The organism is Marinobacter sp. Arc7-DN-1, from assembly GCF_003441595.1.
GTDB lineage: Bacteria > Pseudomonadota > Gammaproteobacteria > Pseudomonadales > Oleiphilaceae > Marinobacter > Marinobacter metalliresistant.
Window position 1 is genome coordinate 862,985 of record NZ_CP031848.1, and the last position, 57,671, is coordinate 920,655.

A 57,671-nucleotide genomic window follows, 5' to 3' on the forward strand; every position below is an offset into this window, starting at 1 on the left:
ATGGACCTGGAAGCCAAGGAGCGCATCGCCGAAGCGCTGGTCGAGATGATTCCGGACAACTCCTCCATATTCATCAACATTGGCACCACCACCGAAACCATCGCCAAGGCACTGCTGGAAAAGAACAATCTGCAGATTGTCACCAATAACCTCCATGTCGCTTCCATTCTCTCGGCAAAAGAGGATTTTCACGTGATCATTGCCGGGGGCGAGGTTCGAAACCGGGATGGCGGCATTGTCGGCGAGGCCACCCGCGACTTCATCAATCAGTTCAAGATGGATTTCGGCGTCATTGGGATCAGCGGCATCCATAACGACGGTTCGCTGCTGGATTTTGATTACCGCGAAGTCCGGGTCGCCCAGGCCATTATCGAAAACTCCAATCAGGTTCTGCTCGCGGCTGACCACTCCAAGTTTGGCCGCAACGCCATGGTTCGCCTCGGTAGCATTACCCAGGCGGACCACGTGTTTACTAATCAGCAGCCTCCGGTCGAAATCCGCCAGCTTCTTAGCGAGCACAACGTCGAACTTCACCTCGTCTGAGACTTTTCGGTTAACCACCCAATCGAAAACGTGAATGCCTCTTTATTTTCGTTTTTTTTCTAATTTTTCCTTTACGAATATCCCGAGCTTTCGCATAATAGTTCTATACCGTATATTGAACATTGAAAAGTGCGCATGACAACAAAGCGTCTTTTCCATTGGCGTCAGGAGATGACCAACAATGACTATGGAGCACGAACAGTTTGATGTTGTTGTCGTTGGCGGCGGAGTCAACGGCACCGGCATTGCCATGGATGCAGCAGGCCGGGGATTGAAAGTCCTGCTTTGTGAAATGAACGATCTGGCATCCGCCACCTCTTCCAGCAGCAGCAAGCTGATACACGGTGGACTCAGATATCTTGAGCACTATGAATTCCGGTTGGTCAGGGAAGCCCTGGCCGAACGAGAGTCGCTGCTCCGCAATTCGCCACACATCATGTGGCCCATGCGCTTCCGCCTGCCCCACCGCCCTCACCTTCGCCCTGCCTGGATGATCCGGACCGGCCTGTTTCTTTATGACCATTTGGCAAAACGGGAAATCCTGCCGGGATCCCGTTCAATCCGCTTTACTGAGAGCGATCCACTGAAGCCCGACATTACCAAAGGCTTTGAGTATTCCGATGGCTGGGTCGACGACGCTCGTCTGGTGGTACTGACTGCGAAAAAAGCCCAGCAATTCGGCGCGCGGATCATGACCAGGACCAAGTGCGTCAGAGCCGAACGTAACGCGAAGGACTGGACGGTGACACTCCGTGACATGACCAACGAAACCGAAACAACGGTTTCGGCCAGAGCAATCGTGAACGCCTCAGGCCCTTGGGTGAGCAGACTGTTTGGCGAGACCCTCTCCATGCCAGCGCCGAAATCAATTCGTATGGTCAAGGGCAGTCATATCGTGGTACCGAGACTGAACAGGGGCACCGAAGCCTACATCCTTCAAAACGAAGACGAGCGCATTGTCTTCGTGATTCCCTACGAAGATGAGTTCTCTCTGGTGGGCACCACCGACGTGGATTACGAAGGGGATCCGAAGAAAGCGAAAATCTCACCAGAAGAAACCGACTACCTGCTGAACATAGTGAACTCCCACTTCAAGCGCCAGCTTGAACCGGCGGATGTAGTCTGGTCCTACTCAGGGGTTCGTCCGCTGATGGACGGCGAGGAGGAAAACGCGCAGAAGGCATCCCGGGACTACTCCTTTGAAGTGAGCAGCGAAAAAAACAAGGCTCCCATTATTTCGGTTTTCGGGGGCAAGATTACCACTTACCGAAAACTGGCCGAAGCGGCAACCGACAAGCTGTGCCAGTTCTTTCCCGAGGCGGGAGGCAAGTGGACCAAGACCGCGGTGCTGCCCGGTGGCGATTTTGACAACCATGCATCGCTTGAGCAGAAGCTCAGTCACGATTGTCCATGGCTCTCGGAGAAGGTCATCAGCCGCTATGTTCGCACTTACGGTATGACCTCCTATGACATCCTCAAGGATTGCGGCTCGATGGAAGACCTGGGGTTTCATTTCGCAGGCACGTTGTATGAAAGGGAAGTGCTTCACTTGATGAAAAATGAGTGGGCATTGACCTCTGAAGACATTCTCTGGCGCCGGACCAAGCAAGGTCTCTATGCAACAGACAGCGACGTTGAGGCCCTGGACCGGTTTCTCATGAACACCGCAATCCCCGAAACTCGCAAGACCTCTCTCCACCACAGCGCCTGAAGTTCTCTCAGGCATCTTTGCCCCGGCCGGATGATCTCCGGCCGGCGCTTTTTTTGGCCACTCGCAAGCCCCCTGCACGGAACCCAAACATCGGACTTGACTCTCCGGAGGAGCCCGCCTGTTTCCATGCCAAAATAAAGACCGGCACCCCTTCCGGAGTACCGGCCTTTTGACCCCCGCTCCGTCGGGGGTCACTTAGTCGCTGGTTCAGAAAGTGAACTGGGAACCCAGAATAAAAGCGCTGTAGTCACTGTTGGGCGTGCTGCTGGCGTAGTCCTGGATTTCAGCCATCACAGTTAAGGCGTCGGTCGCACGGTAGCGGGCAAACAGCATGGTCAGTTCAGTGTCCTCGTCCGACAGGTCATCCGAACCTTCACCGTAGCTCGCGCCCAGTGTTGTGCGGTTAATGTCGTAGGTGGTCTCAACATACCACTGGTCCGCATCCTCTTCCTGGGAGCCTCCGACAACTCCATGGCCGCCCACAACAAAATTACCGGTGCCCTGAGTCATCGCATAGTTTGCCCGCACGCCCAGATCACCCAGGGACAGTGCGCCACCAAAATCGACACCGGTCATGGTGAAATCTTCCACCGCGGGGTCCTTCACACTCACGGACTGACTGAAACCACTGGACCAGAGGGTGACCATGTCGCCAGACCAGACAACGTTGGCTTCAATACGTGGGCTTTCCGTTCCTACCGAGGCATTGGTAGCCTCCGCAGCGGCGGCGGGATCTGCAGCACCCGGAAAATCAATGACTCCCGACTTAGGTTTTTCCGGCTGAAAAAGACCGACCTTGAAGGTAAGGCCGCTCATGGTCGGCGACGTGTACATAACGCGTGGGTTGAAGTTGGCATAGAAATAGCCGTTGCCAATTCTACCCGCCGTCGAATCGCCATTGTTCGGAGCAAATAACCCCATACCTTTCGCACTGCCAGTATCACCGATGGCCGGCACCCCAAAAATGCCGTAGCCCTTGCCAATATTAACTACGCCAAAACCGCCGGAGACCGCAAATTCCGCGACACGACTTTCGACACCTGACACTCTCCCGAAATCCACCCGGCCAAACCCCGAATTCTGCACCCCATCTGCCCCGGACAAGTGGCTGTTCAGTTGGAAGTGACCCGACACATTGAGACCGTACTGAGTGGGGGCATACACGTTGAACTGGGCGGTCGCAGGGTTGAACCCGGTGGTAATCCGGAAGGCATCCTCTTCAAGATTATCGTTATCGCTCATCAGTGCGAAAACCGGAATGTGGCCATTGATACCGAATTTCCAACCACTGTCTGACTCAAAAGAAACCTCAGCAAAGGCCGGCGAGGCGACGCCGGCTGTCAGCAGCGACAGTGCGACAGCCAGAGGGGCTTTCCGGAATGAACGGTTGTTGAACGACATTAAAACGTTGTTGTTTTCGATCATGTTAGCTTCCTGTTTTTGTTAGCGCTGGACTATCGTCAGCCATCCGCATAGACCTGCCCGCGGCAGGACACTCGTTCGGAGCCCGGTGACCAACGGCGTTATCGAACTGACGGTTTTTCGTTTTAAGACCAAAACGTTCGTAACAGAACAAATCTAGCGCCCAAAATCGCAAATGGAAAGTTTATGATCGAAAAAAATTTTCGTTTAGGCGGCCCCAGGAATGATAAAAAACCTTAAACACAACCTATTATATTGTTTTTTATAGCTTAATAATAAACATCATGCCTGTATATTTTTTCGTGTACGAACTTGCTAACGAATTCTATGACCGCAAATTGTACGAAAACCAACAAAACGAGAGACGGTCATGAAAAAACTGCCACTGCTAACCAGTCTGATGCTCCTGATGAGCCAGCCGGCAGATGCCGGCCCACTGTTCGACTCGCTGCCCGATGAGAAACAAATGTTCATTCAAACGCTGATCCGGGACCACTTTCCGGATTCGACGCTTTCCAGGGATGAGCAGGCCGAAGAACTGGCCTGGTTCGCTCACGCGGCGGCATATCTGAGGGGCACGGGAATTTGGGTTCTTTCCGAGCAACTGCCTACCAACGACTACGAGGCGCGGGTTCTGGCGCTCAGCGATTACATGGAGGGCGCGGGGAAAGCGTTCACCCTGCCGACCCTGGCACTGGAAGACTTCATCGGCCTGGAATTCATCACCGGCCCGGATGGCAAGATCTAACAGCTTCCCGACCAGCAGTTTGCCAACCTGTACTGGTTCCGTTACGACTGATTTCAGCGGCCGGAATTGAGGGCACAGTTCCGGCAACGTTACGGCTACGAGCTTGGCGTACCCGTAAACTGGTCTGCCCACGAAGACATTGCAGAGTTCTTCACCGCTCACGTGAAGGAGATCGATGGAGAGCGCGTCTATGGCCACATGGACTACGGCAAACGGGACCCGTCCCTGGGATGGCGCTTCACCAATGCCTGGTTTTCCATGGCAGGCGCAGGTGACAGGGGAATTCCCAACGGATTGCCGGTTGATGAATGGGGTATTCGCATGGAATGGTGCCGCCCCCCAGCAAGCGCCGGACAACCTGCAGCCGCCCAGGACAGAACCCTGTCGGTCATTGAGCGCAATTTCCTTGCCCACGATTTTGGCCCGAAGATGGCCGAAGAGGAGCAGCTCAAGGGAGCTGACTGGTGGCCGGCCCAGGCTCAAGAAGCCGGGCAACCCGCCGTTGCAGCTCGGGCACGACCTCGCTTTCGAACCAGGGATTACGACGCAGCCAGAGGTTGTTTCGTGGGCTGGGGTGAGGCATGGGCAGAACCCCGGGCCAATACTCCCGCCAGTGCTGAACGTTGGCGGTTACGGATTTCCGGCTGTTGGCCAGATGCCAGGCATGGGCGTATTGGCCGATGACCAGAGTCAACCCGATGTCCGGCAGACGGTCCAGAAGAGCCTCACGCCAGGCGGGCGCGCATTCAGGCCGCGGGGGAAGGTCCCCGGACTTGCCGGTACCCGGATAGCAGAACCCCATGGGCAGGATTGCGAGCTTCTGCTCGTCATAGAAGGTATCCCGTGTAACTCCCATCCATTGCCGGAGCCGATCTCCGCTGGGGTCGTTGAACGGCAGCCCGGTTTCATGCACGCGCCGCCCTGGCGCCTGACCGACCACCAGGATGCGCGCCGATTCGGATATCTGGATCACGGGTCTCGGCTTGTGCGGCAGGGCCTCTTGGCAAATCGTACAGGCCCTCACCCGGCGCACCAGATTATCAAAGGAAAGTTGTGAGAGATTGTCACTCATGGGGAGGCCCCTCATCAGGGCAATTGCATAAACCGGTATTTCCCGTAACGATAGGGCCACAAGACCTGCACAACAAGTACCAAAGGACCCACCATGAACACCGTGCAACCACCAGTACCGTTTTGGTCGAAGCGAACTGGTACGCTTTCTCCGATCAGGCCGGACAATGCCGAATCAAACCTCCGGATTGCCCAGCGCCTCGGCAGCTCCCAGCAGCCCGGTGTAGGGCTCCGTTACCACGTAAACCGGCGTGAATTCCAGCAGCGGCCGCATCCTGCCCTTGTCCTCAAAGCCGTTGCGGAACGGACTCTCCAGAAAGAAATCGAGAAATCGCGGCAAGATGCCACCACACAGGTAAACGCCGCCGGTACTTCCGAGGGTGAGGACACCATTGCCGGCAACCCGGCCCAGAATCTCGCAGAAATGACGCAGAGTGTGGCGAGCCAGGTTATCGGCATTATCAACAGCAGCTGCGGTGATTTTCTCGGGTGCATCCAGCGGCGCAGCCACACCCTGTATTTCAGCATGGGCCTGATACAGATTCAGCAGGCCCTGACCACACAGAATCCGCTCTACCGAAACCCGCCCGAAGCGGGCCTTCAGGATACGCAGAACCGCCATCTCGGTATCGTCCGTTGGCGCAAAATCCACGTGCCCGCCTTCGGTCATCAACGGCACCCAACCCTGCCTGATCGGCACCAGCCCGGAAACCCCGAGCCCGGTTCCAGGCCCCATAACGAGCCTGGGGCGACGGCTGTCACCCGGACCGCCACAAACATGAACCAGTTGATCACCCGCAACATGGGGAACACCCAGCGCCATGGCGGTAAAATCGTTGATCACCTTGAACGCCGACCAGCCAAACTGTTGCCGGACTTCTTCGGTATCAAAGCGCCAGTGATTGTTGGTCATCCGCACCTGGGTTCCACGCACCGGCGATGCCACCGCCAGGCAGACCTCCCCGACTTCGGAGACCCCCACGCGGGCCAGGTAATCGCGAACCGCGTCATCAAGGTTGTTGTAATCTCCACAGGACAGGATTTCGACAGCGTACGGCTGAACGCTGCCCGGCCCTACCAGGGCAAAACGCGCATTGGTGCCACCGATATCACCAACCAGTGAATAACGTGCTGTTGTCATGCCTCGTGATTCCAGAAAAAACTGGCCCCTTCCTCGGGATTGCCGGCAGCGCGACGCAGCCAGCCAAACAACTCCCGACCGTAACCGTGATGATACCCGGTCAGGTCCGCTTTTTCAGATTCCCGGCCGGCAAAGTCCTGTTCATCCACCCGGATGGCAAGAACGCCCTTTTCGGCATCCAGGCAGATCGGATCACCGTTTTTGACCTTGGCCAGGGGACCACCATCCAGTGCCTCCGGGTAAACATGGATCGCCGCGGGTACCTTGCCGGACGCGCCGGACATACGGCCATCGGTCACCAGGGCCACCCTGAACCCGCGGTCCTGCAACACGCCGAGATAGGGCGTGAGTTTGTGCAACTCCGGCATGCCATTACTCTTCGGGCCCTGGAAACGCACGATCACAATGCAGTCCCTGTCCAGATCGCCGCCTTCAAACGCCGCCTTGAGTTCGTTCTGGTCATTAAAGACCACGGCCGGCGCTTCCACCTTCCGGTGTTCGGGGGCAACGGCTGATACCTTGATCACGCCCCGGCCCAGATTGCCATCAAGCACCCTGAGCCCGCCATCCGGTGCGAACGGCTCCGCCACCGGGCTGAGGACATCCGGACGCAGGCTTTTTTCCGGCGCCGGCTTCCACACCAGCTTCTCATCCACCAACTCCGGCATCTCGGTGTAGCGCTCCAGACCATAGCCAATCACAGTGTTCACGTCATTGTGCAGGTAGCCGCCGCTCAGCAGCTCCCTGATCAGGAACGGGGTGCCGCCGGCCTCGTGGAAGGCGTTCACATCTTCCTGCCCATTGGGGTAGATCCGGGTCATGGACGGAACCACGGAGGAAAGCTCGGCATAGTCGTTCCAGTCGATGATGATCCCCGCCGCACGGGCAATGGCGATCCAGTGGATGGTGTGGTTGGTGGAGCCACCGGTTACCAGCAGCGCCACCAGGGCGTTGACGATGCTCTTTTCATCCACCATGTCGCCCAGACCCAGTTCGCCGCCATGAGGCTTCGACAGCTTGATCACCTGCTCGGTTGCCGCCCGTGTGAGCTGGTCGCGCAGCGGCGTGTTCGGGTTCACGAACGCCGCCCCGGGCAGGTGCAGCCCCATGACCTCCACGAGCAACTGGTTGCTGTTGGCGGTGCCATAAAACGTACAGGTGCCAGGGCTGTGATAGGACTTGCTCTCCGCCTCAAGCAGTTCCTCCTTACCAACCTTGCCCTCGGCGTAGAGCTGACGGATCCGCTGCTTTTCCTTGTTCGACAGTCCCGAGGGCATCGGGCCTGCCGGAACCAGGATGGTGGGCAGGTAACCGAAGCTGAGAGAGCCTATCAGAAGGCCCGGAACAATTTTGTCGCAGATCCCCAGCAGTAGGGTCGCATCAAACATATTGTGGCTCAGCGCCACAGCCGCGCTCATGGCGATGGTGTCCCGGGAAAACAGGCTCAGTTCCATGCCCGGCTGACCCTGGGTCACGCCATCGCACATGGCCGGTGTGCCACCGGCAACCTGGGCCACCGAGCCCATGCCCCGGGCCGCTTCCCTGATCAGGTCCGGGAACCTTTCATAGGGTTGGTGGGCCGAAAGCATATCGTTGTAGGCCGTCACCACGGCCACGTTGGCCCTGTTCATGAACTTCAGTGCGTCTTTATCGCCCTGGTTACAGGCCGCAAAGCCGTGGGCCAGATTACCGCAGGACAGGGAGCTGCGGTGCGGCGACTGTGCCTTCAATGCATTCATCCGGCTGAGATAGTCCTGCCGGGTGGCACGACTGCGCTCGATAATTCGCTGTGTAACCTTGTCGACGGTCGGGTGCATGCTGGGCTCCATTGCATAAATTATTGGAGTATTCGTTTTTAGACGTAATGTTACTTTCTTTTTTTGGTATTTCCACCTTTTAATCGTTCATTTATTCTTTTTTTGTTGTTATATTTACTACATCTAATGAATTAAACGAACAAAAACGACCCATCAAGGAGTCAGACAATGACGATCCGTATCGCAATCAACGGTTTTGGCCGCATCGGTCGCAATGTTCTGAGAGCATTGTATGAAAATAACTACCGGAGCCAGCTGCAGGTTGTTGCCATCAATGACCTGGGCGACGCCGGGACCAACGCTCATTTGCTCAAGTATGACAGTGTTCATGGCCGTTTTAGTGCCGATGTCAGCCACGACGCAGAATCCCTGACCGTAAACGGAGACCGGATTGCCACCACCGCACTGCGCAACCCGGAAGAACTGCCCTGGCAAGATTACCGTGTGGATGTTGTCTTCGAGTGCACCGGCCTGTTCACCAGACGAGACAAGGCGGCGGCACACATGAAAGCCGGCGCCCACAAAGTCATCATATCGGCCCCAAGCCCGGATGCAGACGCCATGGTGGTCTATGGCGTGAACCATGGTAAGCTGACAGCCGAACACGACATCATTTCCAACGCCTCCTGTACCACAAACTGCCTGGCCCCGGTTGTTGAGGCTCTGCACAAGACCGTTGGCATCGAGAGTGGCCTGATGACAACCATCCACTCCTATACCAACGACCAGAAACTGAGCGACGTTTACCATTCCGACCTTTACCGCGCACGCTCGGCCACCCAGTCCATGATTCCAACCAGGACCGGCGCTGCTGCGGCAATCGGCAAGGTCATTCCGGAACTCGAAGGCAAGCTGGACGGCCTGGCCGTTCGGGTGCCCACCATCAACGTATCGCTGGTGGATTTCGGCTTTATTGCCGGCCGGGAGACAACGGTGGAAGAAGTAAACAACGCCGTGAAGGCCGCCGCCGAGAAGAACCCGGTTCTGGGCTACAACGTCGAGAAACTGGTGAGCGTGGATTTCAACCATAACGCACTCTCAAGCATTTTCGACGCCAACCACACCCGGGTCCTGGGTCGTCATGTAAAAGTCATGGCCTGGTACGATAATGAATGGGGTTTCTCGAATCGCATGCTGGATAATGCCGTCGCCCTGATCAACGCCGGCCAGTAAAACTGGCCAGCCCGAGTTATTCCGCTACTCTGTTCGAGAACATTTTGAAGAACCAAAGGACACCAACCATGCTCAGGCGTACCAAAATCGTCGCCACCCTCGGCCCAGCAACCGACTCGCCGGAATCCCTGGCCGCGATCATTGCGGCGGGCGTAGACGTCACCCGACTGAACTTTTCCCATGGCAGCGCAGAGGAGCACATCGGCCGCGCCCGCCGCGTTCGTGAAACTGCTGCTGCGCAAGGGCGGTTTGTCGCTCTCCTGGCCGATTTGCAGGGTCCGAAACTCCGTATTGCCCGCTTTACAGAAAACAAGGTTACGCTGAAAGCCGGCCAGACCTTCATCCTGGATGCCGCCATGGACAAGGAAGCCGGCACCGGGGAAAGAGTCGGAATCGATTACGAGCAGCTGATCCGGGACGTGGAGCCCGGCGATATTCTGGTCCTTGATGACGGCCGTATCGAAATGGAAGTTCAATCCGTGGCTGAGCACAGCATCACCTCAACGGTACTGATCGGCGGCCCCCTTTCCAACAACAAGGGCCTGAACAAGCGTGGCGGCGGGCTTTCTGCCGAGGCGCTCACCGAGAAAGACAAACAGGACATCGTTACCGCAGCCAGGCTGGGCGCCGATTACGTTGCCGTGTCCTTTGTCCGGACGGCGGAGGACATTCACATTGCCCGCCGCCTGCTCCGGGATGCAGGCTCCGATGCGGGCCTCGTCGCCAAGATCGAACGTGCCGAGCTTGCCGACGATGTGGAAGCACTGGATGCGGTTATCGAGGCTTCCGACGCGGTGATGGTTGCCAGAGGCGATCTTGCCGTTGAGATCGGCGATGCCCAGCTGGTAGGCGTCCAGAAACACATCATCTCCCGGGCCCGGGTCCTCAACCGTGCGGTGATCACCGCAACCCAGATGATGGAATCCATGATCACCAGCCCGATGCCCACACGGGCGGAAGTCTCAGACGTTGCCAATGCGGTGATGGACTACACCGATGCGGTGATGCTCTCTGCCGAGACCGCCGTGGGTGATTACCCGAAAGAAGCGGTGGAAGCCATGGTGCGTATCTGTCTGGGCGCGGAGAAGCACCCCTCCATGCACCAGTCCAAGCACCGGATTCACGAGAGCATGGAAGAGGTAGATGAGGCCATCGCCCTGTCTGCCATGTACGCCGCCAACCACCTGGAGGGCGTCTCGGCCATCATCTGCATGACCGAAACCGGCGCCACGCCCCGACTGATGTCCCGCATCAAGTCCAGCTTGCCGATCTTTGCGTTCTCGCGCCATCACTCAACCCAGCATCGGGTTGCCTTGTTCCGGGGTGTTCAGACGATTCCGTTTGATTCGGCAAAGATTCCGAATGAGCGGACCAATGCGTTGGCGGTGTCTGAACTGGTCAACCGTGAGGCGGTCAGGGAAGGCGACCTGGTGGTGATTACCAAGGGTGATTATGTGAATGCCCAGGGCGGAACCAATACCATGAAGATTGTTCGGGTTGGTTCTGATATTCGCTGATTATCGTTTCTTTTCTTGAGCCCGCTGCTATTGGTGCTTGACCTTGTAGTCTGATGGTTGAGTGCCTGGCAGCGGAGGAAAGCCCCTGCCCAAAACCGCTCCAAGCACGTCCCTGTGGCTTGACTCCGGCCATCCATGGCCACAGACATTTTTGGAAACGGTAACCCCACTACCTCCATCCTTCCTTTCTGAAAAATCCCTGGGTGAACGATTTTCCGCAATGGATATAGGTCGAAATACAACTGAATCCAATCCGACCACCCGGCTTTCATTGATTTGCTACGCGATATCGTTCGGTCAGACAGAGCTCTTTGGGGCGGGGCTTGCGGGAATGTGGCTGGCCAGGGACGGCCAGCCTCAAGCGCACATGGATGTGCTCGTAGCGTTTCCCGGAAGCCCCGCCCCAAAGTGCGCCTACTCCAATACTCACAGGCTAGAAGGAACAGACCACGGATCAAAGATCAGCCAGGCTACCACGCACAATTTCGGTGATCTGCGACCAGTCTTTGGCCGCCACCACATCAGGCGGCGTCAACCAGGTGCCGCCAACAGCCTGGACGTTGCCGAGGGTCAGGTAGTCTGCCGCGGTGTTGCGGCGGATGCCGCCGGTGGGGCAGAAGGTGACGTCCGGGAAGGGGCCGCCGAAGGCTTTCAGGGCGGGGATGCCGCCGGCGACTTCGGCCGGAAAAAATTTGAACTCGCGGTAGCCCAGGTTGTAGCCGACCATCAATTCCGAGACGGTAGCAACACCGGGCAACAGCGGCGCTTCGGAGGTCAGGGCGAATTCCAGGATGGCCTCGGTAACGCCCGGGGTAATCACGAACTGGGCGCCGGCGGCTTCGACCTGGCGATATTGGGCGATGCTGGTGACGGTGCCCGCACCTACCCAGGCGTCCGGGATGGCTTTGCGGACGTTTTCGATGGCCTGGATACCGTGCCTGGTTCGCAGGGTAATTTCCAGAACGTTGATACCACCATCGACCAGCGCCTGGCACAGGGGCACGGCGTCGTCGATGTCGTTAATGGTGATCACCGGTACCAGAGGGGAGGAATTCAGTACCGCCCTGACTCGCTCGCGATGATAATCGGAAAGTTGGCTCATAATCTTCTCCATAATCGATTCAGGGCGTTTCAGGGACTCCAGAACACTTGCAGACCGGGTTTCAGGAAGGCCCTGACGGGCATTTCCATAACCCTGTCCATATCGGAAATTGCTTTTTCCAGGGTGTCCAGTTTGTCCTCACCCTTGAGGTGCAAAGCCGTGAATCGTGCGTCCCTAAGCGGCGGCCAGGTCAGGGTAATGCGCTTCTGGGGCTGGGATGCCGGTGTTGCAGCAGAAACGATATCCTGGCACTCCGGACTCATGGCGTGGGCCAGTTCCGGGGCGTCCGGAAACAGGGAGGCGGTGTGGCCGTCGTTACCCATGCCCAGAACCAGCACGTCCAGTGGCAGGGCCAGGTCCGCCAGCTCCGCTTTCACTGCACCCAACCCCTCTGCGGGCGTGGCGCCGGGTTGTTTGAGGGACAGAAATCGAGCCGATGCTGCGTGGTTCTGCAGCAGGTTGCCCCTCACCAGACGGGCATTGCTCGCAGGGTCGTCTTCGTCTACCCAGCGCTCGTCCGCCAGCAGAACGTCTACCCTGCTCCAGTCGAGGTTCTTATCAGACAACGCCTTAAAAAACGGCAGGGGCGTGGAGCCGCCGGAAACAACAAGGCTGGCCCGCGGCGCTTGTTTCAGGCGAACAGCCAGAAATTCAGCGACAGCGTCGGCAAGGTTCAGGGCCACTTCATCCGGGGTTTCTCCGAACCGGGCCTGCACGCCCTCGGGCAACCGCAGATCAGACATCCTCATACCAGCTCCTTCCATCCCGGGTGATCATGGCGATGGATGCAACGGGGCCCCAGGTTCCGGCGGCGTAACGCTTGGGCGGTTCGCCGCAGTCTTTCCAGTTCTGGATAACCTGGTCCACCCAGCGCCAGGCGTGTTCCACTTCGTCCCGGCGTACAAACAGGTACTGATTACCCTTCATCACCTCCCAAAGCAGACGCTCGTAGGCGTCGGGAATACGGTCCGTATCGAAGGTTTCAGAGAAGGTCAGCTCAAGCGGGCCCTGGCGCAGGCGCATGCCCTTGTCCAGACCCTGGTCCTTGGTCAGGATCTTCAGGGACATGCCCTCATCCGGCTGCAGGCGAATGATCAGCTTGTTGTTGGCCAGGTGCTTCTGGTCCGGGTCAAAGATGTAGTGCGGCGCCGGCTTGAAGTGAATGATGATCTGCGACAGCTTCTCGGGCAGGCGCTTGCCGGTCCGGATATAGAAGGGCACGCCGGACCAGCGCCAGTTGTCGATCTCGGCTTTCAGTGCCACAAAGGTTTCGGTGGCGCTGCCCTTGTTGGCGCCCTCTTCTTCAAGGTAGCCCGGAACAGGTTTGCCATTGCTGGTACCGGCGGTGTACTGACCACGAACCACATAGCTGTCCATCATGTCCGGCGTAATCTGTTTCAATGCCTTCAGAATCTTCACTTTTTCGTCCCGGATGCTGTCCTCGGACAGGTCCGAGGGCGGGTCCATGGCGATCAGGCACAGCAACTGGAGCAGATGGCTCTGGATCATGTCGCGAATCTGGCCGGCCTTGTCAAAATAGCCCCAGCGGCCTTCGATGCCGACACTCTCTGCCACTGTGATTTCTACGTAGGAGATGTGATTCTGATCCCACTGGGACGCAAACAGGTTGTTGGCGAACCGCAGGGCAATCAAATTCTGAACCGTTTCCTTGCCCAGGTAGTGGTCAATACGGAACAGCTGGTTCTCGTTGTAAACCTCACCCAGCTCGTCGTTGATGACCTTCGAGGATTCCAGGTCGTGGCCGATCGGCTTTTCAACCACTACCCGGGTCTTTTCGGTGCAGCAGTCGGCCGAACGAAGGTTTCTGGCGATGACGCCATACATGGATGGCGGCGTTGCCATGTAAACGATGAGCTCGTTGTGGGCATCATCACGCCACTCGTTGAGGACACTGAACCCTTCAGAATCGTTAAAATCCAGAACCTGATAATCGACACGCTGCAGAAAGGTTTCCGCCAGGGCCGGATCGAACTCTTGCGGCTTTACATGCTGCTTGAGCTTCTCAAGCAACTGCTGGCGCACGGTTTCAGTATCAGCGTCAGTGCGCGCAACCGCCAGCACCCGGCTACCATCGGCCAGCAGGTTTGCGCGCTCCAGCTGGTAAAGGGCCGGGAACAGTTTACGCTGGGCGAGGTCGCCCAACGCGCCAAATAGTATCAGGTCACAACGGGTAGTAATCTTGTTGACCATTGGTTCCTTCTCTCTGGTGGACAGTCGACGGCAAGAACTCACCGACAGACCTTAATGTAGTAATTTTAAACAAATAATGGCATCAAAGAAGGATTTTTCCAAGAAAAAACTGCGTTTCATGATATTTTTACTACCCAAAAAGCTGGAAAAAAGCGGTATAATCAGCGCGTTTTTTACGATAACGACCGCCCAAGATTCAGGGAGTACCATTGATGGCCGCGAACCAGGCGCACCGTGACGACAATCTGCTTGAGGACATCCAGTCCAGGCTGGACAGCCTTAACAAATCCGAACGGAAAGTGGCCGAAGCCATTCTCCGCGATCCAAGCGCGGCCACCCGATACAGCATAGCCGCCCTGGCGAGGGCGGCGGACGTCAGCGAGCCTACGGTTAACCGTTTCTGCCGGGGCTTCTCGGCCACCGGGTTCCCGGACTTCAAGATTCGCCTGGCGCAGAGCATTGCCACCGGCACCCCCTACATCGGCCAGAATATCGAACCCGACGACACCGTTGCCGAATTCGCCGACAAGATCATGCTCAGCACCATTGCCAGCCTGGACAAGGCCCGCCAGGCGCTGGACCCGAAAGCACTGGCCACCGCTATTGACTACCTGATCCAGGCCAAACAGATCAATTTCTTCGGCATGGGCGGCTCCGCCTCGGTCGCACTGGACGCCCAGCACAAGTTTTTCCGTTTCAATATCCCGGTCATGTCCTACGACGATGCCCTGATGCAGCGAATGGTTGCCGCAGGCTCCAACGTCGGTGATGTGATCGTGCTGATTTCCTACACCGGCCGGACCCGGGAAACCGTGGACATTGCCCAGCTGGCGCGCGCCAACGGCGCCACTGTGATCGGCATCACAAATCCGGACTCGCCCCTGGCGGAAACCTGCACGGTGGTATTGGGCGTTACCGCGCCAGAGGACACCGAGGTCTACATGCCGATGTCGTCACGCATCATTCACCTGACCGTTATCGATATTCTGGCAACCGGCGTAACCCTCAAGCGCGGCGCGGATTTCCTCGGCCATCTCAAGAAGATCAAGGAAAGCCTCAAGCCCACCCGGTTCCCGCCAAACGAAATCTGACCACCGCCACAGAAAAATAGCAAAGCGACCAATAGAGGGGCTTATCCTCCTGCGCCCCCAATCCGCAGTATACGGCTTTTACTCTGACGCCTCCGGCCAAGTGTCTCAGACCTATATCAAGAAGGCTGAATAAAAAAAGCCCGGGCGAAATATTACGCCGGGCCTTCTTTTACAACCGCGCTGTTACATCCGCAGGGCGCCAGGCGGCGCCCTTTTTCCTGGCGAAAATCAGGGGCGATCTACTTCGGCCTGATTTCTCAGGAACTGCTGATAGGCGGCATACTCCCGCTGCCCCTCAAGCGATGCCAGGAAATCGCGAAGCTGGTTCAGTTCCGTGCCGTCGTCGGCAACCTCGCCGTCTTTGACTGCTTCCAGTGCTACAACGGAGGAAGCATTCGCTGTCACCGTTTTGCCGTAGCGGGCTTCGCCTTCACCCGGACGCGGCAGCGAAAACGCTTGCTGCATCACAGCGGGGGCTGCTTCGGAGGAGTTTCTGGCCAGACTCTCGTAGCTGACCCATTCCCCCACGCTCTCAACAGGCTCTCCCGCCTCAAGATCCGCTATGATTGCATCCGCCCTTTCAACAAGGGCTTCACGGGTCTTGCGTTGTTCCAGCGTCGCCCGGATATTCTCACGAACCTCTGCCAGAGGCAGCTGCTCCGCCTCGTGGTATTCGCGTACCCGCGCCACAACGGACACATTGTCGCCCACATCAATCAGCTCGGTATTGTAACCCGCCTCCAGCACGTCTTCGGAGAACAGCTGCCGAACCAGGCCGCCGTGATCAAACGGTGCCTGACCACCTTCCCGGGCGATTCCCTTGGCTTCACGCACTTCCAGTCCAAGTTCTTCCGCAGGTCCGGCCAGATCGTCTGCCGCGTAGGCGGAATCCGCGAGCTGGGCCCGAACCTCGGCAAAACGCTCTCGTGCCTTGTCACGGGCCAGTTCCCGACGCAACTGACCGCCAATCTCCGACAGCGACGGTACCTCGGACTGTCGGACGTCCTCCAGACGAATCAGATGGACGCCGAATGACGTCCGTACCGGCTCGGAAATTTCGCCTTCTTCAAGGGCAAACAGAGCCTCTTCAAAGGCTTCATCGTAGATACCCCGGCCAGCATAGCCAAGATCGCCACCATCTTGCGCCGAGATGGTATCAATGGAGTATTCCTTCGCCAGGTCAGCAAACGACTCTCCGGCCTCCAGACGCTTCTGGATGGTTGCCATGGTCTGGTCGGCTTCGCTGCCCTCCTCGATCAGGATATGGGACGCACGGCGCTCCTCACTGGCCAGATCAGCGGCACGTTGCTCATAATAAGCCTGGAGTTCCTCATTGCTGATCTCTATTTTCTCAGCCAACGCTCCCAGGGAAAGCGTGATGTACGCCGCATCCACCCGTTCAGGCTTCTGAAACGCGCCTGCGTTCTGCTGGTAGAATTCCTCAACGTCAGCATCGGTCACTGAAACAGTGTCTGCAACCGCACTGGCAGGAATGTCGAGAACCCGAAAACTCCGGGTCTGATTCTGGATGCGTAAAAGCTGGGCTGCATTCTCATCAGCAACAACAGCGCTCTGGATGATGCCTGCCCTGATCTGGTTGAGAACATACTGCTTCCGCATTGCCTCACGGAATTCTGAGACACCCATCCCCATGTTGCGAACCGTGGCAACAAAGCGGTCACGATTGAACTGGCCATCTACCTGGAACTGGGGCATCCGGGTGATCAGCGCGTCAACGTCAGCGTCGTTGAGCGCAAGACCCTGGGCATTGGCATCCTGAATCAGAACCTGCTCCCGGATCAGGGAATCGAGAACGTCTTTACGAATCTGGTCTTCATTGAGCAAGGACGGATCGGGGGTTTCCATTGCGGATAGCCGGCGCTGGCTTTCCATCTGAACCACGCGGAGGAACTCCCGCTCAGTAATATCCTCGCCATTGACGGTTGCCACTTCAGGCTCGCCAGAGAATCCGCCGATAATGGCGTCCATTCCCCAGATGGATAGCGACACAATCAGTACGCCAATAATAATCTTGGCAATCGTGCCCTGGGCATTTTCCCGAATATCTTGAAGCATGTTTCTCCCGAATCCCTGTTCAAGGTCGTGCAGTGTTATTGGTTTCAGCGTGCTGTTACGGTCCGGCTTAACGTAAAAAGGCGCACCCGGTTCGGAATGCGCCTTGAATTCTTCTTGGGTGACTCCCTGTGACAGGAGCCACCGGAGAAAGAACCGTTACTTAACGGCGTCTTTCAGGGCCTTGCCTGCTTTGAACCCAGGCACTTTGGAGGCCGGAATTTTGATCTCGGCACCAGTCTGCGGGTTACGACCGGTACGGGCAGCACGCTCTTTTACGGAGAAGGTACCAAAACCGATCAGGGTTACCTGATCGCCTTTTTTCAGGGCTCCGGTGATGGAGTTGGTCATTGCGTCCAGAGCACGGCCAGCGGCGGCTTTGGAGATATCTGCGGACTCTGCAATTGCATCGATAAGTTCGGACTTGTTCACACTAAACCCCTTCGATTTCAGGTTGAAGATGTTATAGGTTGGTTTGTTTTTTCTCGGGCGTTCTCGACTATCGCATAAGCGGTCAGAGAATTCCATTCTTCAGTTTTCTTATTCCTTGCGGCTTTAAACCGGTGTTCGGAATAGGCACTTACTGCGCGGGAGCCCTTGGTATTGGCTGCTTCACGGCGAAACAGTTATACCAATGGGCTCTCTGGCGTGTCAACAACTCATCAAGGCTTTAATGTGTATTTATGCGTTCTGACGCATCGCCTTCTTCATCACGCGGCTTACCTGAACCGGTTTCCCGTGACGAATCCCCGGCCCGTGGCTCCGGCGGATAAGCCAGTGCAATGTCCAGAACCTCATCAATCCATTTCACCGGTCGAATCTCCAGGGATTCCTTGATATTATCCGGTATCTCCTTGAGATCCCTGACATTCTCATCCGGGATTATAACCGTCTTGATGCCTCCTCGGTGCGCTGCCAGCAGCTTTTCCTTGAGCCCGCCAATGGCCAACACGCGACCTCTCAGGGTGATCTCGCCGGTCATTGCAACGTCGGCCCGAACCGGAATCTTGGTCAGCGCGGAAACCAGTGCTGTGCACATGCCAATACCAGCGCTCGGGCCGTCTTTTGGCGTTGCGCCCTCGGGAACATGGACGTGAAGGTCGTGCTTCTCATGGAAGTCATCGGCAATGCCGAGACCCGGTGCCCGGCTGCGAACCACCGTCAGCGCAGTCTGAATCGACTCCTGCATGACATCGCCGAGGGAGCCGGTTTTGACCACACGGCCCTTGCCCGGGGTGAGCGCACACTCAATGTGAAGAAGCTCGCCACCCACCTGGGTCCAGGCCAGGCCGGTTACCTGGCCGATCTCGTTTTTCTCCTCCGCAAGACCGTATTTGAACTTCTTGACCCCTGAGTAGTCCTCAAGCATCTCTTGCACTATCGTTACGGAGGCTTTGTCGCCACTCTCAACGTGGTTGCGCACCACCTTGCGACAGATTTTCGCGATCTCGCGCTCAAGGCCACGAACGCCTGCTTCCCGAGTGTAGTAACGGATCAGGTCCCGAAGCGTTTCCTCCGGTAGTTTCAACTCGTCCTTACGCAGCCCGTTGGCCTTGATCTGCTTGGGCAGCAGGTAACGCAGGGCAATGTTAACCTTCTCATCCTCGGTATAACCCGGAATGCGGATAATCTCCATGCGGTCCAGCAAGGCCGGCGGAATGTCCATGGAGTTTGAGGTACACACAAACATCACATCGGAAAGGTCGTAGTCCACTTCCAGGTAGTGATCGTTGAACGTGTGGTTCTGCTCCGGATCAAGCACCTCAAGCAGCGCTGACGCCGGATCGCCGCGGTGATCCATACCCATCTTGTCGATTTCATCAAACAGGAACAGCGGGTTCTTCACTCCGACCTTGGACAGCTTCTGCAGGAGCTTGCCCGGCAGCGCACCAATGTAGGTTTTCCGGTGGCCGCGAATCTCGGCTTCATCACGCACACCGCCCAACGCCATACGGGTGTATTTGCGGTTGGTGGCACGGGCGATGGATTGCCCCAGTGAGGTTTTACCAACACCGGGAGGGCCGACCAGACAAAGCACCGGGCCTTTCACCTTCTTCACACGGCTCTGAACGGCCAGGTATTCCAGGATGCGCTTCTTCACTTCATCCAGGCCGTAATGATCCCTGTCCAGGATTTCACGGGCTTTCTCTATGTCATGACGAACACGGCTGCGCTTTTTCCAGGGCACCGCCAGCATCCAGTCGATGTAACCCCGGACCACGGTGGCTTCCGCAGACATGGGTGACATCATCTTCAGCTTGTTCAGTTCTGTTTCTGTTTTCTTTCGGGCTTCCTCAGGCAGGCCGGCTTCTTCCAGCTTCTGCTCAAGCTCTTCGAAGTCGTTATTGCCCTCGCCCAGGTTACCCATTTCCTTCTGGATAGCCTTCATCTGTTCGTTCAGGTAGTACTCGCGCTGGCTGCGTTCCATCTGCTTTTTCACGCGGCCACGAATGCGCTTCTCAACCTCAATCAGGTCGATCTCGCCATCAAGCTTGCCGAGTAACAGATCAACGCGCTTGCGGATATCCAGGGCTTCCAGAAGCTCCTGCTTTTCCGGGATGCGCATTTCCAGATGGGCGGACATGGTATCGGCCAGGCGCTCTAGTTCTTCAATCCCGGTCAGCGCACTGGACACTTCCGAGGGTATCTTTTTGGAGAGCTTCACGTACTTCTCGAACTCGTCCATCAAGGTCTTGATGAGCACCCCTTCCTCACGCTCCGGCAGACTCTCTTCATCCATCAGAACGGCACCGCCCGAGAGGTACTCGCCTTCAGCAATGTCACTGATGGTGGCGCGGGCGTTACCTTCAACCAGCACCTTCACGGTGCCGTCCGGCAGCCTGAGCATCTGCAGAACGGTGGCGAGGGTGCCCATATCAAATACATCCCTGGGGCCCGGCTCATCTGTGGAAGCATCCTTCTGGGCAACCAGAAGAATTTCCTTGCTTCCCTCCATGGCGGCTTCGAGAGCCTGAATGGATTTTTCTCGGCCCACAAACAGCGGGACCACCATGTGCGGAAACACCACTACGTCTCGCAGCGGGAGCAGCGGGTATTCGTGCACGGCATTTTCGGGTATCCGGGTCATAGGGAATCCTCTGACGATATTTCTTTCAGCATATCACCCTTCATTGGGGCGCCGACGTAAATTGCAATATTTTTACCGGAGGGAAAGCAGGGGAATGGCGTAACTAAAATGGGGTCAGATGAACGCGTTCATCTGACCCCCGGTCTGACTTGGCCGCTCATCTGAACGGGCTCAATCCTCAGGAACCGCCTTGGCGTGATCACTGCTCGCGTAGATCTTGAAGGGATCGGAATCGCCACTGATCACACTTTCGTCGATCACAACTTTGCAGACATCATGTTCAGACGGAATCTGATACATGGTATCCAGAAGCGTTGCTTCCATGATCGACCGCAATCCGCGAGCACCGGTTTTCCTCACCATGGCCTTCTTGGCAACCGCCCGCAACGCATCATCCCGGAAATCCAGCTCGACACCTTCCATATCAAACAGCTTCTGATACTGCTTGGTCAGGGAGTTCTTGGGCTCGGTCAGAATCTGGATCAATGCTTCCTCATCAAGCTCGTTGAGCGTTGCGACCACCGGCAGACGGCCAACGAATTCGGGAATCAGGCCGTATTTGACCAGATCCTCGGTTTCCACGTCCTTGATGACATCGCCCATGTTCTTGGCATCGTCCTGACTGGCCACGGAGGCGGAGAAGCCAATGCTGTTCTTCTCGGTGCGCTCACGGATGACCTTGTCCAGCCCGGCAAAGGCACCGCCACAGATAAACAGCATGTTTCCGGTATCCACCTGCAGGAATTCCTGCTGCGGATGCTTCCGGCCTCCCTGGGGCGGAACCGAGGCAACGGTGCCCTCGATCAGCTTCAGCAATGCCTGCTGCACACCTTCACCGGAAACGTCCCGGGTAATGGAAGGGTTGTCTGACTTGCGGGAAATCTTGTCGATCTCGTCGATGTAAACAATACCCCGCTGGGCCTTGTCGACATCGTAGTCACATTTCTGCAGAAGCTTCTGGATGATGTTCTCGACATCTTCACCGACATAACCTGCTTCAGTCAGTGTTGTGGCATCGGCAATGGTGAACGGGACATTCAGCATGCGCGCAAGGGTTTCTGCCAACAGGGTTTTACCGCTACCCGTTGGACCGATCAGCAGAATATTGCTCTTGCCGAGTTCAACATCGCCCTTGCCCTCTCCATAACGAAGACGTTTGTAGTGGTTGTAAACTGCAACTGACAGCACCACCTTGGCGCGGTCCTGGCCGATGACATACTCGTCAAGGGTAATGCGGATTTCGGCCGGCGTAGGAAGGCGATCGCTCGGCTCGTCCTGTGCATTTTCCTGGATTTCTTCCCGGATAATGTCATTGCACAGGTCGACGCACTCGTCGCAGATGAACACCGAGGGCCCTGCAATGAGCTTACGGACTTCATGCTGGCTCTTTCCACAAAACGAGCAGTACAGCAACTTGCCGCTATCGTCGCCCCTGCCGTTTCTTTCATCTGCCATTGAAATACCTCTGATCTCGTTTTGCCGGCGTCACAGCCTGATACGCCGGACAAGTATGATGCGATTACTTCCAGTATTATTTATTCAGTACGCGCTTATCAAGTATTGAATCAATCAGCCCATACTCTTTCGCCTGCGCCGGATCCATGAAGTTATCACGGTCGGTGTCCTTGGCGATGGTCTCCAGATCCTGCCCGGTATGATGGGCCAGGATTGAATTCAGGGTGTGCCGGATCTTGAGAATCTCACGGGTGTGGATCTCAATATCCGTCGCCTGCCCCTGATAACCACCCAGCGGCTGATGGATCATCACGCGGGAGTTAGGCAGGCAGGCGCGCTTGCCAGCCGCGCCACCGGCGAGCAGGAAGGCGCCCATGCTGGCCGCCTGGCCGACACACAGAGTGGCGACATCCGGCTTGATGAACTGCATGGTGTCGTAGATGGACATCCCCGCAGTCACAGAACCACCCGGGCTGTTGATGTAGAGATGGATGTCCTTGTCCGGATTTTCCGATTCCAGGAACAGGAGCTGAGCCACAATCAGGTTCGCCATGTGGTCCTCTACCGGGCCCACCATGAAGATCACCCGTTCTTTGAGCAGACGGGAATAAATGTCGAACGACCGCTCGCCGCGAGCTGTCTGCTCGATAACAATCGGTACCAGTCCGGAACTGGTCACCATTGCGGGGCCATCAATTGGTTTCTGCGTCATGATGCGACTGGACTCCTTAAGAACAATAGGTCGTGGACTCGTGCCACGGCAGTTTCAGTAATGTTGTACCCCATACTTTGCCAGCAGCAGCCCCAGATGAAAACAGCCGGGCATGCCGGCTGTTTTCAGGGATCGGCCAACAGGGCCGGAATTAATCCTGCCCCGGGGCAAATCAGCGCTGGGGCTGACCAGCCTGCACGGCCTCTTCGTACTTGACCTTCTTTTCTTTCACGTCGGCCTGCTCAAGCACGTGATCAACAACCGCATCTTCCAGCACAGAGGACTCGATCTGGGACTTCTGCTCCGGATTGCTGTTGAAATGTGCAACAACCTCTTCCGGCTGTTCATACGTAGACGCGATCTCCTGGATCTTTTCGTCCACCTTGGCAGGGTCCGCCTTCAGGTCGTTCTTCTTGACCACTTCCTGGAACAGGAGGCCGGTTTTCACGCGGCGCTCAGCCTGCTCCTGGAAAATTTCCTTCGGCAGTTGCTGGAAATCAACCTGGCCACCGAAACGCTGAACCGCGTCCTGACGCAGGCGGTCAATCTCCTGGTCCACCAGCGCAGCCGGGATGTCCAGAGCGGTGGTTTCAAGCAGGCCGTCAACAACGTCGTTCTTGACCTTGTTCGCGACTGCCTGCTTAAGCTCCCGCTCCATGTTCTTTCTGACTTCTTCACGGAATGCCGCTTCATCTTCGGCATCAATACCGAACTTCTTGAAGAACTCGGCATTCATTTCCGGCAACTGGGGCTCTTCGACCTTGTGAATCTTGATTTCAAACCTGGCCGGCTTACCCGCCAGATCTTCGTTGTGATAATCCTCAGGGAAGGTCACTTCGATTTCCATGTCTTCACCGGCCTTGCCGCCCACGATGGCTTTTTCGAAGCCCGGAATCATCTGACCGGAACCCAGAGTCAGGCGATGGCCTTCAGCGGCACCACCCTCGAACTCTTCACCGTCGATAAACCCTTTAAAATCAATCGTCAGAACGTCCTTGTTCTTGGACTTGCGGCCGACCTCTTTCATGGTGGCCTGCTGACGGCGCAGGTTGTCGATCATGTTGTCGACGTCTTTGTCGGTGATTTCAGAGGTCAGCTTTTCAACAGAAATCCTGCTCAGATCGCCCAGCTCGATTTCCGGAAGTACTTCGAAAATGGCTACGAACTCAAGGTCCTTGCCCTCTTCCATGGTCTTCGGCTCAAACTTCGGCCAGCCTGCCGGATTAATATCCTGCTCCTGCAATGCCTTGATGTAGTTGTCGCGCATTACCTCGCCGACAATTTCCTGGCGGACGCTGTCACCGAAACGACGCTTGACCACGCTCATGGGCACCTTACCCGGACGGAAACCATTAAGACGCACGGTACGCGCGGTTTCCTGCAGCCGTTTCTGGACCGCCTGGTCGATTTCCTGGGCGGGCACACCAATCGTCATGCGACGCTCGATGTTGGAGGTCGTTTCAACAGACACTTGCATGGAAGATCCTCAAATTACAGGTTCGGTATGTGAATGAAATTAAACCTAAAAGTCCGATTTCGGGAGAATTCCCGCAAAAGGACCGAAAATTAAAAGCCAGTAGTTTATCATGCTTTGCCCCGCCGAGAGAATCACCTGGCAAGGCACTTTGGACCGCACCCTGATAAGACCGGCGAAACCACTTCCGGGGATAGAAATCAGAACTGGGGACAAAACCGGAAAAAGAAAGGCGAAACGAAAAAAGAAAGGAGTGGTGCGCGAGGAGAGACTCGAACTCTCACGGGTTGCCCCACTGGAACCTAAATCCAGCGCGTCTACCAGTTCCGCCACTCGCGCACAACGGGATGAGGAATGGCCGATGACAAGACTGCCATCAATACATTCACCAAACGCGGAATCAAACCTGAAAGAAAAGTGGGGTGGACGAAGGGGATCGAACCCTCGACCGCAGGAGTCACAATCCTGAGCTCTACCAACTGAGCTACGTCCACCACATCGGGACATACCTTTCGGCATTCTCTATTTGACGACCGAATCGTCAAGGTTTCAACTTTGCCGGTTACGGTCGCTCCGGCGCGGACCAAGCCGACGACTTGATGGCGCGCCCGGCAGGACTCGAACCTGCGACCACCCGCTTAGAAGGCGGGTGCTCTATCCAGCTGAGCTACGGGCGCTTGACCGTTCGCCCACCTGAATATCCAGAAAATGGTCGGGGTAGAGAGATTCGAACTCCCGACATCCTGCTCCCAAAGCAGGCGCGCTACCAGACTGCGCTATACCCCGACTGAACTGAACAACAAGTGCTTCAGCAAAGTTGGCGCGCATATTACCGGCGCCGGCGGGCTCCGTCAACATGGAATTTTAAATTCCCTGAGACAACGGTTCCCCAGTGACAAAACACCGGCACAAAAGTTCCCCCGAAGCGGGCCGGCACACCCTCCAATTGGAGTTCCCCCGGAAGCATGAGACAATGCCCGGCCTCCAACTTACCAACGCCCAACCGACAAGACGAGACATGACCGCCAAACTGATCAACGGAAAAGAAATTGCCGCCGAAGTAAGACAGCAGGTCGCCATCGGCGTGGAAGCCCGCAGGCAGCAAGGGCTTCGTGCACCAGGACTTGCTGTGGTGCTGGTCGGCAACGATCCCGCTTCCCACGTATACGTAGGCAACAAACGCAAAGCCTGCGATGAAGCCGGAATCCTTTCCCTCTCCTACGACCTGCCGGCAGACACCTCCCAGGACGCGCTGGAGGCACTGATAGACGAACTGAACGAGAACCCGACGGTGGACGGGATTCTGGTACAGCTCCCCCTCCCCGACCATCTGGATGCGGATCCGATTCTGGTGAAGATTCGGCCAGACAAGGATGTGGACGGCTTTCACCCCTACAACATTGGCCGGCTGATGCAGCGCAAACCCACCCTGCGCCCCTGCACCCCGGCGGGCATCATCACCCTGCTCGACAGCATCGATACTCCCTACAAGGGCCAGCACGCCGTGATTGTGGGCGCCTCCAACATCGTCGGGCGGCCAATGAGTATGGAACTGCTGCTTAAAGGCGCGACCACAACCGTTTGCCACCGATTCACACCGGATCTGGAGAAGTTTGTTCGTGAAGCGGACATTCTGGTGGCAGCCGTGGGCAAACCCGGCCTGATCAAGGGAGAGTGGGTGAAACCAGGCGCAACCGTGATTGATGTGGGCATCAACCGGATGGAAGACGGAAAACTGCACGGCGACGTGGATTTCAGGACAGCGTCCGAACGTGCTGCCTACATCACACCGGTCCCCGGCGGTGTCGGACCGATGACCATTGCCACCCTGCTGCAGAACACCCTGTACGCTGCTAACATATTGCACCGGGTCTGACCCCGAAGGGGTCTGACCCGATTTTCAGCTTTTTTTCGAGGGATCCACCCACATTCTGGTGAAAAGGGGGGCTGACCCCTTTGGGGTCAGCCCCCGCTATGAAAAGCTGGTCACAAAAAACCCCGCCGTGGCGGGGTTTTTTGTGACCAGAGCTTACTGCCCGTACTTCGCCTTCGCCTTGAGGCGGTATGCGTGCAGGAGCGGCTCGGTGTAGCCATTCGGCTGCTCACGGCCCTTCAGAACCAGATCCAGGGCCGCCTGGAAGGCCACACTGTCATCAAAGTTTCCGGCCATCGGGCGATACGCAGGATCACCGGCGTTCTGCTTGTCGACCACAGCTGCCATGCGCTTCATGGTTTCCATGATCTGCTCTTCAGAGCAGATGCCGTGGTGCAGCCAGTTGGCCAGCAACTGGGATGCAATCCGCAGGGTGGCACGGTCTTCCATCAGACCCACATCATTAATATCGGGCACCTTGGAACAACCAACGCCCTGATCAATCCAGCGTACAACATAACCGAGGATACCCTGGGCGTTGTTGTCCAGCTCTTGCTGGATGTCTTCGGCGCTCAGCGACGACGGATCGTCCATCACCGGTACCGTCAGGATGTCTTCCAGGGCGGCACGGGTACGGCTTTCCAGCTGCTTCTGAACGTCAGCCACACTCACTTGATGGTAGTGAGTGGCATGCAGGGTGGCGGCGGTGGGAGACGGAACCCATGCAGTGTTGGCGCCAGCTTTCGGGTGACCGATCTTGGCCTCCAGCATGCCCGCCATCAGATCCGGCATGGCCCACATGCCCTTACCAATCTGGGCAACGCCACGGAAACCGGTCTCCAGACCAATGTCCACGTTCCACTGCTCGTAGGCGTTGATCCAGGTTGCCTGCTTCATCGCGCCTTTGCGAATGAACGGACCCAGTTCCATGGAGGTATGGATCTCGTCACCAGTGCGGTCCAGGAAGCCGGTGTTGATGAACACAGCACGCTCCTTGGCGGCATGGATACAGGCCTTCAGGTTAACCGTCGTGCGGCGCTCCTCGTCCATGATGCCAACTTTCAGGGTAAAACGTGGCATGCCCAGTGCGTCTTCAACACGACCAAAGAATTCGTTGGTGAACGCCACTTCTTCCGGGCCGTGCATCTTGGGCTTCACAATGTACATGGAGCCTTTGGTGCTGTTCTGGAACTTGCCATTGCCTTTCATGTCGTGAATGGCAATCAGCGAGGTGATCAGGCCATCCATCAGACCTTCCGGCACTTCGTTGCCGTCTTTCAGCAGAATGGCCGGGTTGGTCATCAGATGACCGACATTCCGGATAAACATGAGGCTGCGCCCTTTCAGGCTCAATTCGCCGCCGTCCGGTGCGGTGTAGGTGCGGTCCGCGTTCATTTTACGGGTCAGTTGCTCGCCGCCCTTCTCGAAGGTTTCCTGCAGATCACCTTTCATCAGGCCGAGCCAGTTGCGGTAGGCCAGAGCCTTGTCGTCGGCATCGACGGCCGCAACCGAATCTTCGCAATCCATGATGGTGGTCAGGGCAGACTCCATCAGTACGTCTTTCACATTGGCGCCGTCGTCCTTGCCAATCGGATGGCTGGCGTCAATCTGAATCTCGAAGTGCATGCCGTTCTTGACCAGCAGCACGCCAGTGGGCGCATCGGCGGCACCGGTGTATCCGACAAAGCCGGCTTCGTCCTTCAGACCGGTGGCTTCACCATTCTGCAGCTTTACCACCAGCTTGCCACCCTCAACCAGGTACTTGGCAGCGTCTTTATGGCTACCGGAAACCAGCGGCGCGGAGCTGTCCAGCAGATCGCGGGCCCACTCGATGACCTTGGCGCCGCGTACCGGGTTATAGCCACGACCTTTCCCGGCACCGTTCTCTTCGGAGATGGCATCAGTGCCGTACAGAGCGTCGTAAAGGCTGCCCCAGCGAGCGTTTGCCGCGTTAAGGGCAAAGCGGGCGTTCATGATCGGCACAACCAGCTGCGGGCCGGCCATGGTGGCGACTTCCGGATCAACATTGGCGGTCGAAATCTTGAATTCTGCGGGCTCGTCAACCAGATAACCAATGTCGTTCAGGAAAGATTTGTACTCGGCCATGTCCAGCTTCTGACCCTTGCGGTCCCGGTTCCAGCTGTCCATTTTTTCCTGGATCGCATCACGCTTTGCCAGCAGCTCGCGGTTGCGCGGCGCCAGCTCGTTCACGATCCTGTCGAATTCTGCCCAGAATTTGTCGGCATCGATTCCGGTACCCGGAATCGCTTCGTTGTTTACGAAATCATACAGATTCTTTGCGACTTGAATGCCGCCGACTTGTACGCGTTCTGTCATCGTTGTCTGCCTCAGTGGGTTACGTTTCCCGACTCCCCCTTCACCTTGAGGGGGCATTCTAATTAGAGCGCCGCATTGTAAGGGAAAATCCTTACAAGATCATTCCTGCAGGCGCAAAACTGGTCTGACCAACCACCATTTCCCCGAAATTCAACCTCTCCGCCAGCTCGTCCCCTCGCGGGAGTCGTCCAGAACAATGCCCTTCTCCGCGAGATCGTCGCGAATCCGGTCAGCCTCGGCAAAGTTCTTCGCCTTGCGGGCATCTGCCCGGGCCTGGATCAGCGTCTCAATGTCCTCGGCACTGAGTTCACTTCCAGTATCGGCCTGGAAGAAAGCCTCGGGATCCTGCTGCAGCAGGCCAAGTACGCCACCGAGTCTTACCAGCACCGCTGCGCTGCGCTTCGCTTCCTCTTCACGCCCGTCCCGACGATGCTGGTTGATCTCGTTAGCGACGGCGTGCAACACAGCAATCGCGCCTGCGGTGTTGAAATCATCATCCATCGCTTCGGCGAACCGCTGGTCGTACTCTGTTTCCGGCACATCCGCTACTTTAGCGGGCACAATGCCGCGCAGCGCATGGTAAAGCCGGGTGAGCGTGCGACCGGCCTCAGCCAGGTTTTCCTCGGAATAGTCCACCTGGCTCCGGTAATGACTGGAAACCAGGAAATAACGAACCACCTCCGCAGGGTACTTTTCCATAATCTCGCGGATGGTGAAGAAATTGCCCAGGGATTTGGACATCTTTTCCTTGTTCACCCGAATAGCTCCAGCGTGCATCCAGGTATTCACGAAGGTATGGCCGGTGGCGCACTCGGATTGGGCAATCTCGTTTTCATGGTGCGGGAACAACAGATCAGGGCCACCGCCATGAATATCAAAGGTGTCGCCCAGGCAGGCGGTGGACATTACCGAACACTCAATGTGCCAGCCCGGTCGACCATCACCCCAGGGTGAAGGCCAGCTCACCTCCCCCGCCTTGGCCGCTTTCCACAGTGCGAAATCCGCCGGGCTACGCTTGGCTTCCTGAACATCGACCCGGGCACCCGCCAGCAGATCTTCCAGCTTCTTTTTGCTGAGCTTGCCGTAGTCATCAAAGGAATCAACGGCAAAATACACATCGCCGTTATCGGCGGCATAGGCATGCCCCCCGGAAATCAGCTTATGGATCATCGCGATGATTTCGTCAATGAATGCCGTGGCCCGGGGCTCGTCGTCCGGAGACAGCACGCCCAGGCGGGCTTCGTCTTCGTGCATGGCTTTGATCATACGGTCAGTGAGCTCAGTGTAGGGCTCGCCGTTCTCGTCAGCACGACGCAGGATCTTGTCGTCAATATCGGTAATATTGCGAACATAGTTCACCTCGTAACCCCGGTGGCGCAGGTAACGGGTGATCACATCAAACGCCACCAGAACCCTGGCATGGCCAAGATGGCAGTAGTCGTAAACCGTCATGCCGCAGACATAGATCCGGACCTTGCCCGGTTCAATAGGCCGCAGTTCTTCCTTCTGCTGGGTCAGCGTGTTGTAGATGCGGATCACTTGCCCCCCTTACCCCAGGAATCCCTGAGCGTTACGGTGCGGTTGAAAACCGGCCGGCCGGCACTGGCGGTGTGCTCCTGATCGCAGAAGAAATAGCCTTCGCGCTCGAACTGGTAGGGCAGATCGGTACGAGGCTGCGCCAGACTCTTCTCGACCCGGGCGCCTTTGAGAACGACCAGAGATTCCGGATTCAGGTGATCCATCAGATCGCTGTCCTTATCGCTGTCCGGCGATTCATGGCTGAACAGGCGGTCGTACAGGTTGATGTCCGCTTCCACACTGTCAGTTGCGGACACCCAGTGAACAACGCCGTTAGGCTTGTAGCCCTCGGGATTCACACCCAGGGTGTCCGGATCGTATTCGCACTTGAGCTCAACAATCTCGCCGCTGTCGTCTCGGATAACTTCCCGGCAGGTCATCACATATCCGCCCCGCAGGCGTACCGCCTGATCCGGCGCCAGCCGCTTCCATTTCCGCGGAGGCTCCATGTCGAAATCTTCCCGGTCAATATACAGGGTCCGGGTCCAGGGCACTTCGCGCTCGCCCATTTCCGGGTTTTGCGGGTGCACGGGCAACGTCAGGGTCTCGCTCTGGCCGGCCGGATAGTTGGTCAGCGTCACCTTCAGTGGCCGCATCACACACATGGCGCGCGGGGCCCGGTTGTTCAGATCTTCCCGGATGGCATGCTCCAGCATACCCACATCCACAGTGCCACCGGCCTTATTCACGCCGATCATATCGCAGAAGGTGCGAATGGACTCGGGGGTATAACCGCGCCGGCGCATACCGGAAATGGTGGGCATCCGCGGGTCATTCCAGCCATCAACAGCCCCCTCATCCACCAGGCGCCTGAGTTTGCGCTTGGAAGTAATGGTGTAATTCAGGTTCAGCCGGGCAAACTCGATCTGGCGCGGGTGACAGGGGACTGAGATGTTATCCAGGACCCAGTCATACAGCGGCCGGTGATCCTCGAATTCCAGGGTACAGAGCGAATGGGTGATTCCCTCCATAGCGTCCGAAATCGGATGGGTGAAATCGTACATCGGGTAGATGCACCATTTGTCGCCGGTCTGGTGGTGCTCGGCGTACCGGATACGGTAAAGAATCGGATCCCGCAAATTAATGTTCGGGGACGCCATATCAATCTTGGCCCGCAAAACCAGCTCACCGTTCTGGTACTTGCCGTCGCGCATGTCGCGGAACAGTTGCAGGCTTTCTTCAATCGGGCGATCACGATAGGGGCTGTTTCTGCCCGGCTCTCTCAGGCTGCCCCGGTACTCGGCCATTTCGTCGGCATTCAGGGCGCACACGTAAGCCTTGTCCCGGGTAATCAGTTCCTCGGCAAACTCATACAGGGCGTCGAAGTAATCCGACGCGTAGCGAACCTCGCCGGCCCACTCGTAGCCAAGCCACTCCACGTCCTGCTTGATGGCGTCGATGTATTCCTGGTTTTCCTTCTCCGGGTTGGTGTCGTCAAACCGCAGGTTACAGTCTCCGGAAAAGGTTTCGGCGATACCAAAGTTCAGGCAAATCGACTTGGCGTGGCCAATGTGCAGGTAGCCGTTGGGCTCCGGCGGAAAACGGGTGACCACCTTGCCGGTATGCTCTCCGTTGGCGATGGCGTCTTCGATCAGGCTCTGGATAAAGTTGTGGGCTTTCTTCGACTCGGCGCTCATACAATCTCTGTTAAAAGGGGAGTGAATCTTAAACCGCGTATTATACTCACAAATCCTTGCCGGACTCATGCATAGCGGGAAAGTCTTGAGTACAATGGGGCCCGTAACGCATTCAACCATTACGAACAGGAAAACCTGATGATTCTGCTGACAACCAACTACGGTGACATCAAGCTCGAACTGGACTACGACAAGGCACCGGAAACCGCCAGGAACTTTGAACAGTACGTCCGCGACGGCTTTTACGATGGTCTGATTTTTCACCGTGTGATCAGCAACTTCATGATTCAGGGCGGCGGATTTGAGCCGGGCATGACACCCCGCAAAACCCGGGATTCCATCCAGAACGAGGCTGATAACGGCCTGAGCAACATGCAGGGAACCATTGCCATGGCCCGCACCATGGACCCTCATTCCGCCACGGCCCAGTTCTTTATCAACGTTGAGAACAACGGTTTTCTGGACCACACCGCCAAGAACGCCGAGGGCTGGGGTTACTGTGTTTTCGGCAAGGTGGTTGAAGGCATGGAAACGGTCAACGCCATTCGTGCTGTGCGCACCACCATGCGCGGCGGACACCAGGACGTTCCCGCGGATGATGTGGTCATTGAGAAAGCCGAAGTTCTGGAGGACGGAGGCGCGGCGTGACCACGCTGTTTATCTCGGATCTTCATCTGGAAGAATCACGCCCGGACATCACCGGGGCATTCCTGGCCTTTCTTGAGCAAAAAGCCGCCGGGGCTGAACAGCTCTACATCCTTGGCGACTTTTTTGAGGCCTGGATTGGGGACGATGAGCGCACACCGCTGCAGGAAAAGGTTGCTGCCGCCCTTCGCAAAGTGAGAGACGGGGGCACCGAGATCTTTCTGATGCATGGCAACCGGGATTTCCTTATCGGCGAGGATTTCTGCGATCGTGCCGGGGCGACGTTGCTGGAAGATCCCTGCGTGATCGATCTATATGGCACGCCAACCCTGCTGATGCATGGTGACAGCCTGTGCACCGCCGATGAGGAGTACCAGAAGTTCCGTGCCAACATGCGCAACCCGCAATGGCAAAAGATGATTCTCCAGCGGCCGCTGAAAGATCGCCAGCAGATGGCCCGCCAACTGCGGGAAATCAGCATGGCCAAAAATCAGGGCAAGGAAGAGTTCATCATGGACGTAACACCCGAGGAAGTGGTCCGGGAGCTGGAAGCCCACGGCGTGCAACGGATGATCCACGGCCACACACACCGTCCGGCGGAGCATGCGCTGACTGCGAATGGGCAGCCAGCGAAGCGGATTGTCCTGGGCGACTGGGCCGAGAACGTCTGGTGGCTGGAAGTGACGCCCGGCGCTTCACCCCTTCTCGACAAACACCCGCTGTAACGTAGAAAGGCCGGGCCATTGCCCGGCCTTTCCGTCTCAGTTGTGCAGAATCTGCTCCAGGAACTTCCGGGTTCTCGGTTCTCTGGGGTTGGAGAAAAACTCCTGGGGCGGAGCCTCTTCCACAATCTCACCGCTATCCATAAAGATCACCCGGTCCGCCACCGTTTTGGCAAACCCCATTTCATGGGTGACGCAGATCATGGTCATGCCACTTTTCGCCAATTCCACCATAACGTCGAGCACTTCCTTGATCATTTCCGGGTCCAGTGCCGAGGTGGGCTCGTCGAACAGCATGATTTTCGGCTTCATGCACAAGGCCCGGGCAATGGCCACCCGCTGCTGCTGGCCACCGGACAACTGACCCGGGTACTTGTTGGCCTGATCGGGAATCTTAACCCTTTCCAGGTATTCCATTGCGCTCGCTTCAGCTTCCTTGCGGGGGGTCTTCCGGACCCAGATGGGCGACAGACAACAGTTCTCCAGCACGGTCAGGTGCGGAAAAAGATTGAAGTGCTGAAACACCATGCCGACTTCCCGGCGCACGGTGTCAATCTGGCGCACATCATCGGTCAACTCCACATCATCCACCACGATTTTGCCCTGCTGATGCTCTTCCAGCCGGTTAATGCAGCGGATGAATGTGGATTTGCCGGAACCTGACGGGCCACAGATAACGATGCGCTCGCCCTGCTTCACGGTCAGGTTCAGATCTTTCAGAACGTGAAAGTCCCCATACCATTTGTGCATACCCTCGACTCGAATAATATCGACTTTCGGCTCACTCCGGCTCTCGGCATTCTGCTGGCTGTCCGGTGTTCGGGTGGTTTCTGTCATTGGATTACCCATCATGATTTATGACCAGTGTCGAGTTTGCGCTCCAGCTTCTGGCTGTACCGGGAAATGCCAAAACAGAACACCCAGAAACTGAAGGCAACGAAGACATACCCCTCAATGGCGACGTTCTGCCAGGCGGGGTCCGTTATGGTTGATTGAACTGCGCCAAGGATGTCGAACAGGCCGATGATCAGCACCAGCGTGGTGTCCTTGAACAGCGCTATAAACGTGTTAACGATCCCGGGAATGACCATCTTGAGGGCCTGGGGCAGAATGATCAGCCCGGTTTTTTTCCAGTACCCGAGCCCCAGCGCGTCCGCTGCCTCGTACTGCCCCCGCGGAATGGCCTGCAGGCCGCCCCGGATAACTTCCGCCATGTAGGCCGACTGCCAGAGGGTAATGCCGATCAGTGCCCGCATCAGCTTCTCGAAGTTCATGCCTTCCGGCAAAAACAGCGGCAGCATCACAGACGCCATGAACAGCACGGTAATCAGCGGAACCGCCCGCCAGACCTCGATAAACACGACACAAAGGCCGCGAATAATGGGCATATCCGAACGCCGCCCCAGGGCCAGAAGAATACCGATGGGCAGGGACGCGATTATGCCGATATAGGCAATGATCAGCGTCAGCATCAGGCCGCCCCATTTGGCGCTGTCCACTGCCTCAAGGCCAAAGCTGCCGCCCGGGATCAGGAAATAGCCGACCACCGGCAGGCCAGTCATGCCGAAAATGCCCAGCCACTTGCGGCCCGGTAAGTTCTCAATGAACTGGGGCACGAACGACAGAGCCAGCAGGGCGAACATCACATCGATACGCCACTGCAGGGAATCCGGATAAAACCCGTAGATAAAGAAATTCAGGCGCTGGTTGATAAACAGCCAGCAGGCACCGGCGCCCGTGCAGTCGCTCGGCTCACTGCCCTTGAAGTCGGCCTCAAGGAACAACCAGTTCAGCACTGGCCCCACGCTGGTTACCAACAGGTAGCCCACGATCAGGGTCAACAGGGTGTTGTACCAACTGGAGAACAGATGCATCCGCATCCACGCTACCGGGCCCAGAGTTTTCCTGGGTGGTTTCATTACAGACTCAGCCATCATCGCTCCTTAATCGCCACAGCCCGGTTATAAATGTTCATAAACAGGGAAATGAGTAGACTGATTGTCAGATAAACGGCCATCGTAATCGCAACGACTTCAACGGCCTGGCCTGTCTGGTTCAGGGTCGTCCCCATGAACACCGCCACCAGATCGGGATAGCCGATCGCTGTCGCCAGCGAGGAGTTCTTGACCAGATTCAGGTACTGGCTCGTTAACGGCGGAATAATCACCCGCATGGCTTGCGGAATAACGACCAGACGCAGGGTGAGACTGTTCGGCAGCCCCAGCGCTTTGGAGGCTTCTGTCTGGCCCTTACTCACGGAAAGGATGCCGGAGCGGACAATCTCCGCGATGAAACTGGCCGTATAGAGAGATAGCGCAATCCATAGGGCCGCCAACTCCGGAATGATGGAAATGCCACCGCCGAAGTTGAACCCTTTCAGGGCCGGAAAGTCCCAGGTCAGCGGTTGCCCCGCCATCAGGTACGCCAGCACCGGCACCAGAACCAGAACGGCGAGACCCACCTTGAATGTGGGAAAGATCTGCCCGGTGGCCAACTGACGTTTTTTGGCCCAGGTTCGCAGAGCCACAACCGCAACGACGGCGGCGATCACCCCACCCCAGACCAGGCCGAAGCCATCCTGGGCCACCGGTTCCGGCAGGTACAGGCCCCGGTTATTCAGGAACAGCGCATTGCCCACCTCGACACTTTGCCGGGGCGAAGGCAGATTACTGAGCACCGCAAAGTACCAGAAGAAGATTTGCAGCAGCAGTGGGATGTTGCGGATCACTTCGATGTAAACCAGGGCAACCTTGGCCACCAGCCAATTACTGGACAGTCGGGCAACCCCGAGAATAAAGCCGAGAATCGTGGCAGCGACGACACCCATGGCGGAGACCAGCAGGGTGTTGGTGAGCCCCACCCAGAAGGTCCGGCCATACGACATGGTGGCGTCGTAGGGGACCAAGCTCATGATGATGCCAAAGCCGGCGGTTTCATCGAGAAAGCCGAAACCGGTGCTGATGCCACGGCTTTCCATGTTGGACAGTGTGTTATCGATCAGGGTCCAGCCAGCCCAGAAGACCAGCGACAGAGTAACGAGCTGAAAGAAGATGGAACGAATACGCGGATCATACCAGGGTTTGGGACCCGCAGGTCTCGAATCAGTTGTTTGTCTTTTCATGCATTTTCCCGAAAAGCTTCCGTGCGGTTAAACACATCATCACAGATTGACCGGAGGCAAAGCTCACCGGGAGCCCGCCCCCTGTCCGCTCTCAGGTGTTAACGAACCGGTGGCGCATACATGATGCCGCCTTCGGTCCACAGTGCGTTGAGACCGCGATCAAGACCCAGCGCGGTGTCTGGTCCGACATTACGGTTGTACATCTCACCGTAGTTGCCAACCTGTTTCACCACCTTGTACCCGAAATCCGCCGGCACGCCCAACTTGGCGCCCATGTCACCGTCGGATCCAAGCAGACGCTGGATATTCGGGTTATCCGACTTCAGCATGTCGTCCACGTTCTCCATGGTGACGCCCAGTTCCTCGGCGTTGATCTGGGCGAAAAGAACCCACTTCACTATGTTGAACCATTGGTCATCACCCTGGCGCACCACGGGGCCCAGGGGCTCTTTGGAGATAGTGTTTGGCAGAATCTTGGCCGAGGACGGGTCGGCGAGCTTGGACCGAAGTGCCGCAAGCTGCGACCGGTCGGATGTCAGCACATCACACCGGCCAGAGGCAAACCCCTGCACTGTCTGCTCGGATGTATCAAATACAATCGGCTTGAACTCCATGCCCTTGGCCCGGAAATAGTCGGCAAGGTTCAGTTCGGTGGTAGTACCCGCCTGGATACACACGGTTGCACCATCAAGCTGGGTGGCATCGTCCACACCGATGCCCTTATTAATCAGGAAGCCCTGACCGTCATAGTAATTGACACCGGTGAAGTTCAGACCCAGGGAGGCATCACGGGTCAGGGTCCAGGTGGTATTCCGGGACAATATATCGATTTCACCGGACTGCAGTGCTGTCAAGCGCTCCTTGGCGGTCAGTGGGGTGAACTGGACAGCCTTGGCGTCACCAAAGATGGCAGCGGCCACAGCCCGGCAGGTATCCACATCAATGCCTGTCCAGTTGCCCTTCTCATCAGGCTGTGAAAATCCGGGAAGACCACTGGTCACACCGCATTGCAGGTGCCCTTTCTCCTTGACACTTTCGAGCGTTGTGGCCGCGCTAGCGGTTGAAGCGGTGAATGCACCCAGAATCAGGGCGGCGCCGACGGCAATCGACTTGGCGTTATTCATTTATTATCTCCGAAGTTCCGTTGGTTATACGAGCAACGGTTCTCAGCAATTTATGAGCCAGAGAACTTAACACGTTGATTTATTGTGTTTATTCTATTACGAGGCGTTTCCGCTAACACACTTCGGCCACACCACTGTGCAAACCGGGCCTCAGTTCGGCGCACGGGGAGACTACAGGTCGGTGGAAAGGTGTTTTCCAGAACGCTCAGTTACAAGATAGAACATAGATCAGGGTTTGAACTGATTTTCAGGAATTTTCCGAGGGAATTTTCATTTCAGGAGGTTCAGAGTAGGTGTCCAGCCGCTTCAGCCAGCCCGGCAGCCAGCGTTCCCGCTCAACCGGATCTTCAGCATTCTCTGCCCTGCGGGTCAGCACTTTGCGGGCCGCCTCCCGAAATTGCTTAATGGCCGCTTCTTCCGGATCGCCGGACATGGCCATCAGCACCTGCAACAGACCCCAGCCATCACCTTTATAACGCTCCGTCTGCGACACCCCCTCTCCTTTGAAGTTGACATAATCCATGATTGCATACACGCCGCCGGGCGTCTGGCTCAAGGCTTCGAGGCGCTCGGTGATGTCGTCTTCCTGTTCTTCGGGAGCCGCATCAATCACCTTCTCCAGAGACATTCTGGCCCGACGAAATATAAACTCCGCCTGCATACCCTGACTGCCTGCCAGAAACTCCCTGAGCTCTGCCATTTCCGGCGAATCAACGACAGCCAGAAAGGACTGCCTGTCGCCCCAGGGGGCGTCAAAGGGGTCGAGATCTCTCAGCCACTCGGGAATACTGACCTGACGCTGCTTCATGTACTCAACAAGAGCAGGAAAACTTTCCACGAATCTTCCATCCACACCCTCCGGATACCAGATAAAATGTCCGATACCCAGAGATGGAAAGGCTTCCCCCTCGTTCCAGTGAACCAGACACTCGAAACGACCCGCGCACTCGTTTCGGAAAATCTGCTGACCGACCCAGTCCAGCTGAGCAGGGGTAAGCGCAAGTGATATATCTCCAGCCGGCAGATTAACAGTCTTTGCAACCTGCCTCCCGGAATCACTTGCTGGCGCCTTTTCATCAGAACCGCAACCAGCCAAACCCAGAAGGCTGGCCACGAAGATCACTACGAGGAATTTAAAAGCCAATGGTTTGCTCCGAGCGAGTAGGTGTTAAACACAGTCAGTCAATCAATAACATACTCCGCCAGATTTCGTCAGGTCGTTATTCGTGACGTAAAGCATCAATCGGGTTCGGCATGGCTGCTTTTGTCGATGCCGCGCATTTTTGACCACTTCACCAGAGCCATCCCCGGAACAGAAACAGCCGCGCCGAACACACTCTTGATTGAAAGTCCCTTCATAGCCCCTCCTTCGGAGAAAGTATGTTGACGGGGAAACCCACTGCTCTCTAGAGTTTAGAGGAGTTCAGACGCCCGATAGTAAAATGGAGACTGAAAAGAATGCCAACCCGCCTTGAGCCCGCAAAGCTGGGACTGCGCACCCGACTTTTCAAGCTGCTTTTTGAGTCCGACAGCCGCGCAGCCAAGGCTTTTGATATTGGTTTGGTCCTGCTGATTTTCGTCAGTGTCGGGATTGTCATGCTCGATAGCATAGACAGCTATCACCAACGCTATGGTGACCTGTTTTTCTATACAGAATGGTGCATTACCATTCTCTTCACAATCGAGCTGGCTCTGAGGATCTACTGTTTGCAGAAGCCATGGCTCTACCTGAAAAGCTTCTACGGCATCATCGACCTGCTGGCGATCCTGCCGTCATGGCTGACACTGATCCTGCCCGGTTTCCAGACCCTGATTATCGTTCGGATGCTCCGGGCATTGAGGCTGTTCCGGGTGCTTGACATGGTGATCCTGGAGGGAGAGAAGAGGCTCCTGCTGGATGCCATGATACGGAGCCGGCATCAGATCCTTTTGTTCCTCTTTACCGTGCTGATGGTTGTGACAATCTTTTCTTCTGTCCTCTACCTGATTGAACCCGCCGACGCCGGATTCACCAGCATTCCGACAGCGATCTACTGGGGCATTGTTACACTGACAACGGTCGGCTACGGCGACATAACACCGGTCACCCCTCTGGGACAGTTTATATCGGTAGCGATAATGCTCACCGGCTACTCGATCATTGCACTGCCCGCGGGCATCTTCTCCGCCGAAGTGATCCGGGCCCTGCGTGAAGAGCGCTACTCCCGTGAAGCCTGCCCCGGATGCGGCAGGGATCACCATGAACAGGATGCGCGCTACTGTAAATTCTGCGGAACCTGGCTCGATGAGGACACTGTTGATCCGCGCAAAAAAACAGAAAGCCCGGCAACATGAGGCTCCGGGCTTCTGTGGATCACATCGTACGCCTCAGTCCATCAGATGTCCGGACAGTTTTGACCTGATCTCGTCAGGAATCGGCAGGGCTTTTTCGGCTCCATAATCGAAATGAATCAAGACAGCGATGCCACGGGCAATCTGTTTGCCATTCTGCCAGGCCTCCTGAACCACGTGGAAGGAGCTGTTGCCGATTTTTCCAATCCCGGTGCGGATCTCCACCGGCATATGCCAGTAGCTCTGTGCCATCAGATCAATCTCCAGCCGGGCGATGATCAGCGGCCAGGTTTCGGCTTCCAGGGTAGGATGAAAAATCCGGAAAACCGGCGTTCTGGCCTGTTCAAACCAGACCGGCAAGGTGGTGTTGCTGATGTGCCCCAGGGCATCGGTATCGCTGAAACGTGGTTCCAGTTCAAGATGAAACATCGTGTCTTCCCTATTTCCAAAACCGCCTACTATACACTGGCACACTGGCTACAAAGAAAGGCCCCGGTTGTGAACCTGGGGTCAGATGAAAGCTTTCATCTGACCCCGATTTCAGCACGAAAAAAACCGGAGCATCACGCTCCGGCTTTATCAGGGCCTGTGTGATGCACCCTTTACTGCTCCACAAACGCCCGCTCGATAACGTAATGCCCCATGTCACCACCCCGAGCTTCCTTGAAGCCCATGTTGTTAAGGATAGCGCAGGTGTCCTTGAGCATGCTCGGGCTGCCGCAGATCATGAACCGGTCGTTCTCCAGGTCGAACTCCGGCAGGCCGAGATCACGGGTAATCTTTCCGGTTTTCATGGCATCCGTCAGGCGGCCCCGGTTACGAAACTCCTCACGGGTGACGGTCGGGTAATAGACAAGCTTGCCTTCGACCATTTCACCGAAGAACTCGTTTTCCGGCAGCTCTTCGATCTCCTTCTGGTAGGCGAGTTCTGACACATAGCGTACGCCGTGAGTCAGGATCACCTTGTCGAACGCCTCGTAGACTTCCGGATCCTTGATGATGCTCATGAACGGCGCGAGCCCGGTACCGGTACTGATCAGCCAGAGATTCCTGCCCGGCAGCAGGTTGTCCAGTATCAAGGTACCGGTCGGCTTGCGGCTCACCAGGATCTCATCCCCTACCTGAATCTTCTGAAGGCGGGAGGTCAGCGGGCCGTCCTGAACCTTGATTGAGAAGAACTCCAGCTCTTCCTCGTAATTGGCACTGGCAATACTGTACGCACGCATGAGGGGTTTGCCGTCGGTTTCCAGACCGATCATGACGAAATGACCGTTCTTGAAACGAAATCCCGGGTCCCGGCTTGTGGTGAAGCTGAACAGGGTATCGTTCCAGTGGTGGACGCTGGTAACTTTCTCTTTGATCAGGTTGCTCATGTAAACCTCTTGCCTGTTCGTTACGCTTTTTACGGCGAATGTTTCAACTTTGGATTGCGTTAAGTGTAACCCGACACTAACCTATCGGGAAAATGGGATATTCTCATAACCTTATTCGAGCGAGTCGATTTAGAGCAAAATGTTATGAAATACAGTTTTCGACAACTGGAAGTCTTTCTGGCCGCGGCCCATTTCCAGAACATCACTCGCGCCGCCGAGTCGCTCGCCATGTCGCAGTCCGCAGCCAGCAGTGCGCTCAAGGAGCTGGAAAACCAGTTTGATATCCAGCTGTTTGACCGCGTTGGCAAACGCCTTCAGCTAAACGAGCTCGGTCGACTCTACCGGCCAAAAGTTGAGGCCGTCCTCGCCCAGGCAAACGAACTGGAGCGGGCGTTCAGCAAACACACGGAAGTGGGTGCCTTAAAAGTCGGCGCCACACTCACTATTGGTAACTATCTGGCTGTAGGTGTCATGGCCCAATACATGAATACCCCTACCCGGCCACGAGTCGCGCTGGAGGTTGCCAACACGAGCACGATCGCAAGAAGGGTCAAGGATTTTGAACTGGATATCGGGCTGATTGAGGGGGAACTACAGTCGTCAGAACTGGATGTCATTCCCTGGCGGGGCGATGAACTGGTGGTTTTCTGCTCGCCCAGCCATCCCCTGGCCAGCAAAGGTTCACTCACGGACGAGGATCTGCGCGAAGCCACCTGGATTATGAGGGAACAAGGTTCCGGAACACGGCAGAGTTTTGAGCGAGGCATGCACGGTCTGCTGCCGGATCTGAACGTGCTGCTGGAGCTGGAGCACACGGAAGCCATCAAGCGCGCGGTCGAAGCGAACCTCGGTATTGGCTGCCTGTCCGACGTGGTTCTGGCCGACGCCTTCAAGCGTGGCAGTCTGGTTCCCCTGGCAGTGCCGGAGCATCGGCGCTTTGACCGGCAGTTCTACTTCATCCTGCACAAGCAGAAATACCGCAGTGCCGGGATTGATGCCTGGATTGAGCTTTGCCGGCGGCTGAGGTGAAGCCGGGGTCAGATGAAAGCTTTCATCTGACCCCAACTTCACCTCAACGGCCCGCTATGGAACCGGAACTCGCTGTCCGGTTCCTCGATCAGTCTCTTCTCGATCACCAGAAACTCTGCCACGCGATCATCCACCGGGCCTGCGGCGGCCTGCTGCGCCAGCTTCAGGTAATCCTGGTAGTGCCGCGCCTCGGATTTCAGCAGGCCGGTGTAGAAATCTTCCAGCTTTTCATCCAGAAAAGGCGCCAGTGCCGCGAACCGCTCGCAGGAACGCGCTTCGATAATGGCACCCACGATGAGAACATCCACCAGCCGGCCGGGATCTTCCGAGCGGACTTCCTGCCTCAGCCCGGCAGCGTAGCGAGCCGGTGTCAGATGGCAGTACTCCACGCCTCGTTTGTTCATGATCGCAAGTACCTGCTCAAAATGCCGGAGCTCTTCACGGGCCAGCCGCGACATCCTGTTCAGCAACTCAGTGTTATTCACGTACCGGTACATCAGGCTCAGCGCAGTTGAGGCCGCCTTTTTCTCACAATGGGCATGGTCGATGAGCATCAGGTCCTGGTTGGCCAGGGCGTTGTCGATCCATTGTTGTGGTGTCCGGCACGGCAGAAAGTCGTGAATCTCTTGCAGGGCGTCGTTCATGGCGTCATTACGGTGGTTGATTTGCGGCCCGCGAGTATAACGCAGCTAGCAGATTTCTCCGACCTCTGTCCAACTTAACTTTATAAGGGGTTTCCTATAGAATGCAGCGCCAGATTAAGGAGTCTCTGAATAAACCCTGAAACCCCATCGGTGATTTGAGGCATTATTCAGAGGCTCCTGCGGCCTTTCCGCCAAAAACCTCCCGCCAGGCAAGAAGCCGGCGCGGGACATTCCAACTGATGAGGGTCCATATCGTGTTAGAAGCCTACCGTGAACACGTTGCCGAACGTGAAGCCCTGGGTATTCCTCCCAAGCCCCTGAACGCCGAGCAGACTGCTGCTCTGGTTGAGCTGCTGAAAAACCCGCCAGTGGGTGAGGAAGAAACCCTGGTTTACCTCCTGGAAAACCGCGTTCCGCCGGGTGTGGACGAAGCCGCTTACGTAAAAGCCGCCTTCCTGTCTGCCATTGTCAAAGGTGAAGCTGCTTCTGCGCTGATCGACAAAAAGAAGGCCGTCCAGCTGCTGGGCATGATGCAGGGTGGCTACAACATCGCCACTCTGGTTGACCTTCTGGACGACAGCGAACTGGCCGGGCTGGCCGGCGAAGAACTCAAGCACACGCTGCTCATGTTTGACGCGTTCAACGACGTTAAGGAAAAGATGGACGCGGGCAACGCCGTCGCCAAGTCTGTGGTTGAATCCTGGGCCAATGCCGAATGGTTCACCAACAAGAAAAAGGTTCCCGAAAGCACCAAAATGGTGGTATTCAAGGTCACTGGCGAAACCAACACCGACGACCTGTCTCCGGCTCCGGATGCCTGGTCCCGCCCGGATATCCCGCTGCACGCCCGCGCCGCCTATAAAATGGAACGCGACGGCCTGAAGCCGGAAGAGCCCGGCGTAACTGGCCCCATGAGCCAGATCGACGACATCAAATCCAAGGGCCTGCCGGTCGCCTTCGTAGGTGACGTAGTAGGCACCGGCTCTTCCCGTAAGTCCGCCACCAACTCGGTTCTGTGGTTCTTCGGCGAGGACATCCCCGGCGTGCCGAACAAGCGTGCCGGTGGCGTCTGTATCGGCAACAAGGTTGCCCCGATCTTCTTCAACACCATGGAAGACGCCGGCGCTTTGGTATTCGAAGCCCCGGTCGACGACATGAACATGGGCGACGTCATTGAAATCCGCCCGTACGAAGGCAAGATCCTGAACGAAGCCGGCGAGACCATCTCCGAGTTCAGGTTCAAATCCGACGTAATCCTGGACGAAGTTCAGGCCGGCGGCCGCATCCCGCTGATCATCGGTCGTGGCCTGACCGCCAAGGCCCGTACAGCACTGGGCATGGGCGCGACTGACCTGTTCCGTCTGCCGAAGGATCCGGAAGCAGGCACCAAGGGCTTCACCCTCGGCCAGAAGATGGTCGGCAAGGCCTGTGGCCTGGAAGAAGGCAAGGGCGTTCGCCCTGGTACCTACTGCGAGCCCCACATGACCACCGTCGGCTCCCAGGACACGACTGGTCCGATGACCCGCGACGAACTCAAAGACCTGGCGTGTCTGGGCTTCCAGGCCGACCTGGTGATGCAGTCCTTCTGTCACACCGCCGCCTACCCGAAGCCGGTTGATGTGGAAATGCAGCACACCATGCCGGACTTCATCCGTACCCGGGGTGGTGTTTCCCTGCGCCCCGGCGATGGCATCATCCACTCCTGGCTGAACCGTATGCTGCTGCCGGACACCGTCGGCACCGGTGGTGACTCCCACACCCGTTTCCCGATGGGCATTTCCTTCCCGGCCGGCTCCGGCCTGGTGGCGTTTGCCGCCGCCACCGGTGTAATGCCGCTGGATATGCCGGAGTCGGTTCTGGTTCGCTTCAAGGGCGAAATGCAGCCGGGCATCACCCTGCGTGACCTGGTCCACGCCATTCCGCTGTACGGCATCAAGCAGGGCATGCTGACCGTTGAGAAGAAAGGCAAGATCAACGAATTCTCCGGCCGTATCCTGGAAATCGAAGGCCTTGAGCACCTGACCGTGGAGCAGGCGTTCGAACTGTCCGACGCTTCCGCGGAACGGTCGGCAGCCGGATGCACCATCAACCTGTCTGAAGAGTCCGTGGCCGAGTACCTGCGCTCCAACATCACCATGCTGCGCTGGATGATTGCCGAAGGTTACGGCGATCCGCGTACCCTGGAACGTCGCGCCCAGCAGATGGAAGAATGGCTGGCCGATCCGAAGCTGATGCGTGCCGACAAAGATGCCGAGTATGCTCACGTAGTGGAAATCGACCTGGCCGAGATCAAAGAGCCCATCGTGTGCTGCCCGAACGATCCGGACGATGCCCGCACCCTGTCCGAAGTGGCCGGCGACAAGGTTGACGAAGTCTTCATCGGTTCCTGCATGACCAACATTGGTCATTTCCGTGCCGCGGGTAAGCTGCTGGCACAGAACAAGGAGCCCCTGAAGACCCGCCTGTGGATGTCCCCTCCCACCAAGATGGACCAGGCTCAGCTGATGGAAGAAGGCTACTTCAACATCTACGGCACCGCCGGTGTTCGCACCGAGATGCCGGGCTGCTCCCTGTGCATGGGCAACCAGGCCCGCGTGGCGGCCAAGTCCACGGTCCTGTCCACCTCCACCCGTAACTTCCCGAACCGACTGGGTGATGGTGCCAACGTGTACCTGACCTCTGCGGAACTGGCAGCGGTTGGTGCGGTGCTTGGCAAACTCCCCTCCGCCGAGGAGTACATGGAGTACGCCAAGGATCTGAACAGCATGTCGAAAGAGATCTACAAGTATCTCAACTTCGATCAGATGGAGAACTACACCAGGAAGGCCGCCGAGGCGAACGTTGCCTGAGCACTGACTTTCTCGGTTCAGCTCCACAAAAAAACGCCAGCCTGGAGGTACGTATAGTGCCTTGAACGGTGTAATTTTGATAATAACCTCCTTCTTAGGGGGTTATTTTTTGCTTGAGAATTGCACAGGGATATAGTGTAATTTATGTAATAGGTGTAAGGAATAGAGATGATTGCAACGAAAGTGACTGCCAAAATTGCTCAGGACAACAGCGGAGTTACCACTGATATCCCAGTCATTCTGACTGACGAAGGCGTTTTGGAATCGGCCACAGATTATGTGCTCAGCCTCCACCTCAATGGCCTCTCGCTTTCAACGATCAACAAGCATATCCAGTCGATCATACTGCTGATTGAATTCATGGATGCCAACGAAGGCATGTTCGATAACCCTGAGGAGCTGTTCTCGGTCTTTGTTAGAAGGTTATACAGCGGGACCGTCGGCGAAAATGGGCTGGACCCTTCTGGACTCTACTGGATACCGGCAACCACCGGCACGATAGCTCGACATATCAGTCACCTGACGAATTTCACCGACTGGATATCAGAAAAAGGCCTGGGTAAACCATTAAATACCCTACGAACGGCCACCCGCCATGAGGAACGTATTCAGTATGCCGCATGGTTCAGGCGGAATCAGAACGACTTTCTAGGACATATCAAAGACAAGTCCATCAATGCTACGGTAAAAAGAGCCCGCAGCATCAAAGGTAGAGCGCCTTTGGCAAAAACAGAAGATGACGCCATAGCCTTTCCTGCTGGCAAGTTTGCACCTTTTTACATGCATGGGCTGGGTGGCGCGCAAGACCCCCGCGTTGCCCTGAGAGACAAACTCATACTGCTCCTTCTGCATGGAGCTGGGTTCAGACGTAGCGAGGCGCTGCTGCTCTGGGTCACGGATGTGTTTGAAGAGCCCTCTGACCCTGATCGTGCAATTGTGAGGATTTACAACGAGGTGGAAGGTTTAGCGCCTCAAGGCTGGAAAACCCGTAGAGGAATAAAGACCCGCAAGGCCTACCTTCAAGGAGAGTATGGGCGTGCGCCACGCCAGGAGATGCAAAACACCCAGCATCTCGGTTGGAAGTCTAAGGTTCCTGATCACAAGGACGGCTACCTAGAGGCGTATTTCTTCCCACAGGAGTTTGGGCGGGTCTTCATGTCACTGTGGCGGCAATATCTGATTTACCGGGCATCCGTGGGGTGCCACCACCCTTATGCATTCATCAGCTTTGATTCCCGGTATTTGGGGAATCCTTATACTTACAATGCCTTTAACCAGAATTATGCGGCGGGGCTGAGAAGAATCGGCCTGGAACCAAATAAGGCTGAAGGCTTAGATCCCCATGGCCATCGGCATAACTATGGGCGAAGGCTGACTGATGCTGGAATCGATCCTGTCATACGAAAAAAGTGTCTGCATCACAAAAGCTTGGAATCCCAGGTAGTTTATACCATGCCATCAAGCGCCAAGGTCTCACAGGCGCTTTCCCAAGCATCGCAGCAACTTCTACTGGGTGCAGGTGCATCAAAAACCGTTGCATCTTTCGACTGGAAGACACTAGTGGAACACGGTTTTGACGATATTGATCCAAGCGGTAACTTCACGGGAAAAAACCCACGTTTAGGGAAACACCAATGACAAGAAAGATCCAAGGGAAAGGCTACAGCACTGACCTAACGCTGGGGTGGATCACTAAAGACCTTGGTTCGGAATGGCTCCAATGGCAGCAGTACGCTGCCGAGTGGATCGCCACGCAAGAACAAAACGTTGCCCAACGTTTGGAGGGCTTAAGGCACTTCCTGAACTACCTAAAGTTTAAAGCCCCTTACGCCTTTGATGTGGCAACGATGTTCAAGGGCCATCCAGGCGGCCACAAGGTGTCCACCGAAGAGTTTACCACGTATCTGGTTGCCGTTGGATCGAACACAAGCAACCATAAATACGTGTTGCATGCGGTGTTGCTGTGCGATCACATCCTCTCACGCCACCTGAGCGTCGAAAACGACAACAGCTTTTCACGACCTCTGTTTGAGAATCCTTTTCAGAGAATCAGGAGAAAAACTCAGAACACGGAAACAGTTCACAGCCCTTTACCGTATCGCTATATCCAGCAACTCAGGCAAATCCTCTGCCCGTATTCAACCGATGACTCGCGCAGCGAAACACCATGGGTGGACCGCCATTTTCGACACTGGCACTGGGCCATCGATAAACTTCAAGCTGGAGATGTGGCTTGGATGCAAGTTTCTCCTGACGTCATTGACCCGAGCGACCCAGATTGCATTGCACGCACACGTACTGTGACCAAGAACAGGAAGCGAGTTGAGATCCACGAGATTTGGTCTCCGGTCATGGCGATGTTCCTGTTCACCAAGCTCCATTTGCCGTTGCGCTCATTCCAGGTAAGATTTCTGGACTCCGGCGAAGGTGATACTTGGCGTTACGAACGAGGTCATTGGGTCGAAAACGCCAAGCATTCGTTCAAATGCGGAACACCGAGACGCCCTTATCAGAAAGGCGTCTTTCGGCGCATTTATGACTCCATGAGTGAGCGTCATGCCACCGGACTCTACGTCTCCACCAATAAGACCGCCGATCAAAACAAGGACGATATTCAGCGGGGTTACACTATCCCCTGGGAGCACGATGAGCTTCTGTATTGGTTGGAAAAACTTCGTAACTGGCAGGAGAAATACAATCCGATTGATCGATTGACCAAAGGCTCGGGGCTTCAGACAAAGCATACGCGCCACACTAAATCCAGTGCCGAATTGGAAACGATGGGTGAGTTTGCGTTTCTGTTTCGGGAGCGAAATTCAAATTTTCCAATTACCTACGGCACCCCTGGAAATCCTTGGTATCGCCTGCTGTCCAAATTGGAAGAAGATGTCTTTAATACGGGCCAAACACTGGCCAACGGCGAGCGCCTGCGCTTCGTGAAAGACTATGGTGATGACTATAAAGGGCAAGAAACCTCAAAGGTGGCAACGCAATACCCCCTCCACAGTCTTCGGGTTTCCTTGATCACCTGCTACACAATGGACACCGACCTGCCACTACCGGTGATTTCTAAGCTTCTCGCAGGGCATACGCGTCTACTGATGACAATCTATTATAACAAGATCACCCCCTCCGTTATGGCCGAAAAAATGAAAAAGGCTGACGCAGCTCTGGTTGAAAAAGGTGAAGGTTCGCTTCGTGACTTCCTCGCGGATGCCAAGATGAATCAAATCCAACTCCGTAGCGCGTACCACAGCGACAAATACAACTCTGTGGAAGCCGCGCTCGCGAACCAGAATCCGATTGGGTGGGAGGAGCGTGCCACGGGATTATGCTTAGTAGGCGGTAACACCGTAGGCTCGGATGAGTTGTCTACAGTAGGGGGTTGCTGGAATGGAGGCCCCCTTATCAGGGATTCAGTATCGGTAGACTCAAGGATTTATGGCCCTGTGCCACACGGCCCTGAAAACTGCCCCCGATGCCGCTGGCTCATCACCGATGCCACCTATCTTCCAGCGCTCAACTCTCAATTCAATCAGATCAGCTACAAGGCTCATCAAGCGGCTGAGCTTGCCGTTGAAATCGAGGGGGAACTAGAGGCGCTGAAAGACGAATTATTCATAGCCGAGGAAGCGGGCGAGGTATTCCTCAAACATAGCGAATTGCAGGCATTGGAGCGCCGCTACGAAAAGCAGCGTGTTGAATCTGACGAGTATGCGAAAGACTATATCGCTACCTTCAACCTGATCAACCGCGTGATTGAAATCGAGAATCAGCGCGAAGAGGACGATGAAAGTCAAAAGCTTATCGCGATTGGGTCTTTGGAGGATCTCAACGTCAGTATGAAGTTCACCGAAACAGATTCAGAATTACTTCACTTATCCTTGTTGTGTGAGGATGCTGAGTTTTACCCCGACATGCACGATGATCTCCGCAAGACTCCAGCTATCGCCAAGCGGACCAATATGCTGAGCCGGATGATGGCCCGTTCCGGCTATCAGCCAATCTTTCTTGAAATGGACGAGAGCACTCAGCTGATTGCGGGCAACGCTATCATGCGGAAAATGGCGAAGATCGCCAATCCAGATAACAAATTGGAGGGCTATCGAATCGCCGCAAACTACATCGAAGCGCAAGAGTACCTGAGCGACGCCGGGCTTCTGAGATCCGGATTTGAGGTAGTGGAGAAAATTGCCCCAATTGCGCTGTCGCTTGGCTCCATGAAACGTATACCGTCAGTGGAGGTAGGAGAATGAATATCGACGTTGATTCCGTCCTCGACACACTCAAGGACGGTAAAACGGCCAAAACCCGAGCATCACTGGATAAACTCAGTCAGTCCCTCAAGAGCTATTACGAATCTGGTGCGCGAGATTTCTCCATCACCACAATCGGTCGCATGTCTGCGGAAAATGGCGGGGTGGGCTACCAGTCGATTCGTGCTACCGCGAATAAGCATTACCGCGACTTAATCGAAGCGTGGGCCGCCAAGGCTCAAACTACAACTAAGAAGCCAGGCGTAGGCCTTGCTAAGAAAACCAGTCAGGATTATCAGCTACTAAAGCGCATCGATGATACAGCTGTACGCGCCCTCTTTGGACAGATTATTCGTGAGCGGGATCGCTACAAGAGCGAAGCCAATATGCTCAAGAATCAAACCAAAATCATCATTGATAAGCGACCCACTGCTTTCACTGCATCCCAGTCTGAAGGCAGCGAAGAGTGGCTACCATCGTTGAACGGGATTTGCTCTGACAACGAAATCAAAGCGCTGCAAACGGTCTGCACCGAGGAGTGGTTGGAGAAGCTGGGGTTTCGGGCAAATGAACTGGGGCAGGTGAAGGATGAGTATGGTGCTGAAGTCTTGCCTCGTGGATTTTTGACCGCGCTTAAAAAGATACTGGGTGAAGTCGACCGGTAGCCGAGACTGTACTCTATATGAAAGACAAAGAAAGAAACGTCATGAAGCACTCCTATTTGCAAGATCTATGCAAATTTTACGGAACTAAACTCGACCATCAGCAATAACTATCAAGTGATGAAATAGACGATTTCGAATCCTAGATGTCCATTTACTTGAATATGGAAAAGGATCTCCCCGCCGGATCACATGATCGCCATCTTTAAGATTAATAATAGGAGAAATTTTAATCCAGACCAACAACAAACCAAATCATGAATTTGATAACATTGAAAGAGTCTAACCATTTACGTCCAATTACTACTTCAAATAACCAGAATAGTGAGAATATGTTCCCGAAACAAAGATAACCAGAAATCTTAGCATACTCTTCCACTCGACATAGTCTGTATCCTTCTCATGATAGTAGTAAATCTTATGCACTAGCTTATTTCTAGTTTCATAAATTTTTGAAGCACCTTTCTCAATAATCTTTCTCAACCTATCCTTTTCTGAACCAACATCCTCAGGTTCATTTATTAACCCAAGGTTTATCAGTTGCTCTAACTGTTAGTGGCCAATTAAAATGACCCACTACTGGCCATTAATTTTGACCCACCCCCGGGTGGCCGTCAGGCCACAGAACCAGCTACTGTCCCCCGCTTTTATCCATGGCCGGGGGCATGTCAGTGAAGGAGTGGGTTGTGATACACAAGATCAAGGCACTGCACGATAACGGCAAAGGGCTGTCGATCCGCGCCATCAGTCAGGAACTGGGGTTGTCCCGCAATACCGTTCGCAAGTACCTGCGGATGGAGGTGGATGCGATTTCAGAACGGTTTGCAGACCCCTCGCGGAGCAAGCGACTCGATGATCACCGGGATTATCTGGTGCATTTGCTCCAGCAGTTTCCCAAGCTCAGCGCCGTCAAGATTGCCCGCAAGCTGCAAGAGAGGGTTGGCGAGTTGTCGGCCTCGGATCGCACCATCCGACGCTATGTGCGGGTGCTTAAGGAGGAAGTGGCCTCGGCCCAGATGCGCTACTACGAACCCATTCTGGACGATGTGCCGGGTGTTCAGTGTCAGGTGGATCCGGGTGAGTTGCGCGGCGTGCTGATCGGTGGCGAAGAGCGGATTCTCCACTTCGTGGTGTTCGTGCTGTCCTTCTCACGGCTGATGTACGTGGGTCTGGCCTTCCGCCCGCTGGATACCCAGACGTTTATCCAGCTCCATGACGAAGCCCTGCGTTACTTCGGTGGCCTGCCAGAGGAGTGCGTCTACGATCAGACCAAGCTGGTGGTGATCAACGAGCAGTACCGGGAACTGACGCTAAACCAACGGTTCCATGAGTATGCCACCACGGCCGGGTTCCGGATCCATGCCTGCGAAGGCTATGACCCGGAGAGCAAGGGCAAGGTGGAAGCTGGCGTGAAGTACGTCAAGCAGGATTGCCTCTACGGTGAAGTCTTCCGGGACCAGGAGCACGTGCGCCAGCACGTGCAGGACTGGCTTGAGAGCGTAGCCAATGTCCGCATCCACGGCACCACCGGAGAACCACCCCGGGAACGCTTCGAACGGGATGAGCGAGAACACCTGGAGGCTTACCTGTCACCAGCTTGCGTGCAATCTGTGGCCCACGAGACACGTCGAGCCGACAAGACCGGCCTGATCGCCTGGAAGGCCAACAAGTACTCTGTGCCCATGGCCTGGCAGCAGGCCCGGGTGGGCGTTCTGGAGTCCGGCGGCCAACTCCACATCAGCGACCTGAACACAGGGGAAGTCATTGCCAGCCATGCTCTGTGTGCCGATAAAGGCAAGGTAATCAAGAACACCCACCACTACCGGGATCATGCCCAGCGGGTGGCCACCCTTGAGGGTAAGATCAACGACCTGATCGGCAGTGACATCGGGCCACGGTTGTGCCAACAGCTCAAGCGTTCCGAGCCCAAGATCTACAAGGACCAGCTGGTGGCTGCCCGTGACCTGCTCAAGCGCCATGCGCCCGTGGATCCGGCATTAATTACGACGCTGGCAGAGCGTCCCGGCATGACCGCGACACGGCTGCAAAGTTATCTGGAAGCAGCCCAGGCCGCCGTTCTCCGGGAGCGACAGCCGGAACCGCTATCGGAACCAAAAGAAACACTGGATCTGAGCGCTTACCGCCATATTGGCCGCTCCAGTGGCCAGGGGGTGACCCATGAGCCAGCTTGAACAGACCGTGGCCCGTTACCGCAGCCTGCGCCTGAGCGCGGCCGCCGACGAACTGACCAACCTGCTGGCCGAGGCTGAAGCCAACGAGATGTCCTATCTCAGCTTCGCGGACCGGCTTGCCGAGCACGAACTGACCCAGCGCCAGGACAAACGCATCCGCCGGAACCGGAAAATGGCTGCGTTCCCAGCGGAGAAGCGCCTGGAGGGCTTCGACTACCGGCACCAGACCACCATTACCAAACGCCAGGTCAATGCCTTGCTGGACTTCCAGTTCATCGACGAGCGAAACAACCTGGTGTTCATCGGTCCGCCCGGTGTAGGCAAGACCCACCTGGCCATCGGCATTGGCCACAAAGCTGTGGAGGCCGGCTACCGGGTGCTGTTCCGCAACGCTCTCGATCTGGTGGAAGAACTAGAGCTGGCCGAGATGAAGGGTGAGCTGAAAAAGCGGGTCAGCCAACTGGCCAAGTACGACCTGCTGGTCATCGATGAACTGGGTTACCTGCCCATGACGCGGCAGGCCCGGTACAACCTGTTCCAGCTGATCAACAGCCTGTACGAATACCGGTCCATCATCCTCACCACCAACAAGGACTTCACCAGTTGGGGCGAGTTCTTCCACGACGACAACGTGGCGGTGCCGATCATTGATCGGGTCATCCACCATTCACACATCTTTATGCTGGGAGGAGAAAGCTATCGGCTGAAGCAGAAAACGACAGGCTAGACTATGAAAGGTGGGTCAATTTTATTGGCCAAAGGTGGGTCAAAATAAATGGCCATTGACACTCTAACTGATCCTCTGGCAAAATAGTTAGCAGTGATTTCAGCGATTCTTTTTCAAAAGGGCGCCACCCCAATTCCTCATAACACAGCTTCGCCAAATCTAAAGTAGACACGCCGTCGAAATCATCTCCCAACTTCCCTTTTAGCTTAATCATTCTTGGAATTTGGTAGATAGCCTCTATCGATCTATAAAGCTCTAAGAATGCATGCTCCCAATAAGTGGACGTGAGCGCACTAAATATATTGTCAAATAGGAGTGGACTTTTCTCGACGAACAACTCACGCATACCGTCACCGACATCTCCAAAGGGAAGGCGAACACATGATGAGTTATTACTAAGAATGTATTGCACTTTTAACTTTTCATTCAACTCTCTAACAATACTATCCTTTTTGACTTCAAATAGAATGACATCCTCAAAATATTTTTTTATTTCATCAAAATCATGACCTTCGTACAATGGGTCTAAATGCTGAGATGCGAGATCCTGTTCAAGATGGATCGGAGAGATCTCGCTTTTCAATTCAAGACCAACATCATTGACCAATCTGAGAAAGATTCCAGCATTAATATCATGCTCAAAAATTTCTGCACCTTCTAAATTTTCCAAATCTTGTTTTTGAAACTTACAGCCAGTAAATCCTACAAAAGTCCTGTGCCGACTCTCCTCAGCGCCGCCAGGGTCCAAACTCAAGTTAAATGAGAACCACTTTACATCATGAAGGATCTCCCCATGACCTGATATTTTCAATCGCTCAAAATGCTCGAACTCCTTTTCATGATCATCAGGATTAGGTTTTAGGCGCAATTTATTTCGCTCTTCATCGGAAACAAGATCGCCTAACAACTGATTGAAAAGAAATTGAATATATTTGATAGCGTTCGGCATTATCTAGCAACCCAACAAGGTTCAAAAGAAGGTAACTGGTCTGAGTGCTGAATTAGAGTTCTGAAGGCAGCGAAGAAATACTCCCTCTCAAACTCACCGACCTTTCCACTCCTGCGGCTCAAACGCTCGTTTATAGTCGCAAGATCCAAGAACTCGCTAAGCTGGTCTTGTTCCATAGCTTCTAGCTTTCTGATAAGCCTTTCTAGTGAGTCCTCTAGTCGAGCGAATTCTTTATGGGTTCTTTCTTCATCGTAATTGAAACCTGGATCGCCGTATATGTATGTAGCGCATGCAACAAAAAAACCAACACCTGCTGGCGAACTCTTAAATATATCCCTTCCGCTGGAGATTTTCCCTTCAAGATCTTCATTTGCAGGAACTCTCGACATTTGCTCATCGAGTCTTGCCATAAAATCTAGCGTTTTAGCAAAGTAATCAATAAACTCCAAATGAGCCGTAGCTTCAGTGGCATCCATTCTAGCGAAGTCTTCAGCAACTCTGTCTTTCAGATCGATGTGCACCTTTCGTGAAGTAAAGACTAGGAACAATTCAACGATCTTATCCGCATGATATTCTGCAGCTCCTTTTCTTCTTTCCCTATCATCAACGCCAATTGCCTTAATATTCGGAGCTCTTTCTTTAATTTCTCTCAACAGTGGCCTATAGATCGTTTCCAGCTGGCGACGCATATCCCAAGGAACTTGCCCCGTGTTAAGAACAAGCATTCTGTAAACCAAGTTTCCAATATTTCTTGAAACCCAGACTTCTATTCGCACGGGATTATCGCCGATATCGCTCTCGCTTTTCGCGCTAAGGATAGCCGTTGTTCTCTGCATTCCATCAATTACCGACAACTGATCGGAATCTAGGCGGGACAATAGACTTTCCAATTCTTCTTGAGTTTGTATTTTTCCTATCTCATCAAAAATATCTTCCTCGACGACAACGCCCAATACGAGCGGCGGCAAAATTGATCCCAACCTAATATCCTCAACCATTCGAGCTCGGATACTTCTTCCAGTTTTAGTTTTCAGCGGAGCTCGCTGTCCCTCAAGGCCTCCTTGTTGATCCTCATAAACTCTTTCGGCAAGGCTCAGATAATTATCGACGGTTGTTTCGTAAATGAGAGAGTGGCAATCACTTCTTGTGTCTTTTAAGTTCAACAGATACATAAGCACCTCAAAATACAGGATATTTTAGAATTCGTGAATATTAATGGCTAATCATCTCAAATTTAGGTGGAACGCACCACAGGGAGCGCGGCGCTCTATTTGGCCGAAGATGGGTATTCCGACTACCTTGTTAGATTATCAAACGGTCCGGGTTGAACGTCGGGTTCGTGAGTCGTCTGAACTATTGCCTGCTGGACTGCTGTAGGGCCGGTATGACGGAATGATCGCACAGCCTCAGCATTCAATTTCGACCGAAAAAGTCCATCTTGGGCTCGAGAGTTGCGGGCTGGTTATGGCTTCGTTACCACTAGCAAAGTATTTACACATGTAATTACACACTATGTAAAAACAAAAAAAGCCCCGGATCTCATTGATCGCGGGGCTTTTAGTCAAGCAGCTAGAAATTTACACGCCTTCTACTATATTCCCCCTCGGGCTGGCGTTTTTTTATGATGAGGGCGCACACCGGCTGGAGTCCGGGCCGGGTTGCGGACTAATACACGATAAGCCGGACCAGAATAGCCGCCACCATCACCAGGGTGATCCACTTAACCCACTGGGCGCCCTTCTCGCTCAGATTGACCCGCACCGCAATGAACGCACCGGTAATATTGCCAAGGGCCAGCGTCAGCCCCATGCCCCAGCGCACTTGATCACTGATCGCAAAAATCACCAGGGCCGGCAAGGTATACAGCAAGATTATGGAAACCTTGAAGACGTTCACCTGGCGCAGATCAATCCGCAGCATGCGGTACAGGACCACCAGGAACAGCGCGCCGACACCTACCTGGATGAAGCCGCCATAGACGCCGATCAGAAACATGGCCAGATAGATCACCGGGCCCAGCCGGTCCGGTGTCAGCGGGCGGGTGTCCAGCTTTGGTTGGGGCAACAGCATGAAGACAGACGCGCCGATCATGGCGACTACAAGCACGAACTCGAAAACCGCGTCGGCGACCGAGGTGGCCACCCAGGCTCCCAGCAGTGAGCCCAGGACCGCCGGCACCGCGAGATGAAGACTGACCATCAGGTTGCCATGCCCCATCCGGTGGAAGCCACCTACCGCCGTGATGCTCTGAAGGGTAATGGCGACCCGGTTGGTACCGTTTGCCACCTGCGGTGGCAACCCGAGAAACATGAGCAGTGGCAGGGTCAGCATGGACCCACCAGCGGACAACACATTGATGAACCCGGCCAGACCACCGATGGCAAGCAGTGCCAGGACATCGATTACCGTCATGAATCAGCCCGGCCGGCCCGAGCCAATGCCGGAGAAGCTCTGCCGCGACGGCTGCTCCAGACCAGAACCGCGATGAAAATCACGACGCCGGCTCCGTCCAGGAGGATCTGACCATGAGGCCAGAGCATGAGCGCGCCGATGGGAAACATCAACAGTCGGACAACCGGATGGAGCTTGTGCTCCAGATAGCCCTCGAGTCCGGCGATAATGGCGTAAATGCCAAACAGGGCAAAGAGAAACACCCGGATCATTTCAGTGAAATCACCCGTGATCAGCGGCGAATAGGCAAACAGCAGCGGAACAATATAAAGACCCTTGGCCAGTTTCCACGCGGTAAATCCGGTACGCATCTGCGGGGTACCGGCAATGGCCGCCGCCGCGAAAGCGGTCAGGCACACCGGCGGTGTCACATTGGAATCCTGGGACAACCAGAAAATGATCATGTGCGCGGCCACCAACACCATCGACAGGGTCGCCGGCGACAGCGCCTGCTCAAGCAACTGGGTGCTGAAGGTGTCGGGCACCATCGCAAGAAGCTGCTGGGCCGTGGCAAGGTCCATGGGAGCGTTGAGCAAAGCCGTTTTGTCAGGGGCTGCCAGCATGAAGATGGCTTTCGCCTGTTCCGGCAGGTTACCGTTCATCAGCAACTCCAGCAACTGGCCCTGGGCAATCAGGTTATAGATTGCGGGTGCCGACAGAGTCGCAAGGACAATGTAGGCCGCTGTCACCGGCAAGCCCATACCCAGAATCAGTGATGCCAGGGCCACCAGCACAATGGTAATGACCAGGCTGCCACCGGCCCAGTCGGTAATCATCAGGGAAAAGGTATTACCGATACCGGTGGTGGAGACCACCATCACG

General features: G+C 55.7%; 44 protein-coding genes, 4 tRNA genes and 1 pseudogene (2 of these 49 running past the window's edge). 17 read left to right on the plus strand and 32 right to left on the minus strand.

Annotated features, from left to right (window positions below):
- Positions 1 to 543, plus strand: partial view of a DeoR/GlpR family transcriptional regulator gene (locus tag D0851_RS04010; RefSeq protein WP_117617468.1) — the 3' portion only. The gene continues 216 nt to the left of window position 1, outside the view; only the last 543 of its 759 coding nucleotides appear in the window; its start codon lies off the left edge, out of view; it ends in the stop codon at positions 541 to 543.
- A gap of 181 nt (positions 544 to 724) precedes the next feature.
- A complete protein-coding gene (gene glpD, locus D0851_RS04015) occupies positions 725 to 2,254 on the plus strand; it encodes a glycerol-3-phosphate dehydrogenase (RefSeq protein ID WP_117617469.1) in 1,530 nt (509 codons plus the stop codon).
- A gap of 207 nt (positions 2,255 to 2,461) precedes the next feature.
- Here the strand turns inward: glpD and D0851_RS04020 are convergent, their stop codons facing one another.
- A complete protein-coding gene (locus D0851_RS04020; RefSeq protein ID WP_117617470.1) occupies positions 2,462 to 3,679 on the minus strand; it encodes a porin in 1,218 nt (405 codons plus the stop codon).
- A 481-nt stretch (positions 3,680 to 4,160) separates the two neighbouring features.
- On the opposite strand from D0851_RS04020, the pseudogene D0851_RS04025 reads away from it, so the two are divergent.
- Positions 4,161 to 4,775 (plus strand): annotated as a pseudogene (locus D0851_RS04025) (carbohydrate ABC transporter substrate-binding protein); the annotation flags it as partial.
- A gap of 97 nt (positions 4,776 to 4,872) precedes the next feature.
- Here the strand turns inward: D0851_RS04025 and D0851_RS04030 are convergent.
- The 3 genes from D0851_RS04030 to edd form a co-directional block, all read right to left on the minus strand.
- Positions 4,873 to 5,496, minus strand: coding sequence for a uracil-DNA glycosylase family protein (locus D0851_RS04030; protein WP_117617471.1), 624 nt, complete (start codon positions 5,494 to 5,496; stop codon positions 4,873 to 4,875).
- Positions 5,497 to 5,670: 174 nt separating this feature from the next.
- Positions 5,671 to 6,636, minus strand: coding sequence for a glucokinase (locus D0851_RS04035; RefSeq protein WP_117617472.1), 966 nt, complete (start codon positions 6,634 to 6,636; stop codon positions 5,671 to 5,673).
- Positions 6,633 to 8,453 (minus strand): phosphogluconate dehydratase, encoded by a 1,821-nt coding sequence (gene edd / locus D0851_RS04040; protein WP_117617473.1) that lies wholly within the window; start codon positions 8,451 to 8,453, stop codon positions 6,633 to 6,635. The genes D0851_RS04035 and edd overlap by 4 nt, the downstream gene beginning before the upstream one ends.
- 168 nt (positions 8,454 to 8,621) lie before the next feature.
- Between edd and gap the strand changes: the two genes are divergently transcribed.
- Entirely contained in the window at positions 8,622 to 9,626 is a 1,005-nt protein-coding gene (gap, locus tag D0851_RS04045; protein WP_117617474.1) for a type I glyceraldehyde-3-phosphate dehydrogenase, read from the plus strand.
- 68 nt (positions 9,627 to 9,694) lie between these two features.
- Positions 9,695 to 11,143, plus strand: coding sequence for a pyruvate kinase (gene pyk / locus D0851_RS04050; protein ID WP_117617475.1), 1,449 nt, complete (start codon positions 9,695 to 9,697; stop codon positions 11,141 to 11,143).
- 454 nt (positions 11,144 to 11,597) lie between these two features.
- On the opposite strand, the gene D0851_RS04055 is transcribed toward pyk, so the two are convergent.
- The 3 genes from D0851_RS04055 to zwf are packed head-to-tail and all read right to left on the minus strand — an operon-like array spanning position 11,598 to position 14,456.
- Complete coding sequence (locus tag D0851_RS04055) at positions 11,598 to 12,245, minus strand: bifunctional 4-hydroxy-2-oxoglutarate aldolase/2-dehydro-3-deoxy-phosphogluconate aldolase (protein WP_117620274.1); 648 nt, start codon at positions 12,243 to 12,245, stop codon at positions 11,598 to 11,600.
- A gap of 29 nt (positions 12,246 to 12,274) precedes the next feature.
- Positions 12,275 to 12,988, minus strand: coding sequence for a 6-phosphogluconolactonase (gene pgl, locus D0851_RS04060; protein ID WP_117617476.1), 714 nt, complete (start codon positions 12,986 to 12,988; stop codon positions 12,275 to 12,277).
- On the minus strand, positions 12,981 to 14,456 hold the full coding sequence (zwf, locus tag D0851_RS04065) for a glucose-6-phosphate dehydrogenase (RefSeq protein ID WP_117617477.1): 1,476 nt from the start codon (positions 14,454 to 14,456) through the stop codon (positions 12,981 to 12,983). Before zwf ends, pgl begins: the two co-directional genes overlap by 8 nt.
- A 212-nt stretch (positions 14,457 to 14,668) precedes the next feature.
- Between zwf and D0851_RS04070 the strand changes: the two genes are divergently transcribed.
- On the plus strand, positions 14,669 to 15,547 hold the full coding sequence (locus tag D0851_RS04070; RefSeq protein WP_117617478.1) for a MurR/RpiR family transcriptional regulator: 879 nt from the start codon (positions 14,669 to 14,671) through the stop codon (positions 15,545 to 15,547).
- Between the two features lie 228 nt (positions 15,548 to 15,775).
- Here the strand turns inward: D0851_RS04070 and D0851_RS04075 are convergent, their stop codons facing one another.
- The 10 genes from D0851_RS04075 to D0851_RS04120 form a co-directional block, all read right to left on the minus strand.
- Positions 15,776 to 17,623 (minus strand): SurA N-terminal domain-containing protein, encoded by a 1,848-nt coding sequence (locus D0851_RS04075; protein ID WP_117617479.1) that lies wholly within the window; start codon positions 17,621 to 17,623, stop codon positions 15,776 to 15,778.
- A 156-nt stretch (positions 17,624 to 17,779) separates the two neighbouring features.
- Positions 17,780 to 18,052 carry an HU family DNA-binding protein gene (locus D0851_RS04080; protein ID WP_008174603.1) on the minus strand — a complete coding sequence of 91 codons (273 nt, stop codon included), beginning with the start codon at positions 18,050 to 18,052 and terminating at the stop codon, positions 17,780 to 17,782.
- 238 nt (positions 18,053 to 18,290) lie between these two features.
- A complete protein-coding gene (gene lon / locus D0851_RS04085; RefSeq protein ID WP_117617480.1) occupies positions 18,291 to 20,708 on the minus strand; it encodes an endopeptidase La in 2,418 nt (805 codons plus the stop codon).
- A gap of 171 nt (positions 20,709 to 20,879) precedes the next feature.
- A complete protein-coding gene (gene clpX, locus D0851_RS04090; RefSeq protein WP_117617481.1) occupies positions 20,880 to 22,163 on the minus strand; it encodes an ATP-dependent Clp protease ATP-binding subunit ClpX in 1,284 nt (427 codons plus the stop codon).
- A 76-nt stretch (positions 22,164 to 22,239) separates the two neighbouring features.
- On the minus strand, positions 22,240 to 22,875 hold the full coding sequence (gene clpP / locus D0851_RS04095) for an ATP-dependent Clp endopeptidase proteolytic subunit ClpP (RefSeq protein ID WP_117617482.1): 636 nt from the start codon (positions 22,873 to 22,875) through the stop codon (positions 22,240 to 22,242).
- Positions 22,876 to 23,047: 172 nt separating this feature from the next.
- Entirely contained in the window at positions 23,048 to 24,352 is a 1,305-nt protein-coding gene (gene tig, locus D0851_RS04100) for a trigger factor (RefSeq protein WP_117617483.1), read from the minus strand.
- Between the two features lie 251 nt (positions 24,353 to 24,603).
- A tRNA-Leu gene (locus tag D0851_RS04105) sits at positions 24,604 to 24,688 on the minus strand.
- 79 nt (positions 24,689 to 24,767) lie between these two features.
- Positions 24,768 to 24,843: transfer RNA gene (locus D0851_RS04110), tRNA-His, on the minus strand.
- Positions 24,844 to 24,949: 106 nt separating this feature from the next.
- Positions 24,950 to 25,026: transfer RNA gene (locus D0851_RS04115), tRNA-Arg, on the minus strand.
- 32 nt (positions 25,027 to 25,058) lie between these two features.
- Positions 25,059 to 25,135, minus strand: a tRNA-Pro gene (locus D0851_RS04120).
- Between the two features lie 232 nt (positions 25,136 to 25,367).
- Between D0851_RS04120 and folD the strand changes: the two genes are divergently transcribed.
- Complete coding sequence (gene folD / locus D0851_RS04125) at positions 25,368 to 26,225, plus strand: bifunctional methylenetetrahydrofolate dehydrogenase/methenyltetrahydrofolate cyclohydrolase FolD (protein WP_117617484.1); 858 nt, start codon at positions 25,368 to 25,370, stop codon at positions 26,223 to 26,225.
- Between the two features lie 153 nt (positions 26,226 to 26,378).
- Here the strand turns inward: folD and D0851_RS04130 are convergent, their stop codons facing one another.
- From D0851_RS04130 to D0851_RS04140, 3 genes are all read right to left on the minus strand, one after another.
- Positions 26,379 to 28,559 carry a malate synthase G gene (locus D0851_RS04130; RefSeq protein ID WP_117617485.1) on the minus strand — a complete coding sequence of 727 codons (2,181 nt, stop codon included), beginning with the start codon at positions 28,557 to 28,559 and terminating at the stop codon, positions 26,379 to 26,381.
- Positions 28,560 to 28,709: 150 nt separating this feature from the next.
- Complete coding sequence (gene cysS, locus D0851_RS04135) at positions 28,710 to 30,098, minus strand: cysteine--tRNA ligase (protein ID WP_117617486.1); 1,389 nt, start codon at positions 30,096 to 30,098, stop codon at positions 28,710 to 28,712.
- On the minus strand, positions 30,095 to 31,774 hold the full coding sequence (locus D0851_RS04140) for a glutamine--tRNA ligase/YqeY domain fusion protein (RefSeq protein ID WP_117617487.1): 1,680 nt from the start codon (positions 31,772 to 31,774) through the stop codon (positions 30,095 to 30,097). Before D0851_RS04140 ends, cysS begins: the two co-directional genes overlap by 4 nt.
- A gap of 138 nt (positions 31,775 to 31,912) precedes the next feature.
- Between D0851_RS04140 and D0851_RS04145 the strand changes: the two genes are divergently transcribed.
- Positions 31,913 to 32,422 (plus strand): peptidylprolyl isomerase, encoded by a 510-nt coding sequence (locus D0851_RS04145; RefSeq protein ID WP_117617488.1) that lies wholly within the window; start codon positions 31,913 to 31,915, stop codon positions 32,420 to 32,422.
- Positions 32,419 to 33,144, plus strand: a complete 726-nt coding sequence (gene lpxH / locus D0851_RS04150) for a UDP-2,3-diacylglucosamine diphosphatase (RefSeq protein WP_117617489.1) — start codon at positions 32,419 to 32,421, stop codon at positions 33,142 to 33,144. The genes D0851_RS04145 and lpxH overlap by 4 nt, the downstream gene beginning before the upstream one ends.
- A 36-nt stretch (positions 33,145 to 33,180) precedes the next feature.
- On the opposite strand, the gene D0851_RS04155 is transcribed toward lpxH, so the two are convergent.
- The 5 genes from D0851_RS04155 to D0851_RS04175 all read right to left on the minus strand — a co-directional run bounded on the left by D0851_RS04155 (position 33,181) and on the right by D0851_RS04175 (position 38,530).
- Positions 33,181 to 33,978 (minus strand): amino acid ABC transporter ATP-binding protein, encoded by a 798-nt coding sequence (locus D0851_RS04155; RefSeq protein WP_117620275.1) that lies wholly within the window; start codon positions 33,976 to 33,978, stop codon positions 33,181 to 33,183.
- Between the two features lie 11 nt (positions 33,979 to 33,989).
- Positions 33,990 to 35,075: an amino acid ABC transporter permease gene (locus tag D0851_RS04160; RefSeq protein WP_117617490.1), complete on the minus strand. Its 1,086-nt coding sequence runs from the start codon at positions 35,073 to 35,075 to the stop codon at positions 33,990 to 33,992.
- Positions 35,075 to 36,262 carry an amino acid ABC transporter permease gene (locus D0851_RS04165; protein WP_117617491.1) on the minus strand — a complete coding sequence of 396 codons (1,188 nt, stop codon included), beginning with the start codon at positions 36,260 to 36,262 and terminating at the stop codon, positions 35,075 to 35,077. Before D0851_RS04165 ends, D0851_RS04160 begins: the two co-directional genes overlap by 1 nt.
- Positions 36,263 to 36,360: 98 nt before the next feature.
- Positions 36,361 to 37,386 (minus strand): amino acid ABC transporter substrate-binding protein, encoded by a 1,026-nt coding sequence (locus tag D0851_RS04170; protein ID WP_117617492.1) that lies wholly within the window; start codon positions 37,384 to 37,386, stop codon positions 36,361 to 36,363.
- 247 nt (positions 37,387 to 37,633) lie between these two features.
- Positions 37,634 to 38,530 (minus strand): hypothetical protein, encoded by an 897-nt coding sequence (locus D0851_RS04175; protein WP_117617493.1) that lies wholly within the window; start codon positions 38,528 to 38,530, stop codon positions 37,634 to 37,636.
- A 314-nt stretch (positions 38,531 to 38,844) separates the two neighbouring features.
- Here D0851_RS04175 and D0851_RS04180 point away from each other — a divergent pair, with 314 nt between their 5' ends.
- On the plus strand, positions 38,845 to 39,720 hold the full coding sequence (locus D0851_RS04180; protein ID WP_117617494.1) for an ion transporter: 876 nt from the start codon (positions 38,845 to 38,847) through the stop codon (positions 39,718 to 39,720).
- Positions 39,721 to 39,753: 33 nt separating this feature from the next.
- On the opposite strand, the gene D0851_RS04185 is transcribed toward D0851_RS04180, so the two are convergent.
- Together D0851_RS04185 and D0851_RS04190 are read right to left on the minus strand one after the other, a co-directional pair.
- Entirely contained in the window at positions 39,754 to 40,146 is a 393-nt protein-coding gene (locus D0851_RS04185; protein WP_117617495.1) for an acyl-CoA thioesterase, read from the minus strand.
- Between the two features lie 173 nt (positions 40,147 to 40,319).
- Positions 40,320 to 41,090 (minus strand): ferredoxin--NADP reductase, encoded by a 771-nt coding sequence (locus D0851_RS04190; RefSeq protein ID WP_117617496.1) that lies wholly within the window; start codon positions 41,088 to 41,090, stop codon positions 40,320 to 40,322.
- Between the two features lie 144 nt (positions 41,091 to 41,234).
- Here D0851_RS04190 and D0851_RS04195 point away from each other — a divergent pair, with 144 nt between their 5' ends.
- Complete coding sequence (locus tag D0851_RS04195; protein ID WP_117617497.1) at positions 41,235 to 42,119, plus strand: LysR substrate-binding domain-containing protein; 885 nt, start codon at positions 41,235 to 41,237, stop codon at positions 42,117 to 42,119.
- A gap of 38 nt (positions 42,120 to 42,157) precedes the next feature.
- Here the strand turns inward: D0851_RS04195 and D0851_RS04200 are convergent, their stop codons facing one another.
- Entirely contained in the window at positions 42,158 to 42,763 is a 606-nt protein-coding gene (locus tag D0851_RS04200) for a tRNA-(ms[2]io[6]A)-hydroxylase (protein ID WP_117617498.1), read from the minus strand.
- A gap of 254 nt (positions 42,764 to 43,017) precedes the next feature.
- On the opposite strand from D0851_RS04200, the gene D0851_RS04205 reads away from it, so the two are divergent.
- From D0851_RS04205 to istB, 6 genes are all read left to right on the plus strand, one after another.
- A complete protein-coding gene (locus D0851_RS04205) occupies positions 43,018 to 45,612 on the plus strand; it encodes a bifunctional aconitate hydratase 2/2-methylisocitrate dehydratase (protein WP_117620276.1) in 2,595 nt (864 codons plus the stop codon).
- A gap of 168 nt (positions 45,613 to 45,780) precedes the next feature.
- On the plus strand, positions 45,781 to 47,250 hold the full coding sequence (gmtY, locus tag D0851_RS04210) for a gamma-mobile-trio recombinase GmtY (protein WP_117617499.1): 1,470 nt from the start codon (positions 45,781 to 45,783) through the stop codon (positions 47,248 to 47,250).
- Positions 47,247 to 49,868, plus strand: coding sequence for a VPA1269 family protein (locus D0851_RS04215; RefSeq protein ID WP_117617500.1), 2,622 nt, complete (start codon positions 47,247 to 47,249; stop codon positions 49,866 to 49,868). The genes gmtY and D0851_RS04215 overlap by 4 nt, the downstream gene beginning before the upstream one ends.
- Positions 49,865 to 50,533 (plus strand): gamma-mobile-trio protein GmtX, encoded by a 669-nt coding sequence (gmtX, locus tag D0851_RS04220; RefSeq protein ID WP_117617501.1) that lies wholly within the window; start codon positions 49,865 to 49,867, stop codon positions 50,531 to 50,533. The genes D0851_RS04215 and gmtX overlap by 4 nt, the downstream gene beginning before the upstream one ends.
- Before the next feature lie 683 nt (positions 50,534 to 51,216).
- Positions 51,217 to 52,722 carry an IS21 family transposase gene (istA, locus tag D0851_RS04225; protein ID WP_162893660.1) on the plus strand — a complete coding sequence of 502 codons (1,506 nt, stop codon included), beginning with the start codon at positions 51,217 to 51,219 and terminating at the stop codon, positions 52,720 to 52,722.
- Complete coding sequence (gene istB / locus D0851_RS04230; RefSeq protein ID WP_092034459.1) at positions 52,709 to 53,449, plus strand: IS21-like element helper ATPase IstB; 741 nt, start codon at positions 52,709 to 52,711, stop codon at positions 53,447 to 53,449. Before istA ends, istB begins: the two co-directional genes overlap by 14 nt.
- A 1-nt stretch (position 53,450) precedes the next feature.
- Here the strand turns inward: istB and D0851_RS04235 are convergent, their stop codons facing one another.
- The 4 genes from D0851_RS04235 to D0851_RS04250 form a co-directional block, all read right to left on the minus strand.
- Positions 53,451 to 54,398, minus strand: a complete 948-nt coding sequence (locus tag D0851_RS04235) for a hypothetical protein (protein WP_117617502.1) — start codon at positions 54,396 to 54,398, stop codon at positions 53,451 to 53,453.
- Positions 54,398 to 55,570, minus strand: coding sequence for a hypothetical protein (locus tag D0851_RS04240; RefSeq protein WP_205422263.1), 1,173 nt, complete (start codon positions 55,568 to 55,570; stop codon positions 54,398 to 54,400). The genes D0851_RS04235 and D0851_RS04240 overlap by 1 nt, the downstream gene beginning before the upstream one ends.
- Positions 55,571 to 56,063: 493 nt before the next feature.
- Complete coding sequence (locus D0851_RS04245; protein ID WP_117617503.1) at positions 56,064 to 56,810, minus strand: sulfite exporter TauE/SafE family protein; 747 nt, start codon at positions 56,808 to 56,810, stop codon at positions 56,064 to 56,066.
- Positions 56,807 to 57,671 carry the 3' end of a TRAP transporter permease gene (locus D0851_RS04250; RefSeq protein ID WP_117617504.1) on the minus strand. 1,298 nt of this gene lie beyond the right edge of the window, so only the last 865 of its 2,163 coding nucleotides appear in the window; its start codon lies beyond the right edge, outside the window; its stop codon occupies positions 56,807 to 56,809. The genes D0851_RS04245 and D0851_RS04250 overlap by 4 nt, the downstream gene beginning before the upstream one ends.

Bases quoted from the DNA above. Each gene is read 5' to 3' on its own strand.
- glpD (WP_117617469.1), top strand. From the start codon at position 725: ATGACTATGGAGCACGAACAGTTTGATGTTGTTGTCGTTGGCGGCGGA.
- D0851_RS04020 (WP_117617470.1), bottom strand. From the start codon at position 3,679: ATGATCGAAAACAACAACGTTTTAATGTCGTTCAACAACCGTTCATTC.
- D0851_RS04030 (WP_117617471.1), bottom strand. From the start codon at position 5,496: ATGAGTGACAATCTCTCACAACTTTCCTTTGATAATCTGGTGCGCCGG.
- D0851_RS04035 (WP_117617472.1), bottom strand. From the start codon at position 6,636: ATGACAACAGCACGTTATTCACTGGTTGGTGATATCGGTGGCACCAAT.
- edd (WP_117617473.1), bottom strand. From the start codon at position 8,453: ATGCACCCGACCGTCGACAAGGTTACACAGCGAATTATCGAGCGCAGT.
- gap (WP_117617474.1), top strand. From the start codon at position 8,622: ATGACGATCCGTATCGCAATCAACGGTTTTGGCCGCATCGGTCGCAAT.
- pyk (WP_117617475.1), top strand. From the start codon at position 9,695: ATGCTCAGGCGTACCAAAATCGTCGCCACCCTCGGCCCAGCAACCGAC.
- D0851_RS04055 (WP_117620274.1), bottom strand. From the start codon at position 12,245: ATGAGCCAACTTTCCGATTATCATCGCGAGCGAGTCAGGGCGGTACTG.
- pgl (WP_117617476.1), bottom strand. From the start codon at position 12,988: ATGTCTGATCTGCGGTTGCCCGAGGGCGTGCAGGCCCGGTTCGGAGAA.
- zwf (WP_117617477.1), bottom strand. From the start codon at position 14,456: ATGGTCAACAAGATTACTACCCGTTGTGACCTGATACTATTTGGCGCG.
- D0851_RS04070 (WP_117617478.1), top strand. From the start codon at position 14,669: ATGGCCGCGAACCAGGCGCACCGTGACGACAATCTGCTTGAGGACATC.
- D0851_RS04075 (WP_117617479.1), bottom strand. From the start codon at position 17,623: ATGCTTCAAGATATTCGGGAAAATGCCCAGGGCACGATTGCCAAGATT.
- lon (WP_117617480.1), bottom strand. From the start codon at position 20,708: ATGACCCGGATACCCGAAAATGCCGTGCACGAATACCCGCTGCTCCCG.
- clpX (WP_117617481.1), bottom strand. From the start codon at position 22,163: ATGGCAGATGAAAGAAACGGCAGGGGCGACGATAGCGGCAAGTTGCTG.
- clpP (WP_117617482.1), bottom strand. From the start codon at position 22,875: ATGACGCAGAAACCAATTGATGGCCCCGCAATGGTGACCAGTTCCGGA.
- tig (WP_117617483.1), bottom strand. From the start codon at position 24,352: ATGCAAGTGTCTGTTGAAACGACCTCCAACATCGAGCGTCGCATGACG.
- folD (WP_117617484.1), top strand. From the start codon at position 25,368: ATGACCGCCAAACTGATCAACGGAAAAGAAATTGCCGCCGAAGTAAGA.
- D0851_RS04130 (WP_117617485.1), bottom strand. From the start codon at position 28,559: ATGACAGAACGCGTACAAGTCGGCGGCATTCAAGTCGCAAAGAATCTG.
- D0851_RS04140 (WP_117617487.1), bottom strand. From the start codon at position 31,774: ATGAGCGCCGAGTCGAAGAAAGCCCACAACTTTATCCAGAGCCTGATC.
- D0851_RS04145 (WP_117617488.1), top strand. From the start codon at position 31,913: ATGATTCTGCTGACAACCAACTACGGTGACATCAAGCTCGAACTGGAC.
- D0851_RS04155 (WP_117620275.1), bottom strand. From the start codon at position 33,978: ATGACAGAAACCACCCGAACACCGGACAGCCAGCAGAATGCCGAGAGC.
- D0851_RS04160 (WP_117617490.1), bottom strand. From the start codon at position 35,075: ATGGCTGAGTCTGTAATGAAACCACCCAGGAAAACTCTGGGCCCGGTA.
- D0851_RS04165 (WP_117617491.1), bottom strand. From the start codon at position 36,262: ATGAAAAGACAAACAACTGATTCGAGACCTGCGGGTCCCAAACCCTGG.
- D0851_RS04170 (WP_117617492.1), bottom strand. From the start codon at position 37,386: ATGAATAACGCCAAGTCGATTGCCGTCGGCGCCGCCCTGATTCTGGGT.
- D0851_RS04180 (WP_117617494.1), top strand. From the start codon at position 38,845: ATGCCAACCCGCCTTGAGCCCGCAAAGCTGGGACTGCGCACCCGACTT.
- D0851_RS04185 (WP_117617495.1), bottom strand. From the start codon at position 40,146: ATGTTTCATCTTGAACTGGAACCACGTTTCAGCGATACCGATGCCCTG.
- D0851_RS04190 (WP_117617496.1), bottom strand. From the start codon at position 41,090: ATGAGCAACCTGATCAAAGAGAAAGTTACCAGCGTCCACCACTGGAAC.
- D0851_RS04195 (WP_117617497.1), top strand. From the start codon at position 41,235: ATGAAATACAGTTTTCGACAACTGGAAGTCTTTCTGGCCGCGGCCCAT.
- D0851_RS04200 (WP_117617498.1), bottom strand. From the start codon at position 42,763: ATGAACGACGCCCTGCAAGAGATTCACGACTTTCTGCCGTGCCGGACA.
- gmtY (WP_117617499.1), top strand. From the start codon at position 45,781: ATGATTGCAACGAAAGTGACTGCCAAAATTGCTCAGGACAACAGCGGA.
- D0851_RS04215 (WP_117617500.1), top strand. From the start codon at position 47,247: ATGACAAGAAAGATCCAAGGGAAAGGCTACAGCACTGACCTAACGCTG.
- gmtX (WP_117617501.1), top strand. From the start codon at position 49,865: ATGAATATCGACGTTGATTCCGTCCTCGACACACTCAAGGACGGTAAA.
- istB (WP_092034459.1), top strand. From the start codon at position 52,709: ATGAGCCAGCTTGAACAGACCGTGGCCCGTTACCGCAGCCTGCGCCTG.
- D0851_RS04235 (WP_117617502.1), bottom strand. From the start codon at position 54,398: ATGCCGAACGCTATCAAATATATTCAATTTCTTTTCAATCAGTTGTTA.
- D0851_RS04240 (WP_205422263.1), bottom strand. From the start codon at position 55,570: ATGTATCTGTTGAACTTAAAAGACACAAGAAGTGATTGCCACTCTCTC.
- D0851_RS04245 (WP_117617503.1), bottom strand. From the start codon at position 56,810: ATGACGGTAATCGATGTCCTGGCACTGCTTGCCATCGGTGGTCTGGCC.